A 54,368-nucleotide genomic window follows, 5' to 3' on the forward strand; every position below is an offset into this window, starting at 1 on the left:
GCCCGAGACGCCGATGTTCTCCGCAACCGTGTATCCACCGATCACGGCCGCGAGTGTCAACAAGACTTCGACCTGATAGCGGTCAATGCTTCGCATCAGAAAAAAGGTGGCGCCGCCAATTGCACCACCAAGGAGCAAACCACCAAACGCTTCACGAGAAAAGTCGGCGACAAGCAACCAGGCAGAAGGCAGTTCAGGAGCGGAAGCTAGCTGCGCAAAGATGGTGAAGAGCACGATGCCAACCCCATCGTTGAACAGCGACTCCCCGGCGATAGCCGTCTCGACGTTCCCGGGTACCTTGGCCCGTCGCAAGGCGCCCAAGACCGCGACGGCGTCGGTGGGCGCGACAAGCGCTCCAAAGACAAAACAGTAGGAGAACGATAGCTGGACGTTGGCGAACTGGAGCGCCCAGTATGTCGCGAGCCCAATGAGAAACGCGGAGGCCGCCGTTGCCACCACGGCCAGGAAGCCAATCTGCCATGCATATTGCCGCAGCCTGCGTCCATCGACATGAAGCGCGCCAGCGAACAGCAGGAAGGACAGCATGCCCTGCAGCAGTAGCTGACTGAAGTCGAGCACCGACAGCCACCGGGATACGGGACCGCGTAAATCCGCAATCTGCAGACCGTCACACGCTATGAACACAAGCGAGCACGAGAGAGCGATCGCGGCGACGCCGATGGTCATCGGCAGGCGCGTGACCCGTTCATTGAGATAGGCGAATCCCGCCGCCGCGACGACTAGCAGAGCGATTGTGTCGATCATGACGTACTTTACTCGAGTTGTTCCAGGCGGACAGGCAGGTTTGTAAGTCGTACCGTTCTCGTTCCGGGAAGCCATTACGCCAAGGGAGCCCGCCCCGATCGCATTCTTGCTCGGGTCCGTGTTCTCAATTCAGACCTACGAGCCTGTACCCTACAGCCAACTCGGTAATGAAATGACGAGGATTTGCGGGCTCCGCTTCCAGCTTTTGCCGCAGATTGCCCATGTAAATCCGCAAATAGTGAGCGCGCCCGGAACTATTCGGTCCCCACACTTCGAGCAGCAGGTGGCGGTGCGTCAACACGCGGCCATGCCCTCTGATCAAGGCTACCAGCAAGTGATATTCGGTTGGCGTCAGTCGTACCAGATTGCCTTGGCGCCTCACTTCCCGACTCGCCAGATCCACCGCCACTTCGCCGAAGTTCACCATCCCGGCGTGTTCACTGCCGGCGATTACGGTACTGCGTCGCAATTGCGCCCGGACTCGAGCCAGCAGCTCCGGCACGCCAAAGGGTTTCATCAGGTAGTCGTCGGCTCCCGCGTCCAATGTTGCCACCTTATCCTCTTCGCGGTCACGGGCCGACAGCACGATCACGGGGGCATGTGTCCACGCACGGAGTTCCGAGATAAGTTCGCAGCCATCGCGGTCGGGCAGGCCGAGATCGACAATGAATAGCTCGGGCTGTCGGCCGGCGGCCTCAACCAGCGCACGTGCCACGGTCTCGGCTTCGAACACGCTGTAGCCCTCCGCGGAAAGTGAGGTGCAGACAAAGCGCCGGATCTGGGTATCGTCTTCAACGACCAGGATGCGGGCGGCGGTTTTCATGATGCGTGTGCGGTTGATGTCGCGAACTGTCGAACGCGTTTCAGATCATGCTTCGTCGAGGGTCAGGGACGCGCTGAATGGCAGCGTGAAGACGAAGCGGGCTCCGCCCTCGCTGCGGTTTTCGGCGTGCATGCGGCCACCGTGAGCTTCGACGATCGCGCGGCAAATGGTCAGGCCGAGGCCGACGCCGGGCTGGGCAGATTCGCTCTCGCCGCGCTCGAACTTGGCAAACAGCATTTCCTCGCGCCCGGTTGGCAGCCCGGGGCCATTGTCGTCCACGGTCACGCGAAGCACGCCGTCACCGACGGTGGAAGACACCACTATCTCACTACCCGGGGGGGTGTACTTGGCCGCATTCTCCAACAAATTCACCAAGACGCGTTCAATCAACACCGGATCGAATTCGCACAGCGGCAGATCGGCAGGCAGTCTGGCGCTTACCTTGTGCCCGGCCAGCAACGATTCGAGTTGGCGCCGAGCCGAACCCAGTACTTCCTCCAGCGACTGCCAGTCGCGCTTGAGCTTGACTGCGCCAGCTTGCAAGCGCGCCATATCCAGCAGTTTTCCGACCAGCTCAGCGATTCCGTGAGCCTTCTGGCCTACGGCCAGGGCTAGCTCCTTTCGGGTCTCCAATGGCAAATTGTCCTCGCCCAATGTATCGGCCAGGCCGACGAGTGCCGTCAGCGGTGTGCGCAAGTCGTGGGAAACGGCAGCCAGCAAACTGTTGCGCAACCGCTCACCTTCCATCTGGAGCAGTGCATCCTGTGCTACCTCGACAAAATGCACTCGCTCGAGTGCCAGCGCAATTTGCGCGGCACAGGTGTCGAGCAGGCGCATGTCTTCCGGTGTATCGAACAGCGCCACGTCAGCCGGCTGGATGGTCAGGACGCCCCGGGTGCGGATCGGCGCCTTCAGCGGCAGGTATCGGGCAGTTGCTGACGGCAGCGTATTGGTGCCCTGGCCGGCCGGTTGCTGGTGGTCGTAGACCCATTGCGCCACGCTATTGTCGATCAGCGCCACCGTGGCAGGATCGGACGCCTCGTGAGGCTCGCGTATACGCTCCTGGCTGTCGGGCAGCAGCAACGCCGATCTGGCATGAAAGATGGTGCCAATGCGGTCGACTGCGATGCCGACGATCTGCTCGGTGGTCAGGGCCGCCGAGAGCTGCTGCGCCAGCCCGGCCAACTCGGCGGCTCGTCGTTCGCGCACGCGGGCAATCTTGGCTTCGAAGCGCAATTGCGCGGCCAGCTGACCGATCACCAAAGCCACCAGGAGCATCAGGGCAAAGGTGAAGAAGTATTGGGTGTCATTGACTGTGAAGGTGAACTTGGGTGGGACGAAAAAGAAATCAAAGCCCACCACCGACAACAAGGCAGCCAGGGCACCGGGGCCACGCCCGTAGCGGATGGAGACCCCAACCACCGCGAGCAGGAACACCATCACCACATTGGCCAGCTCAAACACTGAAAGCAGGCCCGCCGTCACTACCGTAGTGGCCACCACGATGACCGTGGCCGCACCGTAGCCGCGCCAATCCAGTTGACCTAGCGGCACGCGCCGCTCCTCGACCGGCTGCGCCGTTTCATCGACGCCGACCAGGTAGAGGTCGAGCTCGGCCGCCCGTTCCGCCAGCCGGTCAGCTAGCCCGGGCAGTAGCTTGCGGCGCCAGCCTGCCATGAGCCGATGGCCGATCACCAGCTTGCCAGCATTGCGCCCCTTGGCGTAGGCCGCCAGCGTGGCGGCAGCATCGCTGCCTGCCAGCGTGGCGGTCTCGGCGCCCATCTCCTCGGCCAGCTTGAGCGCGCTCAGCACGCGCGCACGGCCGGCGGCCGGTAGTCGTTGCAGCGCCGGCGTTTCGACATAGACGGCAATCCAGTCGGCTTGCAGCTTGGCAGCCAACCTGGCGGTAACGCGGACCAGTTTTTCGCCGCTCTGGCCAGGGCCAATACAGGCAACCAAGCGCTCCTTCGCCTGCCAGACGCTGGCGATGGCCCGGTCAGCCCGGTAGGCCCGCATCTGCGCATCGACGCGATCAGCGGTGCGCCGCAGCGCCAGTTCCCGCAGCGCGATCAGGTTGCCCTTGCGGAAGAAATTCCGGGTAGCCCGCTCGGCTTCGTCGGCCAGATAGACCTTGCCGGCAGCAAGCCGGATCAGGAGTTCGTCGGGAGGAAAATCAACCAGCGTCACCTCGTCGGCGGCGTCGAACACGCGGTCGGGTACGGTCTCGCGCACGCGAATGCCGGTAATCGAGCCGACGACATCGTTGAGGCTTTCGAGGTGCTGCACATTGAGCGTGGTGTAGACGTTGATACCAGCGGCCAGGAGTTCTTCGACGTCCTGCCAGCGCTTCTGGTGACGGCTACCCTCAACGTTGGAGTGCGCCAGTTCGTCCACCACGATCAGCGCTGGCTTCAGCGCCAGCGCGGCGTCGAGATCGAACTCGGCCAGCATCCGGTCCCGGTAGGCAATCTTGCGCAACGGCAGCACGGGCATGCTATCGAGCAGTACGGCGGTCTCGGCCCGGCCATGCGTTTCCACCGCACCGATGATCGGATTCACGCCATCGGCCTGCTTCTGCCGGCACGCCTGCAGCATGGCGTACGTTTTGCCGACACCAGCGCAGGCGCCGAAGAATATCTTCAGCTTGCCGCGCGCGGCGGCCTGCTCCTCTTCCCTGATGGCTTCGAGCAGACGGTCGGGATCGGGGCGATCGGCGTCCATGGTCCAGCTCCTCGTTCCGGAAACGGCTCCCCTTCAGGCGCAGGGGCCGAATTCCACGGACCTAGTGGATATGCGGATCAAGCCTTGTCGAGTGCCAGGTTCAATTTGAGCACGTTCACGGTGCTATCACCGAAGATGCCCCAACTGGGGCTCTCCACGTACTGGTCCACCAACTGCCTGACTTTGGCAGGCGCCAAGCCGCGGGCCTTGGCGACACGTTCGACCTGATAGTAGGCTGCTGCCGGTGAGATATGCGGATCGAGGCCGGAAGCGGACGCCGTCACCAGATCTATGGGCACCGTGCCAGTCTGGTCCGGGTGCGCGGTACGGACTGCCTCGACGCGTGCCTTGACTGCATCAACCAAAGCCGGGTTGGTCGGGCCGAGGTTTGAACCGCCCGAGGCCGTAGCATTGTTCGGCATCGGTGCGGTGGCCGAAGGCCGGCTCCAGAAGTAGCGCATGCCACTGAATGATTGGCCGATCAGTTCACTACCGACTATCTCGCTGCCGTGTTTGATCAGGCTGCCCGCCGCCTGATGGGAGAACAGCAGCTTCGCCACGCCGGTGACCGCAGCCGGATAGAGCAGGCCCGTCACGGCACTCAGCAGCAGGAACAGTGTCACAGCCGGCCGGATCAGGGATTTCATGAGCAAAACTCCTTGCCGAGTCCTCTGCCACTCGGCTGGGTCAGGTCTCCCGGCGCCTACGCGACACCGATGAGTCCAAGCACAACATCAATCAGCTTGATGCCGATGAACGGCACGATCAGGCCACCGACGCCGTATATCAACAGATTCCGACGCAATAGCGCATCGGCGCCGAGCGCCCGGTATTTCACCCCCTTCAGGGCCAGTGGAATCAAGGCAATGATGACAACCGCATTGAAGATCACCGCCGACAGGATGGCCGACGCCGGGCTGTAGAGATGCATCACGTCCAGCACCTTCAATGATGGATAGGTGACCGCGAAGGCGGCCGGGATGATGGCGAAGTACTTGGCCACATCGTTGGCCACCGAGAAGGTGGTCAGCGCGCCGCGCGTCATCAGCATCTGCTTGCCCGTCTCGACGACCTCGATGAGCTTGGTGGGGTTGCTGTCGAGATCGACCATATTGCCGGCCTCCTTGGCTGCCTGCGTACCGCTGTTCATCGCCACCGCCACGTCAGCCTGGGCCAAGGCCGGGGCATCATTGGTGCCGTCGCCGGTCATCGCCACCAGCCTGCCATCGGCCTGGTGGTCGCGGATCAGCTTGAGCTTGTCTTCCGGCCTGGCCTCGGCGAGGAAGTCGTCGACGCCAGCTTCAGCGGCAATGGCGGCCGCAGTCAGACGATTGTCGCCGGTGATCATGATCGTCTTGATGCCCATGACACGCAGTTCGGCAAAGCGCTCCTTGATCCCCCCCTTGACGATATCTTTCAGTTCGACCACGCCCATGACGCGCGGGCCATCGGCCACTACCAGCGGCGTGCTGCCGCGGCGGCCGATCTGGTCGACCTGATCGGCGACGCCCTCCGGGTAGTGACCGCCCACGGCAAGCACATGGGCTCGCACCGCGTCGGCAGAACCCTTGCGGATATGACGCTCGCCGATGTTGACGCCGGACATGCGGGTCTGCGCGGTAAAGGGAAGGAAATGGGCATCATGCAATTCGCGACCGCGCAAGCCGAACGCCTCCTTGGCGAGCACGATGATGGAGCGCCCCTCCGGTGTTTCGTCCGACAGCGAGGCCAACTGGGCGACATCGGCCAGTTCCCGGTCCGACACTCCCGGTGCCGGCAAGAAGGCGCTGGCCTGCCGGTTGCCGAGCGTGATGGTACCGGTCTTGTCCAGCAACAGGACGTCGACATCGCCAGCGGCCTCCACCGCGCGCCCTGATGTGGCAATCACGTTGGCCTGCAGCATGCGACTCATGCCGGCCACGCCGATGGCGGAGAGCAAGCCGCCGATGGTAGTGGGAATCAGGCACACCAGCAACGCCACCAGCACGGTGATGCTGACCGGGCTGCCGGTGCCGGCAGCGTTGACGCCATATAGCGAGAACGGCAGCAGGGTCACGGTTGCCATCAGGAAGACCAGCGTCAGCGCCACCAGGAGAATCGTCAGAGCAATCTCGTTTGGCGTCTTCTTGCGCTTGGCGCCTTCCACCATGGCGATCATCCGGTCGAGGAAGGCCTCCCCCGGATTGGCAGTCACGCGAGCGATGAGCCAGTCGCTCAGCACGCGCGTGCCTCCAGTAATGGCGGAAAAGTCGCCGCCGGATTCGCGGATCACCGGAGCCGATTCGCCAGTAATGGCGGATTCGTCCACCGAGGCGACGCCCTCCAGCACTTCGGCATCCGCCGGCACTATCTCGCCGGCCTCAATCAGCACAATGTCGCCGCGGCGCAGGCTGAGGGAGTCCGTCACCGAGACCTGTGCATCGCGCCGGGCATGGTCAAGCTTCTTGCTCATTACGTTCCTGCGGCTGCCGCGCAATGCCGCTGCCTGGGCTTTGCCACGACCTTCGGCCAGCGCTTCGGCAAAGTTGGCAAACAACACGGTGAACCACAACCAGGCGGAGACGGCAAAGATAAAGCCGGCGGGTGCCTCGCCGCGGCCGTAGACGGCCTGGATGCCGAGCAAGGTGGTCAGCACACTGCCCACCCAAACGACGAACATCACCGGGTTCCGGAGTTGCGCGCGCGGCGACAGCTTGCGGAAGGACTCCGCGACGGCTGGCTTGACCAGGACCGGGTCGAATAGCGGTAGCGAGCGCACCGTGCGGTCGCCGGTAGTGTGGCCTGCCTGCGAAGGCGGTTCAGGCCTCGTCGTATCGTTCATGGCCGCTGTCCTAATGCGCAAACAGTTGCAGGTGTTCAACCACTGGACCCAGAGCCAGGGCCGGGATGTAGGTGAGCGCGCCGACCATGATCACCGTGCCGACCAGCAGCACCACAAAGAGCACGCCATGCGTGGGCATGGTGCCGCTCGAGACAGCCAGGCGCGGTTTTCTGGCCAGATTGCCGGCAATGGCGAGCACAGCCACGATCGGCACGAAACGGCCAAACCACATCGCCGGCGCCAGGAGGAGGTTGTAGTAAGGGGTATTGGCGCTTAGACCGGCAAAGGCTGAGCCGTTGTTGTTGGCGGCCGAGGAAAAGGCGTACAGGACCTCCGAGAAACCATGGGCGCCCGGATTGAGGATGCCTGCCAGCCCATCCTTGGCCAGCACGGAGACGGCCGTACCAGCCAGGACCAGAAAAGGCGTAATCAGGATCGCAGCCGAGACCATCTTCATCTCATAGGATTCGATCTTTTTGCCAAGGTATTCCGGCGTACGGCCGATCATCAGGCCGGCCAGAAACACCGCCAGGAGGGCGAATACCAGCATGCCATACAGGCCGGAGCCGATTCCTCCAAATACGACCTCGCCAAGCTGGATCTGCAGCATCGGCACAAGACCGCCCAGGGGCAGCAGGCTGTCGTGCATCGTGTTCACCGCGCCGCAGCTCGCCGCCGTGGTAATGGTCGCGAACAGGCTGGAGGCAGTGATGCCGAAGCGCGTTTCCTTGCCCTCCATGTTACCGGCAGTGCCGTCGACGCCAAGTTGCGTCAGCAACGGGTTGGCATGCATCTCCGACCACTGCACCACGGCAAACATGGCGACGAAGATCACCGTCATGGCGGCGACCACCGCCACGCCCTGACGCATATCGCCGACCATGGCCCCGAACATGAAGCACAGCGCGGCCGGGATCAGGAAGATCGACAGCATCTGGACGAAGTTGGACACCCCCGTCGGATTCTCATAGGGATGGGCAGAGTTGGCGTTGAAGAAGCCTCCACCATTGGTACCAAGCATCTTGATCGCCTCCTGTGAGGCAACCGGACCCATGGCAATGGTTTGCTTGTCCGTCTTCAGGTCCTCCATCACCGGCTTGCCGGCGCTGTCGACCATGGGCTTGCCGCTGGCGTCGTTCTTTTGCTGCTGGTAGGCGATCGGCTCGATCAGCTTCACGTCCTGATAGGCGTCGAAGTTCTGGATCGCACCTTGCCCGGCCAGAAACAGGGCGATCAGGAACGCCATGGGCAGCAGCACATAGCCGGTGGCGCGGCCGAGATCAAGCCAGGCATTGCCGATACCGGCGGCCGAGCGACGGGCGAAGCCACGCACCAGCGCCACCACCACCGCGATCGCGGTGGCGGCCGAAAAGAAGTTCTGCACCGTCAACGCCAGCATCTGCGTCAGGTAGCTCATGGTGCTTTCGCCGCTGTAGCCCTGCCAGTTAGTGTTGGTGACGAAGGAGACGGCGGTATTGAATGCGGAGCCCGGTTCGACATTGGCCATGCCGGCCGGGTTGAGCGGCAGCCAGCCTTGCACGCGCTGCAGCGCATAGACGGCGATCACCCCAAGGAAGTTGAAGAGCACGATCGCAGCGGCATAGCGCCACCATGGCATGTCCTCATCGGCGCTGGTGCCGATCAGCTTGCAGATGCCGCGCTCGCAGGCGCCGAGCCAGCCATGGCGGGCGCTCAGGCGGCCGTCCATGACGGCGGTCAGGTAGCGGCCCAGCGGCCAAGCCAGTGCGAACAGCGCAACGAGGTAGAGTCCGAGCTGGACGAAAGGAGAGGAGTTCATGCCACATCCTCCGCGTTAAACAGTGCGTAAAGGAGGTAGACGAACAGGCCGATGGTCACGCCGCCCGCCAGCCAGTAAAGCAGGTCAGCGCTCATGGGATCGACGCTCCAGACGGCGAAAGCCCGCGATCAGCGCCCACAGAGCAGCACCGAATGCCGGGATCAGTAGCACCACGATCGCTTCCACGAAGTACTCCGTATTGCGAAGGGAGACTGCCTCAATATAGGAAGGCCGCCGCAAAGACCTTGTCGAAACCGCGGCCGTTAACGTAAAAAACGTGTATAGATTTTGGTCGGAAAGTGATTCAAGTGGTTCACCATCCGTCTGGTTGCCGACCGCCTGGGCGCCGCATCCTGGCGATGGTCGACATCTCCATGCTTGTCGCTTGCGACTCCACTGGACACTGCGCTATTTGCGCGAACCGGGCGGCGCCCGCACAAATTGGATCGTGACAGACGCTACCGACACCTGATTCCGATCCCCGGCGCCTTTTTACACTTTGAATACACCGACAGGCGTCTCTTTATGCCGTCTTTGCACGCGACCTTCTATATCTATTACAGAGGCTCTACGCCGGGGGATGCACCTCCGAGCCTGAATGGGCCCGACGACTTCGTGTAGAGGCTAGATACTCCAAATGCTCACAATTCTGGTTCCCGTGGATGGCTCCGAGTGCGCCCTATGTGCCGTTCGCCATGCCGCTTTCCTATTCCGCGAACACAGCGTCGCCAAAGTGGTCCTGCTCAATGTCCAGGAGCCACTGGAAATGGGGCGGGCCGCCGCCTTCCATTCCCTGTCGGAATTGCGCAGGCTCGAACGGCAGGAGGGCGAGGAGGCGCTGCAGCGGGCATGCGAGATACTGGACGACTCGGGCGTGCACTATGATGCCCAAATTGGCGTCGGATCCCGGGCTACGACCATTGTCCGGGCTGCTACTGCAAATCAGTGTGATGGCATCATCATAGGCACCGCTGCAAGGTCGTACCTGGGCGGCTTGCTTGGCGGCGGTCTTGCGGGCAAGGTCGTGCGCCGCGCCCGTGTGCCAGTGACACTGGTCAAGACAAACGGTGGTCCAACGGCGCCACCGCCGGAATCGGGTAGGCCACGCCTCCACCACGCGCATCCCTCACTCGCCATTTACTCGTCCGCGTTTTGAACCCGGTCGAGGCATGGATGAAGCCGCCCATTCCCATTTTCCTGACGTGCAAGAAATGTGGTCATATCCACGCGGAGACACTGCAGAATGCGGTCTCCGGTACGATGTCGCAGCCACTGGTTTGCCCGCGCTGCCAATGCGAACTCGATATCGACTGGGACTGGATAACGCGTGAAGCAGAAATCACCGGCCTGATCCGCGGCGAGCGCTGACAGCACAAACGCTTATGTAGTCTCGATGAGGGCGGCAGCTGGCCTTCTTCGAAGGCGGAACACCCCGATGAGCGCAGATGCGCGCTTCCGGCCGGCGCCCTAAGCCCCCACAGCCGGGGATTTCGCTCTCGCTTGCAGCCCGTTGACTTACAGCAGACACCTCGTCGACCACCCACAGAATTCGTATTCTGGAAAACAGGTCTGTCAGCCTTAGGCACGCACGCTCGACGCCGCCGATGGAAAGTCTTTACGGCGCTCCGCCCATTTCAGGATCGCATCCAGTGCCGGGCAAAGCGCTTGGCCCCAATCGGTCAGGCGGTAGTCCACCTTCGGCGGCACCTGGTGATAGACCGTGCGCGTCACAATGCCGGCCTGTTCGAGGCGGCGTAACTGCTGGGCAAGCATCTTTTGCGTGATGCCGGGGATCAGCCTCTCGAGGTCCGAAAAACGCCGAACCTGGCCACCGAAAAGGTGAAATAGGATCACCAGCTTCCAACGACCTTCCAGCAGCTTGAATGCGGCTTCGACGTCGACCGCAGCAGTCGCAGGAGTGTAGGCTTTTCGGTTGGGCACGGCTTACTTACTTTTTAGTGCGTTCTTGCGATGTGGTAACTATAGCGCCATCCTTGGGCGTGCAAACGTGACATTCAGGAAGAGTCCGATGAACATGACCGTGCCGCCGCCACTGGATACCTATCTGAACGCAGAAACCACCAGCGACACCGCCTCTCTTGCGAACTGCTTCGCTGCCGACGCCGTCGTGCGCGACGAGGGCCGCACTATCGAGGGGCTCGAAGCCATCCAGGCCTGGAAGAAAGACGCCAAAGCGAGGTACCAGTACAACGTCGAGCCGTTGGAGCTGTCCCAGAATGGCGCCGCCGTCACGATGCGCGCCAGGCTCACGGGCGCCTTCCCCGGTAGCCCGGTCGAGCTGACGTACACCTTTGTCCTGGCTGGCGGCAAGATCGCGTCTCTGGAGATTCACTGATGAGCGCCGCACCCGAACTTCAGGGCCTTCGGGCGCTTGTCACAGGCGGGACCAAAGGAATCGGTAAAGCCGTTGTCGCACACCTTTGCGAGGCAGGCGCGAACGTCATCGCGACGGCACGTTCGCGTCCCGATGACCTTTCCGAAGAAAGGTTCATCGGTGCGGACATCACGACGGCCGAGGGCTGTAAAACCATTGTCGACGCCGTGCTCGAACGGCTCGGCGGCGTCGATATAATCGTGCACGTGGCGGGTGGCTCATCTGCGCCGGCGGGTGGCTTCAGGGTGCTCGACGACGACGAATGGAGCAAGGCATTGAGCCTGAACCTGTTCCCGGCAGTGCGCATCGATCGCGCGCTGTTGCCCTTGATGGTCGAGCAGCGCTCGGGCGTCATCATCCACGTCACGTCGATCCAGCGGCAGTTGCCGTTGCCGGAGGCCACGATTGCCTATGCCGCCGCCAAAGCTGCCCTGTCGAACTACAGCAAAGCCTTGTCCAGGGAAGTCAGTCCGAAAGGCGTTCGCGTCGTGCGTGTCTCCCCCGGCTGGGTCGAGACAGACGCCGCCGCGGGTCTCGTTGCCGAGATCGCCCGGCAGCGCGGCATCGACACGGAAGGCGCCCGCAAGATCATCATGGATTCGCTCGGGGGCATTCCTCTCGGCCGGCCATGCTCTCCCCGAGAAGTGGCAGAACTCATTGGTTTCCTCGTCTCCGCGCGGGCCAGCGCCATCACCGGCACCGAGTACGTCATCGACGGCGGAACTGTTCCGACCGCGTAATCTGAGCCGCTTGCTCTGCCCCTCCCCGGTGTCGCATATTTCTGCCGGCAGGCGGACAGCCACAGCCAGGCCTCCTCGGCGCTGCCGTATTGCATGTCCTGTTAGTCGTCGGGATCGAGTGGCAAGGACAACTGCCGCATCAATTGCCGTACTGTGCTTTTGGATCGACGAACGGCCGTAACGATCTTTGAAGCAGCCATTCGCGCAAACTCCGCCAGCGTATGGCCGTAGCCCCTACCGCGCGAGCGGTTTAGTCCCCCGACCCATCTGAGTCATTCGACTGCACGGCTCCGGAAGGCCGAAATGGCCGATGATGAGACGATCACGCTATCGACTCGGATGGCCGCTGGTCGCTACATAGTGGCCGTTCAGTGAGCCGAGGCGGTATGCCCGCTCATCGGCCGGATCAGACTCCCCTATCCGGGCGCGGTTTAAAGGCCAATTCCCGGGCCATGGTTTCATAAAGCTCCCGCGCTTTAGGGGTGTTTGCCGGCGGCAACACCACTTGAAGGTCCAGCAGCAGATCGCCCGGTGGATTCGCGGGGATGCCCTTGCCGCGCACGCGTAGCTCATTGCCGCTCTGCGCGCCGGGGGGAATGCGCACCTTCAGTTCGCCCCCAGGTAAATGGATGGGCACCACCGCCCCCAGCGCCGCCTCCCATGGCGCCACCGGCAGGGTGAGGTGTAGATTGCGTCCCTTCACTTTCAATTGATCGTGCGGTTTGAAATGCACTTCCAGAAAAAGATCCCCCGCCGGCGCGCCGCCGAGCCCCGGCGCACCCTGCCCGCCCAAACGAATGAGCTGACCTTCGCGTACGCCTTTGGGAATTTTCACGCTGAGGGTCCGGCTCCTGAGCTGTACCCCGCCACGGGCGTCCATGCTTGGTACCTGCAGCGAAAGCTGACGGGTGGCGCCGGTAAAGGTGTCGTCCAGGTCCAGCAGCACCTTGGCGTGGTGATCCACACCGCGTGACTGAACGTTGCCACCGCGTGTATGGAAACTGCGGTGTCCGCCCCCCATGTGGCCAAACAGCTCGGCGAAGAAGTCGCTGAAATCGGCCTCTTTCCGGGGCGAGTAGCCGCGACTGGAGAACTCGAAGCCGGTGTTCCAGTCCGGCGGCGGACGGAACTCCTGGCCGGGCTGATGGCCTCGTCCCAATTGGTCGTACGCGGCGCGCTTTTCCAGGTCGGAGAGTACGGCATAGGCCTCGTTGAGCTCCCTCATGCGCAGTTCGGCATCCGACTGCTTGGAAACGTCGGGATGGAACTTGCGCGCGAGCTTGCGGAACGCCTTCTTGATGTCCTCCGCGGTGGCATCGCGCGTCACTCCCAGCGTTCTGTAGTAGTCCTGGAATTCCATGCGTGTTCCCCTTTTCAGCTCTCTAGCGCTGCCCTTCCGCTCGGAAGAATGATGGCGAATATCAGTCAAATCAAGAACTTGAAATCCTCAGGGGAAGCCTTACCATTCCAACCGGGGACGTCAGAATATGGCGCCCGCGCCCGAGCGAATGGAGGCAAACATGATGTATCGATCCCTGTTTCCCCGTGACGTATTCTCAGCGCTGGAACGCCTGCAGCGTGAGATGCAGCAGCCATTCGAGCTGTCTCACAGCATTCGCGGTCAGGTCAGTTTTCCGGCCATCAATGTCGGCGGCACACCCCACTCGGTGGAAATCTACGCTTTTGCCCCCGGCCTCGATCCGGCCAGCATCGACGTGCAACTGGTGAAGGGCGTACTGACCATTGTCGGCGAGCGCAAGCCCGATCTCTCTGACAAGGACGAGCAAACCTCCCTGCATATCAATGAACGCTTCGCGGGCCGCTTCCGCCGTGTGGTGAGCCTACCAGACGACGTAAATCCCAACGCGGTGGAAGCCAAATACCGCGACGGCGTGCTGCACATTAGCATCCAGCGTCTCGAAGCCGCGCAGCGGCGCCTCATCAGCATCCAGTGAGTGAGGAGGATCTGGCCATGAGCGAAACTACTGCTGTCACCAAACAAGCCGACCCCGCTGACGCGGCCCTGATGCCGCCAGTGAATGTGTATGAGGACGCCGCAGGCATCACCCTGTACGCCGATCTGCCGGGTGTGCCCAAGGACAAGCTGGTCGTGCAGGTGGAAGGCGATATTCTGACCATCAAGGGCGAAGTCGTCCTGGCTCAGCCGGACGACATGGAAGCCAGTTACACGGAGGTTTCCCTGCCGCGTTACCGGCGCGTGTTCACGCTATCCAAGGAACTAGATGCCGAGAAGGTCGTCGCCGAGTTCAACCACGGCGTGCTCAAGCTGCGCATCCCGAAAGCCGAACACGCGCAACCGAGCCGCATCGAGGTCAAGGTGGCGTGATGTAAGCCGAGCGGCCCGTGGGCATCGCCCATGGCCGCCCACACGTAGGCGGGCTGACATGCAACGGAAGTCCTTGAAAGAGGGTTCGGTTCGCTGTGGGACAACGTGGTCGCAGGTTGGCACCATCCTTCGGGCACGCTCCAACCACTGAGTTCGGCTGCCTTCCAGGCTAATATCCCTATCTGCCAAATGGCCGGCTTTTCTACCCCCCGTGCCTCACGGCCTGGGGTCTCTCATTCCAGCTTATCGAATGCGCCGGCTCCCAGATCTTTGGTGAAGTGCTCCACCCAATCTGCCTCGTAACCGATAGGGTATTCCCGCGTAACTCGAGTTGATCGTCTCGTTACGGCGACAAAGCCCTGCAGACCAAAGTTCTCGTCGCCCTTTGGGTCCGTCGTATCGTTTTCGGCAACCTCGAAATCATCTTCTGCCAGACCGTTATGCCGCAGAGCAGCAAGAAATGCCCGTTGTTCGTCCGGCTCAATCAGTTTCATTGTTGGCTCCTTGTGCGTCCAACGCGGACGTGGTGGCTTCGCGGACAAGCCTCAGGTTGATCGGCACCGCTCCATCTTCCAGAGGGGGCGCGCTCGGGCGCGTTCTCGTGGCCTTAGATGGGTACGCAGTGCCTGGAAGTATCATGGTTGCGGACTATGGGGTTAAAAGTGACCACGCCTTCATCGTAGACCTATTTGTTGGCAAGGCGCGCCGCGGCGCCAAGAAGGCTATCCTCGCGGTGGCCGCCTCCATGCTCACCGCTGCCTACCACATGCTCAGCGACGGCGTTGAATACACCGACCTTGGTCCTAATTACTTCGACCGCCATCATGCCGAGAAGACCATCCGCCGCCTGCTCAAACGCCTCGCCGATCTCGGGTGTCAAGTGGTTCCCATGGCTCATGCTGTTTAGCGCTTCCTCGTAGTACAGACCCTCGTCGGAGGTACATCATGATCCCATCAGAACGAAGAGCTTACCTTCCGTGGACTGCCATTGAGCGCCGGACAAGACTCGGAAGTCCGGCACTACATGAAGAAGAAGACTCAGTTGGGTGAGTCATGGGATACATCGGAACTGGCGACGATGCTCGAAGACATGCTGCTGCCACCCAGCACGGAGGACGACAACCAGGGCGACTCCGCCGTGGATACGCTGGCCGCCGCGGAGCGCGCCGCCGCGTTCGTCGATCAGTCCATGGAGCCGATCGAGGCCTATGAGGAATGGAAGGCCGCCATGGAAACCGAGAGCATGAAGGGAAACAAACGTTGATGCGCAACCGACCACGGAGCCGGTAGCAACGGCCAACGAGCGCCGGCTACCAGGTGGAGATGGCCTTTGCAGTGAACACCGGCATTTCAATCCCGGCCGCTGTGTCGGTCACAGCATGGATTTCGACAAAGGGCCGCTCCGATTCCACCGCGCCGAATATCGCCGCGAACGGTATGTCCGCGGCATCCCGGCCGGTGCCGATACGAAGCAGCCCCGTCGGGATCGATACGCCAGAGGGATCGAGCAGGTACCACCGGTGGGACAAGTACACTTCTACCACCGCATGAAAATCCGGCGCGCCCATTGCCGGATCCGCCCCATAGTCCAGGCTGCTGGACATGCGCGCCGGAATGCTCAGGGCGCGGCAGATCCCAATCATCAGGTGGGCAAAGTCGCGGCAGACACCGGTGCGTTCCACGATGGTATCGACCGCCGACGTGCGCTCGTTGGTGGAGCGCGAGAGATAACGCACGTGATTGCGTACCCACTCCCGAATTGCGTAGACGCGGCCATAGCCGCGCTGCATGCCCCCGAATTCACGCATCGCAAATTCCATCAGGCGGTCAGATTCACAATATCGGCTAGGCGCCAGGTAGTGCCAGACATCGAACGGCAGTTCGGCGACAGGCACTTCTGACAACTGATCGCTGTCGTCCAGGCGATGATCGATATCGACGACTGCCTCATAGCGGATGGCAAGGCGGCCCTTGGGTGCGCGCATTCTAAGCAGGCGGTTGCACAGCACCGGATCCGTGTAGTTGGTGGTCTGAATTGACGGGGGGAACGTCAGTCGTTCGGCAACGACGAACTGCCGCGAAGTCCTGGCAGCTTCAATGTTCAGCATGAAGTCCGCCGTGGGATCCATGACCTCGTAGGAAAGGCTCACCGAGTATTGGAGACGGTTCATTTCAAGCCTTGCGTTGACGACGATCTGAAGAAAAGCAAAGAGATCCGGACAGCGAAGATTGCTGTGGAATGCCATTTCAGTGTAGTGCGAGCGGTGGACGACCGGTTTGCGTTTGCGGGCGCCGCGGGTGCGTGGCGTAACACCTGCCGGGCCATTTTGTAAGGGCGTTAGCCTGGGATGCAACGGACACCTATGCTTATAGTTGCTGCGTCCCTGAAGCGGCGTGCTTCTGGTTCGCCCACCACTCGTTTCCGGGCCTTCCCCCTCGACAACGTCTTAGGACTGGTGACTCCTGAAGTCACTCACGGGGATTCCCGGAAATTTCATGCAAGATGCCACGCGGCGACCTCCGGTCGTCCACTACCCCCGTAACCAAGGAAATCGGTCGTTCGCCAGGATCGATGTAATCGATGTCCGGCGATTGGAACCCTTTGCGGCCGTAATGCCGATCGCCAGGTTGGTTGCCGCTTTCTTTGCTGCCCTTCCGCGTTTCAGGCTGGCCGAGCCGCGATCTCATCATGACGATGATGCCGTGAAGATCCTCGGCAATGCGGGACGGATGGAAATGATTACCCGTTCGCAATGGAAGACCGGAGCCCACAGCGGTGGTGCCCCGTCACAACTGCCGCCACACGGCCAGCCTTCCAAACAATGAAGGAAATATCGTGCCGAACAATCCTGCGAAGACCACCTACCGGGCCATTCCCGCCATGCGCCTGCTGCGCGACCGCCAGGTCGGCCAGTTGCCGAAGGGAAGCATCCAGAGAATTGGATTCATACGTTTGGTGGCAACCCAATGGCATCAAGCAGCCACACTACTGATTGACTGGGATCGCGCTGTCAACGAAGGCTGGCCCAACCTGCGGTCGCCATCCTGCCCCGCGGTCAAGGGGCACTGGAGCTTGGGCCGGAATCATTACGCAAACATCCGCCGGTTCGCCGGAAGTCGAAATTGAGATTGAGTGAGGTAACACACCATGCGTACGCTACTGTATTTCAGGCTGAATGACGTCGCCACGGCGGGGCTGGCGCGAGCGCGATTAGGCGAGTTGGCCGGTACATCGGCACTCGTCGCGGGACCGTGGTTTGCCCAGCGCGACAATCAACCAGTTGACGGATTGCCGAGGATTGACATCGGCCAGACCACGTATCGCGAAGGAGCGGCGATCACCGGACTTTTTGTCGGAGCGATCATCGCCGCGCTGGTAATTTTCAGATACGGAGTCTCCGCCAGTACGGGCGCCACTACCATTGCGTATGTTGGCGCTATCGCGCTTGGCGCGATGATCGGCTGGTGGATCGGCGGATTGGTCGGCGTCAAGGTCGGCCGCCTCGGGCTGGGGCGGCAGAAAGCGCAAATGGCACCGGGCCAGTTGCTGATGATTGCCAGTTTTGACTCGAAATCCAAGGAATCCATGAAGCGGATGATGAACGAACTGGGTTGCGTCAGTATTGACGAGCACAGCGACCTGATGCCGAACCTCAGGTGGGTATGATTGCCGGAAGGGATCTGGCTATGCGGTCCCGGAAAGATGTAGTACGCGGCTAAAAAAGAGGGTCAGTCCGAACTGCCCCCAAGAAATTGGACAGTTAAATCGCTCGCCGCCTAAGGGCTGGGTCCTGTCTTGCACGGGACTCAGCCCTTTTAGCTTCGGCTTGATGCGCTCGTGATTGTAGTGGATCTACCTGGCCGGCCTGAAGCTGGTCCAGACCGGTAAATTTGTTCAGCGTGAGGAGCTCGGAGCGTGCCGAAGAACCTCTCCCTGGCGGCATTGTCTAGGCAGTTTCCCTTACCAGACATGCCTTGGGTCAGAACATGTTGTTCCAATAGGCGGTCCGGTGAGCGCCCATGAGCGCCCATGAGCGATCATCCAAAGCGGAGGCGGCGAGTGCCCCTTCATCGGCCGGTCCAGTCCTTCGATACGGTCCCGGCGGATGACTCAAACTGGCCGGGAAAAGCCGTCCGCCGCCGTGCCGGCCAACGGCGGCTCATCGGCCATGCCGGCCATCCGCTTCCCACTGCAGATCGTACGGGAATGCCGGGTGGGTGCCATTATCCCGAGCGCAGTTCCGCGCGCACCGAGTGAGCACGCCTGTGGGCGCCGGGCGGCAGGCCAGTATGGCGGCGTACCAGTTTGCGAAAGGCCGATATGTCCTGGTAGYCGCATTGCTCGGCAATGGCAGTCAGGCTCAGCGTGGTCACTTCCAGCAAATGGCAGGCGCGTTCGGCGCGCAGGCGATGCAGGAACTGCAGCGGCGACATACCGACCGATTTCATGAAGTGCCGCAGCAAGGTGCGTTCGCTGGTGGACGCCACGGAGGCCAACCGGCCCAGATCGTAGGGTTCGGCCAGGTGCTGCTGCAGGTGGCGGCGTGCGCGCAAGACCACGCTTTCGCGCGGAGTGTCACCGACCTTGATCCATATGTTGAGCGCCTCGCCGCGCGCGGGCTGGTCCAGCAGCGTGTTGCCCAGCGTGCGTGCCAGCGCCTTGCCGGCGGTTCGCGCCACCGCTTGCTGCAACAAGGCATGCACGTGATCCAGCGCGCGCGAACTGAACACATTGCCGCTTTTGACCACGGCCTGATCGGCCTGCAGCCGCCGCGCCGGTTCCACCTGGCGCATCCAGGTACCGAACACCCAGGGCACAGCGAGCCGGCGTTGTGCGGGCAGGCCCAAGGCCACCAACAGTGCCACCGCGGTAAATGGCGCCACCAGCAGCGCGCCTTTTGCTGCCGCGCTGGCGAGGGCGGCACGCTCGCGGTCCAGCAGCGACAGCCCATGCTCCAGCCCGGCAATGTGGTCAAAGATCGGCGGCGCAATGACCACCATCGCATTCTTGTCCGCGCGAGCCAGTTCGGCCAGCGGCACGCAATCGCACTGCAGCACGCCGGCCAGCGCCTGCCAGCGGCGCGGCTCAGATGCTGCCACGTGCCACTGGAACGGCGCGCGGCCACGCCGGCCTACCTGCATGGAGGCCAGTGTATTGGCGATGCGCAGGGTGTCGGCGGCCGTGGAGAGCACCGACACGGCGGCGGACGGATAGCACAGCAGGTAAGCGACGGGCATTCTGGGGCAGCTTGAGATATGGCGGAATTGCCTCCAATTCTGGCGGATCTTGCTCTACCTGTCACGTCGGCAATATCCGACCATGCGTGTGGCATCACGCGGCGCCCTCAGCGGATCCCGCGGGCCCGGCGAACAAAGAAGAGGAGACGAACAATGAAGCAACGCATCGCGCGCGCAACCGCTCTGCCGCGGCATGGCCTTGGCAATCCATCCAATCATCCAACGGGAGACAAACCATGAAGCTCAAATCCATCCTCGCTGTCTTGAGCGCTGCATGCTGCGCCAGTATCGCGCAGGCGCAAACCTCTCGTCCGCCGCTCAGCGCTGCGGATTCGGACCCAGTAAAGATGGGCTGGATGACCGGTTCGCCGCCGCCGGCGGACAAGCTGATCCGGCAGGCGGACATGACGCTCTACACGTTCCCGCAGACTCGCTGGTCGTTTGCCAACTTCCGCCAACTTGTGCCCAGCACCAATGTCGGCCGCGGTGACGGCACACCGTCGGCATTGCCGCGCGCCGAGCGCGGCGACATCGACGGCATCACGTTCACGCCACTGGGACGCACGGGCACGATGACCTGGGCGCAGTCGCTTGAGGCCAACTACACCGATGCGATCGTCGTGCTGCACAAGGGCCAGATCGTCTATGAACGCTACTTTGGTGTCATGAACCCGCGCCAGACACACACGGCCATGTCGGTAACCAAATCGTTCTTCGGCACCCTGGGTGCGACGTTGGTGGCCGAAGGCAAGCTCGACGAGAACGCGCTGGTCTCCAACTACATCCCGGAGCTCAAGGACACGGCCTACGGCGGCGCGACGGTGCGCCAGGTGCTGGACATGACGGTCGGCGTCAAGTATTCAGAGAATTACGCAGATCCGAATGCCGAAATCTGGCAACACGTGCAGGCGGGAGGCGTGTTTCCACGCCCGCCTGGCTACAACGGCCCAACCTCGTTCTATGGGTTCCTGGAAACCCTGAAGAAGGAGGGCGAGCATGGTGATGCCTTTGCCTACAAGACCGTGAATACGGACGTGATAGGCTGGCTGATCCGGCGCGTCAGCGGCAAGTCAGCGGGCGAAGTACTGTCCGAGCGCATCTGGCAGAAGCTGGGGGTCGAGCAAGACGCCTATATGCTAGTCGACAGTATTGGAACAGAGTTCGCCGGAGGCGGTTTCAACCCGACCCTGCGCGACATGGCCCGCTTCGGCGAAATGATGCGCCTGGGTGGGCGGTTCAATGGCCAGCAGATCGTGCCCAAGTCCGTAGTCGACGACGTCCGAAACGGCGGCGACAAGGCCAAGTTTGCGAAAGCCGGTTATGTGACAATGCCCGGCGGGAGCTATCGCGACATGTGGTGGGTCAGCCATAATGCCGATGGCGCCTTCTCTGCGCGCGGGGTTCATGGCCAGGTGATCTACATCGACCCCAAAGCCGAGATGGTGATCGCTCGGTTCGCCTCCCATCCGGTGGCCGGAAACGAGCGGTCCAATACGGTCAGCTATCCAGCCTTCCAGGCATTGGCCGACCACCTCATGGCCACTCGATAACAACGCCACCGGGAATGATGATGACAAGGCCGTGCTGCGCTGGGACGGCAGCCGGCTTCTGGCACTATCCACACCGGTTTCCGACCGCAACGACCGCTTGCGCGAAGGCCGCCGTTGATCCAACTCCGCCCGCGGGCCACGTCAGACCTTCCCGCCATGCGGAAATCCTAGGAGTTCCGCTAATACCCAGGCGACCGTACAACGGCAGGGTGTCCTCGCCAAGATCAAACGAGGTCGATCTTGGCGAGGACGGCCCGGCCGCCGTTGGCCGACGAGCCGCCGTTGGCCGGTTGAATCCACAACCCAATTCGGTCACTTAGATTTCTACAAACCGGCCATTCGTTCGTCGTGGGGTGCAATAAGGCTACTGTCCCAGCGAGAACGAACCGAAGCGGAAAATGGCAACTCCTACGCCAATCGCAGATCCCGCAACATATCAAGTACGTGTTGCGTGGAACGCTCAACGTACCCCGCACGATGTGCAATGCCGAGCCGACGCCACAACGCCGGGCGCAGCGGACGCATGACAATGCGCTTGTCGGGTAATGGCGCAGTCGCCTCATGGGGCAACAGCGCGGCGCCGTAACCTGCCGCTACCAGACTCTTGATCGCGTCGTTGTAGTTGAGCTGAATGCGAGGCGCAGGATGATACCCCCCGGTCGCGAACCACTCCGCAGTCAGACGTGAAAGACGCGTGGTCGCGTCATTGAGAATGAGAGGTTGGGCAGCGAGCCATTCAGGCGTGACGCGGGCTGGGCACCGCCAATGCGCCGGCACAAAGGCCATCACGGGGTCGCGCCTCCAAGGCTTGATCACGAGTCCAGCCACCGGGGGTTGAGGCAGTGCGACCAGCCCAACGTCCAGCGTCCCATCCGCCAGTCGGGCCAACGTTTCATGTGAAGTCAGCACTGCAACTTGAATGTCGATAGCGGGATGGTGCTGGCGCAGCACCTCAAGCGCTTGCGGCAACAGGTGCGCGATCGCGCCAGTCGACGCACCGAGCCGCACGCGCCCTTCGAGGCCCTGCACCTGGCGTTGAATATCGTCTAACGCCTGCTCCGCATCGGCCAGCAGTCGACGCGCGCGCTCCACCAGCACCTCTCCTATCGCCGACGGCCTGACATGTCCGCGCTTGCGCGACAGGAGTGGCGCCCCAATGCGGTCTTCAAGTTCAGCGATATGGAGGCTAACCGTTGGTGGCGCCAGGTGCAATGCACGCGCCGCATCGGCAAATGAGCCACGGTCTGCAATGGCGACCAGAGTGCGCAAGCGGTCCAGGCTGATCTCTCGCATGTCGGCGTCCAGATTCAGAAAAACTGAATGTTCACGTTATGAAATACAACTTTCCCTATTGTAGCGGTCGACGGAACATAGGGCCTCGTTCTTCGTTCTACTTCTTACAACCCAAAGTCAGCGGAGTATTTCACGTATGAGCTCTCCCGTTGTTTTCATCGACGGCGACCAAGGCACCACCGGGTTGCTAATCCACGAACGGCTGCGTAACCGGACCGACATCAGACTGATTACGCTTGCTGCTGCGGAGCGCAAAGATTTGCGGCGTCGCGCAGAAGCCATCAACGCCTGCGACATCGCCATCCTCTGTTTGCCGGATGCCGCCGCGCGCGAGGCAGTGGCCACAATTGTCAATCCTGCGGTTCGAGTCATCGACGCAAGCTCCGCCCACCGTACACAGCCGGACTGGACTTACGGATTTCCGGAGATGACGCCGGGGCAGGCTGAGAGAATTGCAAACGCACGTCGGGTCACCAACCCCGGTTGCTATCCGACCGGTGCGATTGGCCTGCTGCGTCCGTTGGTGCAGGCTGGGCTCATACCGGGCAATTACCCCATCAGCATTCATGCGGTATCCGGCTACTCCGGACGCGGACGCGCCGGCGTGGAGGAATATGAGGGGCCGGGAGCCGCTAACGCGCCTTCATACCAGGTCTATGGCCTGGAACTCGCGCACAAGCACACGCCGGAGATCCAGCAGCACGCCGGGCTCACGCAGCCTCCCATTTTCGTCCCTGCATACGGAGCGTTCCGCCAGGGCATCGTGTTGACGGTGCCCCTGGAGTTGCGGCTGCTCGCGCCCGACGTGGATGGCGCGACGTTACACGCATGCCTCGCACGCCACTATGCCGAGGCGGCCCACCACGTACGTGTCTTGCCGCTGCACGAATCGTGCGCCTTAAAGCACCTGGATCCGCAAGTGCTGAACGGTACAAACGACATGCGCTTAGCCGTATTTTCTAACATGGAGCACGGGCACGTCCTGCTATCCGCGGTTTTCGATAATCTTGGCAAAGGCGCATCCGGCGCTGCGGTTCAGAACCTGAACCTGATGCTCACGCAGCAATAGTGGCCGATGGCTTGAGCTAACGTTCGGCCGCACCCACAAATACGCCTGCGACGTCGGCGTGCTTGCCAGCCAGCTACCGGATGACCGGTACTACATGCAGCCTTACGCTCGCTATCGCGTCATTGCCTTTGTCCACGTGGATCACCCTTTCGCGGGCCGCGAATCCATCGCGCTCAGCGAACTGTCAGGACAAAGGCTATTGATGCGTGAACCTGGTTCCACAACCCGCAAAGCGCTTGAGGAGGCTTTGGTGAAACATCGGGTGTCGGTACAAGTTGCCATGGAGATCGGGAGTCGCGAAGCATTGCGGGAGGCCGTCATAAGAGGACTCGGCATCGGCACCGTCTCACGTTCCGAGTATGTGCCCGATCCGCGCCTGCGTCCGGTCCGGATCGAGGGAGATGTCGTGTCGACCGGGATTCATATCGGCTGCCTGCGCGAACGCCTTGACAGTCGCCTGATTTCATCGTTCTACGCCGGCCGGCGTATCGCGGCGCGCCGGACCGCTACAAGGACAGCAGCCCCGCCGCGCACGCGGCTATCCAGCCGGACTCCAGGCCGTTCCGGGGACTTAAGGCTTCTCGCCGCAGGCCAGCCGCTCTTCGATCTCGTCCATTACCGCCGGCAGGTCCGCGACGGATTCAATGATGTAGTGCGCGCCCGCGTCTTTCAGGCGTTGCGTTGCACGTGCCACGCGAGCGTGCACTTCGGCTGGCTTGGCATCCGCGAGTTCCGTGCGCGAGTACCCGACTTCGTTGCCAGACAGCGTCAGCCCGACACACCACATGCCGGCATTGCGTCCTTCCTCGATACCGGGCACCGTGTCATCCACCTTGATGCAGCTGCGTACATCGCGCACGCCGAGCGCAAGCACATTGGCGAGCGCCATGAACGGGCCCGGCCGGCCACCTGCGCTCAGTTCGTCTCCAGCCACGACATGGTCGGGGGCAATGCCCTCGCCCGCGGCAATCGGCAGCAGCACATCCATGACCTGGCGCGGGTAGCCCGAGCAGGACCCTACCTTGATGCCGCGCTCGCGCAGCAGGCCAAGCGTCTCCACCGAACCCGGGATAGGCCGCGAATACTGGCCCACCTTGGCGATCTGCATCGGCATGAAGCGCTCGTAGATGGCATCGATATCGTCATCGGTCGACGGGCGACCGAAGCGGCCCTGCCATTGCGCCTGGATGGTCTCGTCGGCCAGCAGCGTGCGGATGTGGTCGCGCTTGGACAAGCCCATCGGGCCACGCGCCTGCGCCAGCGTGATGCCCAGGCCGAAGGTGGCGAACGCATCGACGAAGATCTGCGTTGGCGCCAGCGAGCCGAAATCGACCAGCGTGCCGGCCCAGTCGAAGATTACCGCTTCGATCGTGCCGGCGTTGGGATGGGTGGCGCGCGCGGTGTGCACTGCGCGAGTGCTGAGGTTCTGGTTCATCACAGTTTTCTGATTCCAAAAATGTCGGTTCGATCGACTTGGGGGGATTCGTTCAGCGCGGCGCGCCGATAAAGTTCCGGCCGCGCGGGCCTTCCAGCGCGGCGCTGACGAGCTGGTCCCATTGCCCGGCACCGATGCCGTACGCGGCGGGATTGGTGCTTACGCCCAGCCGCTCCAGGAACGCGGAAAGCGTTTCCACAGCCGCATCCACATCGCCGGCGTCGAACACCGAGAGCAACAGCGCGTCGAGCTGGACATCCCGGCCAAACGCCATGCGCATCACACACGGCAAGCTGAACGAACAGGCAATGCCATGTGCCACGCCGCGCTCCAGCGTGAGGCCGTACGAAAGCGAATGCGCGAGCGCAGTCTTGGTATTGGAGAAGGCAACGCCGGCCTGCACGGCCGCCACCGCCAGCCGTGCCCGCAGGTCAACCCGATGGAGCTGCCCGAGCAGGGTGGGCAGTGTCGTCAGGATCTCGCGTGCGGCGGAAACCGCGAGGCTGGCCGAAACCGGGTTGCGGTTGACGTTCCACAGCGACTCGAGCGCATGCGAGAGGGCATCGAGGCCACTGGCGAGCGTGGCACCGCGCGGCAGGCTGGTCATCAGCGTGGCATCGATGAGCGCCGCCTCGGGCCACGTCCATGGCAAGTGCAGTGAGTATTTGCGGCCTCCCTGCTGGTCCCAGATGGTGGCCCACGGCGTTACCTCGCTTCCAGTGCCCGCGGTGGTCGGCAACGCGATCAGCGAGCGGACCCGTGCCGGTCGCGCCATGGCCGTGTTGTCCGCGAGGCAGGCGAGCAATTCGTCGAACGTACCCGAGGGCGTACCCGTCAACATGGCCTTGGCGCAGTCGATGACGCTCCCCCCGCCAAGCGCGATCACGCAGTCGGCATCCAGGTCATCGCGCCAGAGGCGCTGGTACATCGGCGCAAGCCACGAGACGTCGGGGTTCGGGTACACCTCGGTCTCGATCGCCATCAGCCTCTCGCCGAGCATGGCTTGGAGCCGGTCGCAAAGACCGAGCGCACGGGCTTCGGGAAACGCGATCAGGATCGCGCGGCGGTCCCCGAGGCGCTCGGGCAGGCGGGCGAGCGCGCCCTCGCCCGCGTCGATCGCGACGGGATTATGGAAGTGCCACATGGAAAGTCTCGGAAGAAGGTCGGGAAGGTCGGGAAAAATCGGGAAGGTCGTGAATGCAGTGAAGGTCGCGCGGATCGGATCAGTCGCGTCCGCCGTTGCGGATGGCCTCACGCAGCCGGTTGGAGATCAGGTCGGCAAGGATCACCATGACCGTGATGACGACGATGCAGGTGGCAGTCTCCTGGTACTTGAAGAGCTTGAGGCTGCTCACCAGTTCGAAGCCAAGTCCGCCGGCGCCCACCATGCCCAGTACGGTGGCCGAACGCAGATTCACCTCGAAGCGGTACAGCACGACGGCGATCCAGGCGGTCAGCACCTGCGGCAGCACGCCGAACACGATCACCTGCAGCGGCCGGGCACCTGTGGCGCGCAGCGCCTCGAGCGGGCCCTGGTCAATCTCCTCGATGCTCTCCGCAAAGAACTTGCCGAGCATACCAATGCCGTGCACAGCCAGCGCCAGCACGCCGGGAAACGGGCCAAGACCCACGGCGGCCACGAACACCAGCGCGAGTATCAGTTCGTTGATGCTCCGCGTCACGTTGAGCACCTGGCGCGTGCCCCGGTAGATCCAGCTATTCGCGTTGAGGTTGCGCGCGGCCAGGAACGACACGGGAATCGCGCCGATCACGCCGAGCAGCGTGCCCCAGATCGCGATCTGCACCGTTTCGATGGCCGGCGCCAGCAGCGACGGCAGGATGCTCCAGTCTGGCGGTATGGTGCGCCCGAGGAAATCCGCAATCTGCGGCAGCCCGGCCGCCAGGTCGGACACGCTCAGCTGCGCGCTCCATTGCAGGCCAGCGAACACCACCACCAGCACAGCGACCAGCGCTGCCCAGCCCCGCACGCCTTCGGGCAATGGCGCGGTCAAGAGATACTTGCGGTCTTCCATGATCATGCTCCCGCGCGCGCGGCGTAGAACGATTCGGCGAGCGCATCGACTGCCTGCGCGGCCTCGCCGGGTACCGGGGCTTGCGGTTGCGCCCCCGGGTAGATGCGGGCTAGCTCGGCATCGTCGAGTGCCGACGGCGCGCCGTCGAATACCACGCGGCCATGGGCCAGGCCAACGATGCGATCGCCGAACTCGCGTGCGTAGTCGACCTGGTGAAGATTGCAGACCACCGTGATGCCCAGCTCCCGGGTGGCGGCATGCAGATACTGCATCACCAGCCGCGCGGTCTTCGGGTCGAGGCTGGCGACAGGCTCGTCGGCCAGGATGACGCGAGGCCGCTGCGCCAGTGCGCGCGCAATGCCCACGCGCTGGCGTTGCCCGCCGGAGAGCGCGTCGGTCCGCGCATTCGCCTTGTGCGAGAGCTCGACACGCGCCAGGCATTCGCGGGCCAGCGCCACGTCGGCGCGGGTAAAGAATTGGAGGATCGACGCCAGCACGGGCACCGACCCCAGGCGCCCCGTCAGCACATTGCGCAGCACCGACAGGCGAGGCACCACATCGTGGTGCTGGAAGATCATGGCGACCTGCCGCCGCAGCGCCCGCGTGTCGCGCTCGACCGTGGCGTCGACGCCAGCCACCCGCAGTTCGCCGGCATCGGCACGCGCCAGCCGGTTCATGCAGCGCAGCAGCGTGGACTTGCCCGCGCCGGACTGGCCGAGGATCACCAGGAACTCACCGGGGGCCACGTCCAGGTCGACGCCGCACAGGACCGGATTGTCCCCGAAGCGCTTGGTAACGCCGCGGAGCCTGATCATTTCATGCTCCGCAGATCGAGCTTGAGCACCTTGGCGGTATTGCGCACCACGTCATACGCGGCGTCGCTGGTCGGCTGGAAGCCGTTCAGCATGCCCTGGTCGCCCCATTGCACGTCCTTGATGCTCGCCAGTGCCTTTGCCACCTTGTCCTTGACGGCCGGGTCCAGATCCTTGCGCCACACCATCGGCGACTCGGGAATGTCGCCGGAGCTCCAGACCACGCTCAGGTCATTGGCGCGGACCTGGCCGCTGGCGACAGCCGATGCGTAGATCCGGTCGGCCACCGCGGCGGCGTCGACCTTCTTGTTGACCACCGCCAGCAGACTGGCATCGTGCGAGCCGGAGAAGACCACGCGCGAGAACAGCTTGGCGGAGTCGTACCCGGCCTGCTCAAGTCCGGCCTTGGGAAACAGATGGCCAGAGGTGGAGCTCGGGTCGACGAAGGCGAAGGTGTGCCCCTTGAGGTCAGGCAAGTCATGGATGCCACTGTCCTTGCGCACCACGATCACGCTCTTGTACGCGCTCTTGCCCGACTTCTTCGTCACCGCGACGGAGAACGCCTCGACGTTTGCCACGGATGCGGCCAGCACATACGAGAACGGGCCGAGGTAGGCCACATCAAGCTTCCTGGCGCGCAGCGCTTCGATGATGCCGTTGTAATCGGTGGCGACGAAGGGCTTCACCTTCATGCCAGTCTGCTGCTGCAGCCGCTCGATGACTTGCTTGCTCGACTCGATCATCGCTTGCGAATCCTCGGCCGGGATCAGACCGATGGTCAGCGTGTCTTGCGCGGCAAGCGCCGCATGAGAGGCTGCCAGCAACATGGCGGCGGAAACGGCAGCAAAGGGAAGACGGCGGGAGAAGAATTTCATGACAGGCATCCGTTAGGCGAGAAGGAATGCCACGCAGGTTACCGATGTCACATGTCGGTCATGTTATCAAACTAGTATCACATTTATCAGTGATCCATAGGTTAAAGCTATACATGTCGGCAACCCGACTCCGCGCCTTCCTGGCCGTGGCACGCCATGGCAGCTTCAGTGCCGGCGCCCGTGCGCTGGGGCTCGCGCAGCCCACCGTCACCACGCAGATTCAGGCATTGGAAAAACAGCACGACGTCGAGTTGTTCCACCGGCGCGGACGTGGCGCAGAGCTCACGCAACTCGGCCTGGCGTTAATGCCAATCGCCCAGCAACTGGGGGCGCTCGAACTCGACGCCTTTAACCTCCTGCACGACGCCGGCAAGCTCGATACGGGGGAGCTGAAAATCGGCGCGGTTGGGCCGTTCCATGTCATCGAAATGGTTGAGGCCTACCGCCGGCGCTATCCGCGGATCAACTTGTCGATCCGGGTCGGCAACTCTGCCCAGGTGCTCGCGGACCTGGACAACTACATCACCGACATCGCGGTACTGGCCGGTGCACACGACGAGCCAGGCTTTCACTCGGTGCTCTATGCGAGCCACCCGGTGATCCTCTTTGCGCCGATCTCTCACCCGCTGGCCAAGCATGGCAGCGTGCCATTGGCGGCGTTGCACGACGCGCCGCTGCTGCAGCGCGAGCGTGGATCCACCACACGATCCGCGCTCGATGCGGCGTTTGAAAAAGCTGGTGTAAAGGCACGGGTCGTCATGGAAATCGGCAGCCGCGAGGCGCTGCGCGAGGCGGTGGCACGTGGCTTGGGCGTGGGAACTGTCTCTGAGGCAGAGTTCATTCCTGATCCGCGTTTCCGGGCGATTCGTATCGAAGGGGACCCGGTTCGTACCGATACCTATCTCTATTGCCTTGCCGAACGGCGCGAAAGCCGGTTGCTGTCGTCTTTTTTCAACGAAGCACTCAATGCCCGGGGTGTTGATTTGCATCCAAACCTGACCCAGGCAAGGCCGTAATTTGCATCGAAGCAAGGATGCGCCAGCGGTCAGGCCGAGCCCGGTGGGCTTCGGCCAGCGCCAGACGCCAGACGCCAGGCGCCAGCGCTCCGTTTCGCTTAAGCCCTACGTTCTTCAGCCTCGTCGCGCTGGTTCGCAATGCACCGCAAGCCAGACCGTCGGCTGGTCCGCATCGGTCCACGCCACCCGATGCCGGCAATGCGCCGGCAGGTGCAGCCAGTCGCCGGGCGCAAGCGTGCGCACCTCGGTTTCGCCCTCGATATGCAGACCGGCGCTTCCGCTCATCAGCAACACCCATTCGTCCTGCGCGCTGTCGTACCAGAAACCGGGCGGGCTGGCCTGACCGTTGGAAACGATGCGTTCGATCTTGAGGCCAGGCCGTTCCAGCAATGCGTCGAAACGTTCCGCCGCGCGGTCGGCCGGCACCTGCGCCAGCAGGTTGCCCTGCGGCACAGGCGACGGTGTGGTCGTGGAATCCATCATCGTCTCCCGGTGCCCCCCTCTGCCCTCAATCGCCCGGACCCGGCGCAAGCACATCGCGCGCACCGTTGCGGCCCATCGGCGACACCAGCCCCGCCACTTCCATCTGCTCGATCAGGCGCGCGGCGCGGTTATAGCCAATGCGCAATTGGCGCTGCACTGCCGAAATCGAGGCCCGGCGGCTGGTCAGCACGAAAGAGGCCGCTTCGTCGTACAACGGGTCTGCTTCCACATCGCCGCCGCCTTCGCCGAACAGGTCCGCGGCAGCGGCCTCGCCGGGGTCTCCCGCGAGGATGGCTTCCTCGTAGTCGGGCTCGCCGAACTGCTTCCAGTGCTCCACCACGCGGTGCACTTCGTCGTCAGCCACAAAGGCGCCGTGCACCCGCTGCGGGTAGCCGGTACCCGGCGGCAGGAACAGCATATCGCCCTGCCCCAGCAGGCTTTCGGCACCCATCTGGTCGAGAATGGTGCGCGAGTCAATCTTGGACGAGACCTGGAAAGCCACCCGGGTCGGGATATTGGCCTTGATCAGGCCGGTAATCACATCCACCGACGGGCGCTGCGTGGCCAGGATCAGGTGGATGCCGGCCGCGCGCGCTTTCTGCGCCAGCCGTGCGATCAGTTCTTCGATCTTCTTGCCGGCCACCATCATCAGGTCGGCCAGTTCGTCGATCACCACCACGATCAGCGGCAGCGTGCGCAGCGGCTCGGGCGCATCGGGCGTCAGCGAGAACGGGTTGGGCACGTGCTCGCCCACGGCCTGGGCAGCGCGGATCTTCTGGTTGAACCCGGCCAGGTTGCGCACGCCCAGCGCCGACATCAGCCGGTAGCGCTTTTCCATTTCGCCCACGCACCAGTTGAGCGCGTGCGCGGCCTGCTTCATATCGGTCACCACCGGCGCGAGCAGGTGGGGGATGCCTTCGTAGACCGACAGCTCCAGCATCTTGGGGTCGATCATGATCAGGCGCACATCGTCCGGCGTGGCCTTGTACAGCAGCGACAGGATCATGGCGTTGACCGCCACGGACTTGCCCGAGCCGGTGGTGCCCGCCACCAGCAGGTGCGGCGCGCGCGCCAGGTCGGTCACCACCGGATTGCCGGTGATGTCCTTGCCCATCGCCAGCACCAGGTTCGAGTTGTGCGCGAGGAACGACGACGCTGCCACGATTTCCGACAGCCGGATCATCTGGCGCTTCGCATTCGGTAACTCCAGTCCCATGCAGGTCTTGCCGGGAATGGTCTCGACCACGCGGATCGAGGTCACGCCCAGCGCACGCGCCAGGTCCTTCATCAGGCCCACCACCTGCGCGCCGCGCACGCCCATGGCGGGATCCACCTCGAAGCGCGTGATCACCGGGCCGGCCGACGCACCCACCACCGACACCGGCACCTTGAACTCCGCCAGGCGCTGCGCGATCAGTTCGCCGGTTTCCCGCAGGCGCTCCTCGGTGACCTGCTCGACATCGGCCGTGGCGCTCTCCAGCAGGGCGAGGTCGGGCAGGCGGTAGTCCGATATCCGTGCGGGTGCCGGCGTCACGGCAATGGCCATCGACGCCGGTATTGCCGTTGCCGCGGGCGGGGCCGCCGCGGGACCCTGCACCGGATCGAACGCCACCACCTTGCCGACCACGGCCGGCAGCACGATGCGCGGCTTGGGCGCTGGCGCGCCGGGGACCGCTTCGGGCAACGGGAGCGGCGCCGGAGCGGAGGCGCCGGCGGGCACTTCGCCGGCGTCTTGCGGCGCAGGAGCGCGATCGTTGTCCTCGCTGCGAGACTCGATCAGCAGGTTGGCATCGAGAACGCCATCGGCGACGACTTCCAGGGCGGAACCGGCTTCAGGCTCGCCCTCCGCTTCCGCTGCCACTTCGGTGGCGAGCGGCATTGCAGCTTCGGCTTCAAGCGGATCTTCGACTTCGGCTTTTGGCTCGCCTTCGATTTCGCTCTCGATGCCAGCCTGGGCCTCGGCCTCAGGCTTGGCACATGCCAATGGCTCCCCGGCCTCTGCCACCGAGCCGCTCACCAGATGACTCACCGCATCGGCTGCAGCCTCGGCAGGGATCCCGGCCAAGGTTTCGCTTGCGGCATCCGGCAATGGCGCGGCTTGCGCCTGCGCATCGGCCACCGCCGCTTGTGGCGGCAAAACCGGCACGGCAGGCGGTGCCGGTCGAAAGGCACCAGCCAGGGCTTTCAGCTCCGCCATCAAGGCTTCGGCTTCCAGGCGGATCTCGTCCAGCGTCGCCGCTGGCGCGTCGCCTTCGCTGGCGGCGTCCGCGTGCAATGGGGTGTGTCCCGGCGTCTCTCCCGGCATCTTTCCCGTCGTCTCTCCCGGCATGGTGGCGGCAAGGCCGGCGACCGGCACCGCGACGTCTTCGGCGGTCAGCACGGCCACCGTCTGCGGCTCCGCGGCTAGCACCGCGCTGGCTTCTTCGATTTCGAGCACTTCGGTATCCAGCTTGTCCGCCAATTCGGGTTGCGCGGCCGGTGCTTGCGCTGGCCGGGCCGAGGCGTGCGCGGGCAGCGCTTGCGATCCCCGCGGCGCGTCAACCTGCGCGCCTTCCTGGCGCGCGACGGGCGGCGGCACCACGGCAGCACTGGTCACGGTCTTTGCGGCAACGGGCTGGACGGTCCGCGCGTTGGCTTCGGGCAGCGTCGTAATGGCGGAACGCACGCCGGTCTGCGGCTGGCGCAAAGGGCTGCTGGCCACGGTCGCGCGCGCAGCTGCAGGCGCAGCCAGACTGGCCGTGGCGCTGGCCGCCGCGGATGTCGTCCGTGCAGCAGCCTGGGGCTGCGTGGCTGCCCGCGCTGGTGCGGGCCTGAATGGGGCAGGCCTTGGCATGGCGGGCGCAGGCACTGGCGCAGCCGCTTCCGGCTTGACGGCACCCGGCGGGCCTGCCTGCTGCAGCCAGATCTCGCCCGGCTGCGGCGGCGAGCTGCGGGTGCGCGCCGGCGGCTGCCAGACGGGCTGGCGCCGCGCCGAAACGGCTTCGATACCTTTGTGGCGGGGTACGTAATCGGTCGCGCCCGGCGTTGCGGCATGCGTCGCGCCCAAATGGGTGGTCTCCCAGTTGTCCGGCTCGCGCGTGGTACGGGCGGGCGGGCGCAGCGGCGCGAGGTCCGCCTCGTCCGGCTCCGCCACGCTGGGCTTGCGCACGAACAGGCCGCGCCAGGTTTCGCCGAACACCATCGGTGCGGCCAGCGCCAGCACGCCAAGCATCAGCAGCAGGCTGGCGCTCCAGCCGAACATGCCGGAAACCAGGCTGCCCAGCGCACGGCCGGCGCTGCCGCCCGAAGTGCTGCCCGCCATGCCCGCCTCGCCCGCGGCACCCGTCAGTGCCTCGAGCGAAGCGCTCGCGCACAGCACGATCAGCGTGCCAAACCAGACCCGCAGCGTGCCGCGTCCGCTAAAGATACGGCGCTCGCCGGCGAGCAGACGCACCGCCTGTCGCCACACCAGCGGCACAAGCCACAAAGTCGAAAATCCGAACCAGCCAAAACCCATTATCGAAACGCCATCGTCAAATACCTCGGGCACCGATTGTAGCGGGTCTGGGAGCAGCAATTCCGTGCTAGATGTTTGCCAAGATGTAATATCCCGCGATTTTTGCAGGGAAGCGCCCTGCCCTGCCATGCCGACCGCCGCTACCGATGCTGAGGCCGCTCAATGCAAAGGCGCGCCCGGCACGCAACAGGTGCGCTACTATGGGGCGACGCCTGCCGCAATTTCCATCGACCCGATCCCGAGCCAACCATGCAGACACGCTACGCCGGACTGTCCGCCCTGGTGGTCGATGACCATCCTTTCCAATTGCTGGCAGCGGAACAGTTGCTGATCCAGTTAGGCGTCAGCGACGTGCATCGCACCGCAGACGGCCGCGCTGCGCTGGACATGCTCGCCACGCGCAAGTTCGACCTCGTGCTCTGCGATATCGAAATGCCGGGGCTCAACGGGCCTGGCATGATGGACGAACTGACCCGGCGCAAGGACAACGCCTTTGCCGGCGCCCAGCCGCTGTGGGTCTGGGTGTCGGCGCTGCAGGACGACATCATCGAGTCCCATGTGAATCTGGCCGATTCGGTCGGGCTGGTCCATGTGCGGGCGCTTCGCAAGCCGATCTCGGCAGCGGTGCTGGAGGAAATCCTGCAGGATGCACTGGAGCGCGACCTTACCGCGGAAGTGCCCGAGGCGGCGCCAAGCCAGCCGGACGACCGCGACTTGCTCGCCGCGATGCGAAACTCCGGTGCCTTCTTCATCATGCTGCAGCCCCAGTTCAGGATCGGCAGCGGCGCCCTGGCCGGCGCCGAGGCGCTTTGCCGCTGGCGCCATCCGGTGCTGGGCCTGATCCGCCCCGAACTGTTCATCCCCAGGCTGGAGGCGCTGGGCGAGGCCGATGCGATTTTCCAGCTGGCAGGCCAGCAGTGCCTGGCGGTGCAGCGGCAGCTGCTGGCGCGCGGCGTGCGCATCCCGCTCAGCATCAACGCCTCCGCCCAGACGCTGTGCCACCCCGGTGTGCTGGACACCTTCGATGCCATGGTGGAAGCCAGCGGCATGCCACGCCAGCTATTGATCATCGAGCTGACCGAAGGCTATCCGGTGCCCGACACCCGTGCCCTGTCGATTGCGTTGAACCGCCTGCGCCTGCTTGGCTACGGCGTGGCGATCGACGATTTCGGGATCGGCATCGCCACCCTGAAACTGCTGGCCGACCTGCCGTTCACCCAGATCAAGCTGGACCGCTCCTTCGTGGTCGCGGTGCCGGGCAACAGCCAGCGCGCGGCGATCTGCCGCAACGTCATCAACCTCGCGCGCGATCTCATGCTGGAGTGCGTGGCCGAGGGCATCGAAACTCCCGCGCAGCGCGATGCGCTGCAGGCCCTGGACTGCGATCTCGGCCAGGGCTACCTGTGGTCGCCCGCGCTGCCGCCCGATATGTTCGTGGCCGAGACGCTGGGCCGCTGGGCCGCTGGCAGCCCCGCGGGCATCCCGGCGGCATGAGGAGCAGCGGGCAGCGAGGCTAGTTCCATCTGCCGCCGATGCCGCCCACACTCAGGCGCCCCGCGCCCAGCAGCGCAACCGCGAGCGCGGCGGCCAGGAACATCGCCTGCAGTTCCAGCGCCCAGCCGCCTGTATTGGCCAGCATGCCGAGCTGTTTCGTATGCACCAGCCCCACCGCGGTCAGCATGTTGACGGCCACGACCAGCGCGGCGAGCCGCGCCCAGAGACCCAGGATCAGCAGGGCCGGCGCCACCACTTCGCCGATGTAGACAAGGTATGCCAGGGCCGGCGGCAAGCCAGCTTGCGTCACCGCTTGCAAGACGGAACCGGGCCCGCTGATCAGCTTGGATATCCCGTGCAGCAGGATCAGCGCGCCGAGCACGATGCGCAGCAGCGCCTTGCCGAGTTCCTGGGATCCTTGTGAACCGCTCATGGTTGTCACTCCTTGTCAGGTTGGAACAGCCAGGGCACCGCGGAAGCGGCTTTACCTCCACGCGCCGGCTTGCCCCTGTACCTTAGCGCGCACGGCGGTGAAGGTAAAGGCGCAAGACGCAAGTGCCGGGAACCAGTGCGGCGGGCGCGGCAGGCAGACTGCATGGAAGGCGTCCCTCAGGCCATGCCGATCGGACGATGCATGCCGGGTTGCCGGGGCGGCTGCATCCCCGCCTTGTAAGCTGTCTCAGGCAGGATCTCGGCGAGGAAATCGAGAAAGCGCCGCAGCGCCGGCGGCATCCCCTTGCGCGAGGGAAATACCGCATGCAGGGTGCCGACCGGCATGATCCACTGGGGCAGCAGCACTTCCAGCTCGCCGCTTTCGATAGCGTCGCGGCAGAACATGCGCGGCAGCATCGCCACGCCCACGCCCGCGATGGCGGCCTCGCGCAGCAAGGCGAATTCGTCACAGATCAGGCGCGGGTCGTAGGCAATATGGATGGACTGTCCGGTATTGCAGGTCAGCGACCAGACGTGCTTGCCATCGTGCGGCTTCTGGTTGACGCCGGGCATGCCGTCCAGGGCTTCGGGGGTGCGCGGGCGCCCAATGCTGTCGAGCAACGCCGGACTGGCCACCAGCATGAGCGGGCTTTCGCCGTAGGTGCGCACCACCAGCGAGGAATCGTCCATGACGTCGCGCACCCGCAGCGCCAGGTCGAATCCTTCGCCGATGACGTCGACGCGGCGGTTGGTGGCCTCCACTTCGATCCGAACCCCGGGATTTGCCTGCAGGAAATGCCCGATGGCCGGCGCCAGCAGACTTTGGGCAATCGCCACCGGGCAGCTGATGCGCAGGTTGCCACCCGGCTGGTCGCGTGCCTGCTCAATCACCTCGCGCGCCGCCTCCACCTCCGCCAGCATCGCGCGGCAGCGCTCGTAGTACGCCTCGCCGATCTGCGTCACGCGCACTTGCCGGGTGGTCCGGCGCAGCAACTGCACGCCCAGGTCGCGCTCCAGCTGCGCAATGCGCCGGCTCAGGCGGGACTTTGGCACACCACTCGCACGGCTGGCGGCGGAAAAACTGCCATGCTGGACCACTTGGGCAAACAGCGAGAGATCGTTCAGGTCTTGCATCGGATTTCCTTGGCGGGGAGCGCGCCAGAGTAGCAGCCGCCATGCCGGACTGCCAGCCTGCCGTTCCGTTTCTGGAACAATAAGTTCTATTTTGCCCCACTACCGGCATCAATGGCAGACCGCTATCTTTCACGCATCCAACCGAACCCCCTGGAGATGAACATGAAGATCTTGCAAATTGACTCGAGCGTACTTGGCGGCCATTCCGCTTCCCGTGCCCTGACCGCCAAGGTCGTGGCCGACCTGCGCGCCATCAACCCCCAAGCCACCCTGACCGTGCGCGACCTGGACCAGGACGCGCCGGCCCACCTGTCGAACGCGCTGCTGCCCGTGCTGGGCGGCCCGAAGGACGGCCTGAACGCCGTACAGGAAAGCGAACTGCAGCGCACCGAAGCCTTCCTGAAGGAATTCCTGGAAGCCGACGTGCTGGTCTTGGGCGTGCCGCAATACAACTTCAGCATCCCCAGCCAGCTCAAGTCCTGGATCGACCGCATCGCCCAGGCTGGCCGCACCTTCAAGTATACCGAGACCGGCCCGGTCGGCCTGGCCGGTGGCAAGCGCATGATCGTGGTGTCGTCGCGCGGCGGCGTGCGCCAGGACGCCAATGCCCTGGACCTGCATGAGCAGACCGTCGACGCGGTGTTCCGCTTCCTGGGCATCACCGATATCACCTACGTCCGCGCGCATGGCCTCGCCATGGGCCCGGAAGCCCGCGAAGCCTCCCTGGCCTCGGCCAACAGCGCCGTGACAGCCCTGGCCGCGTAACCGGCCGACCGCGGCCCGGCGGCAGCAAGCCGCCGCGCCACGAGGCAAAGCGCCCGCCCGCAGTCATGCCGGCGGGCGCTTTGCGTTGGTGCTGGCGCTGCTGCGCCAGCAACATCGCGCGCAACTCTCGTGGTCAGACGCTGCGCGACGAAGCGCATATACACCGGCTGTGGTACGACCGGCGCCCGCAATCCTTGTTCGAGGCGGCACTCCGCGCGGACGTGGTGGCGATCGGCCAGAGCCGTGTCCCGCCTCTTCGGCCGGACCGCCTGGCGAATCCCTTGACCGGGGTCTTGTCGGCACATGCCTGCTATACCCGGTGCATGATCGGGTCTATGATGGTTCCGAACGCTTGAGCGGTTTCGTTTTACGTCCATCCAGGGGGAAGCCCGCGCGGCCTTGTTGCGCCTATTGCGCGCGTACTGTGCGTATTGCACATGATGCGCGGGCCTGGATCGGAACCTGTCCCGCAAGATCAATAAGGGAGCCCGCATGTCCTCTGCCCTGCTGCCTGCCAGCGCCGTGCATCCTCCGCACGAGCCAGCCCTGCTTGCCCGGTATCGCCACGTCCGCTCGGCCACCGAGGCCATGGTCGCCGACCTGACCGACGCCGACGCCACGGTGCAGTCGATGGACGACGCCAGCCCGGCCAAATGGCACCTGGCGCATACCACCTGGTTCTTCGAGGAATTCGTGCTGACGGCCCGCATCCCGGACTACGAGCCGGTCGATCCGCAGTACCGCTACCTGTTCAATTCCTATTACGAATCGGTCGGCGCCCGCCACCCGCGCCCGCGCCGGGGATTGCTCTCGCGGCCTTCGCTGGACGAGATCCTGGCTTACCGGGAGGCGGTCGACGAAACCATGCTCGGGCTGCTGACAAGCGCCCAGACGGATGCCGAGGCTGCCCTGATCGAGCTTGGCCTGAACCACGAACAGCAGCACCAGGAACTGCTGCTGACCGACATCCTCCACTTGTTCGCGCAGAATCCGCTGAAGCCGGCTTTTGCGCCGGAGTTGCTGGTGCCCGTCATCGCCGACCCTCGCCCGGCCGCGGAATGGATCCCCTTTGCCGGCGGCGTCGTCGCCATCGGCCACGATAGCGACGGCTTTGCCTTCGATTGCGAAAGCCCGCGCCACAATGTGCTGCTGCAGCCCTACCAGCTCTGCTCCCACCCCATCAGCAACCACCAGTGGTTCGAATTCATCGAAGACGGCGGTTACAGTACCGCCGGCCTTTGGCTGTCGGATGGATGGCGCTGGGTGTGCGAACAGGGCATCGAGGCACCGCTGTACTGGGAGGAACGCGAGGGCACCTGGTGGCAGATGAGCTTACGCGGTATGCAGCCAGTCGATCCGGACAGCCCGGTCACCCATGTCAGCTTCTATGAGGCCGATGCCTTCGCCCGCTGGGCCGAGCGCCGCCTGCCGACCGAGGCGGAATGGGAGCACGCGGCGCGCAACCTGCCGGCCACCGGGAATTTTATCGAAGGACGGATTCTGCGGCCGCTGCCTGACCGGCAGAACACCTCGGGTGCGCTGCGGCAGATGTTTGGCGATGTGTGGGAATGGACCGCCAGCCCCTTCCAGCCCTATCCCGGCTTCCGGCCGACCGCCGGCTCGGTGGGGGAATACAACGGCAAGTTCATGTGCAGCCAGATGGTGCTGCGCGGCGGCTCCTGCGTGACGCCGGAATCGCATATCCGTTCCAGCTACCGCAACTTCTTCTACCCGCACCAGCGCTGGCAGTTCACCGGCGTGCGCCTGGCGGACGACGTATAGGCGCCGGGGCAGGAACCGCCCGGACCAGCCGGCGCGGTTCCCGTGGCTCAGTTCCAGCCCTTCTGCGGGGGCTGCGCGCTCAGCGGCGTCTGCGGATACAGCTTCTGCCAGCGCGATTTCAGGCCCTCGGCGATTTCCTTCTGGTGGTAGCGCTCGGCGAAATCGATCACCGTCATGGCCTGCTGGTTCTTCAGCCGCATGTCGGCACCTTCATCCAGCAGCAGCTTGACAGTCTCGATATGGCCGCCGCGTGCCGCCATCATCAGCGGCGTGGTGCCGTTGGGGCTTTCCGCGTCAATATAAGCCGCGTGGTCGACCAGGAATTTAACAATCTCGTTATTGCCGTTGGTCGCCGCGTAGTGCAATGGCGTCCAGCCCGTCTTGTTAATCTCAACCTCCATCTGGTCGACCATCAGCTTGACCATGCTGATCTCGTTCTGCAGGCTGGCCATCATCAGCGGCGTCTCGCCAGCCGCATTGGTCTTGTCGAAATCGATATCCTTGGCCCGGATCAGCGCCTCGGCCACTTTCAGCGACTTCTCCCGCAACGCCACCACCAGCATGGGATTGCCTTTGGCGTCCACCAGGTTGGGATCGACGCCGCGCGCCAGCATCTTCTGGGCGGCCTTGACGTCGTCGAACTCCACTGCCTTGCGCATGTCGTCCACGGGCGCCGCCCAGGCGATGGTGCCGGAAAGCAGGGCAGCGACAGCGGCGAGGCGCCGGACAGTTTTCATATTAAGCATGAGCTTTCCTATCTATATGCTTGAAAAGACGGAAGAAATTGTCGGTCGTTTGCTCCGCCAACGCTTCGACCGGCATGCCGCGCAGATTGGCGATGAACTCGCCAACATGGCGCACCCAGGCCGGCTGGTTGGTCTTGCCGCGGTAAGGCACGGGGGCCAGGTAGGGCGAATCGGTCTCGATCAGCATGCGGTCCAGCGGTATCTTGCGCGCGGTTTCCTGCAACTCCAGCGCGTTCTTGAACGTCACGATGCCGGAAAACGAGATATGGAAGCCTTCATCCAGGGATTGCCGGGCAATGTCCCAGCTTTCGGTAAAGCAATGCATCACCCCGCCGGCGGCACGCGCGTCTTCCTCGCGCATCAGGCGCAGGGTGTCGTCGGCGGAAGAACGGGTATGGATGATGAGCGGCTTGCCGGTCTGCCGCGCGGCGCGGATATGGGTGCGGAAACGCTCGCGCTGCCACTCCATGTCGGCAATGCTGCGGCCGTTCAGGCGGTAGTAGTCGAGCCCGGTCTCGCCGGTGCCGACCACGCGCGGATGCGCCAACAGCGCCAGCAGGCGCTCCAGCGTGGGCTCCTCGCCCTCCTCGTGGTCGGGATGGACGCCGACCGAGGCATACAGATGCGGATGCTGCTCGGCGAGCGCCAGCACGCGCGGAAAATCTTCCAGCGTGACCGAGATGCACAGCGCATGCGTTACCTGGTTGGCACGCATGTTCTCCAGCAGTTCGGGCAAGCGCTCGGCCAGTTCGGGAAAGTCTAGATGGCAGTGGGAATCGACAAACATTGGGGCGGTTTCCGGATGGTGGCGCCGCCGCGAGCGGCGCCACCCGCTATTGTATCCGGTCGCGCCCACGCGCCCGTGGCGGATCACCAGACGGCGCCCTGGGCGCCCCGCCCCTCAGGATTGTTCTTCAGGCCTGGTCAGATGCCGGCCGAGGATGATCAGGTCGCGCTCGACCCCGTCGAGCACCGYCACGCGCGGCAGGTTGCCCCAGCGCTCGAAACCCAGCGAAGTGAACAGGCCCAGGCTGGGCGCGTTGTGGCCGAAGATAAAACCCAACAGGGTCTTGACCCCAATCTGCGGCGCATGCGCAATGGCCTGCTGCAGCAGGAAGCGTCCCAGCCCCTGACCCCTGCGGCCGGCATCGAGGTAGATCGAGACTTCCGCGGTGGCGCCATAGGCCGGGCGGCCATAGAAGTCGGAAAAGCTGAGCCAGCCGGCCATCTTCCCGTCCCGGTCCTCCGCCACCCACAGGGGCCGGCGCTCGGGCCGGTGGTTGTCGAACCAGGCCTGGCGCGAATCCACCGCGACCGGCTCCGTATCCGCCGTAACCATGCGCGATGCCACGGTGCTGTTGTAGATGGCGACAATGGCAGCGAGGTCGCGCTGCTCCGCGACCCGAACGGAAAAATCGGAATCACTCATTTTAAAAATCTTTCAAAACAATAGCTTGGATGAGAAACCCAAGGTCAATTATAAAGTCTGCGTCGGCTTGCCCGATTCGATTGTCTTGCCCAGGATTTCTTCCACGGCACGGCGCAGGTTGCGGCCATTCTCGTCGTCGGGCAAGTGGATCCCGATCCCCGGTGTCTTGTTCGGCGTGCCGACGGGCGTGATCCATGCCACCTGGCCGGCAATCTGGTACTTCTGCGGCCTGTCCAGCAGCGACAGCACCAGGAACACTTGTTCGCCCAGCCGGAAAGGCCGGTTGCTCGGCACGAAGATCCCCCCGCGTTGCAGGAACGGCATATAGGCGGCATGCAATCCTGCCTGGTCCTTGATCGAAAGCGAAAGTACGTTCGGCCGGGAAGCGGCGCCCGGAACTGTCGGCGCCCCAATGCCGCCCGCCCCGCCTGCGCCTGTGGCGCCGGGAGCGTCGGCGCCCCGTGCCCCTGTCACTTCTGTATTCATGACTGACCCCTTGTTCACTTCATGGCCTTAAGGCCTTATTGGACTGATCGAACCCATCGGACTCGCTGGACTAGCCGGACTAGCCGGACTTGCCCGACTGCTCAGGCTGGTTGAAACAACTGCCTGTACTCAAGAAACACGGCTTCCATGACCAGGCGCGCCGCCAGCGGGTGGTTCTCGCTGCGGCGATGATTCAGCAGCCGCGTGGAGAAAGCCTGCAGCCGGTGCGCATCGGTGGCCTGTGCGCAACGCGCCAGCACCGCCTGTTCGCGCGGGAAGTAACGCGGACCCGGAGCCGCGGCCAGGCGCGCCGACAGCAAATCGTACGTCCAGCGCTGCAGGATGCCAAGCACTGATGGCACCGGCATTTTCTGAACGTGCTCGGCTGCCGCCAGCGCATCGAAGGCGGCGGCGGCACCAAGCTGGCTCACCAGCCAGCGCTGCAGCGGCTGCTCTTCCGCTTCGGCGGCATGCAGCGCGCTCAGCGGCGAGCCGCCCGCCAGCGCCAGTTGGGCCTCGGCATCGCCCACGCCCTGGCTGCCCAGCCACGCCATGGCCTCGGCGGCGGAAGGCCGCTGCACGGAAAACTGGYGGCAGCGCGACAGGATGGTGGGCAGCACCCGGTCCAGGCGATCGGTCACCAGCAGGAACACGGTGGACGGCGGCGGCTCTTCCAGCGTCTTGAGCAGGGCGTTGGCCCCTTCGCTTTGCAGCGCATCGAGCGGATAGACGACCACCAGCCGCAGGCCGGCGCGGTGCGTGCCGATGCCGACCGTATCGATCAGGGCCCGCACCTGCTCCATGCGGATCACCTTGCTGGGGGCCTTCTTCTTGCCGCTCTCGTCGGTCTCGACCTCGCCCAAGGCCTCCATGGCTTGCGGGCGAACCACGCTGAAGTCCGGATGGTTACCCTGGCTGAACCAGTGGCAGGCGGCGCATGTGCCGCAGGGCTGGCCGTCGGGCCGCGGGGTTTCGCACAGCAGTCCCTGGGCGAAATGCAGCGCCAGGTCGCGTTTGCCGATGCCTTGCTGGCCGTGGATCAGCAAGGCATGCGGGAGCCGCTCGCGCAGCGCGTTCAGCCGTTGCCAGTCTTCTTTCTGCCAGGGATAAAGCATGCGAATCAGTGAGTTAGGGTTAGATCTTCGTGTGACAACGCAGATTGCGGGCAAGACGCGCAGCGGCGGCTTCCATCGTTCCGGCCACGATCACAGACTGCAAATAGTGATGTTGATTCAAAGCGTTGCCATGATTTTCTCAAGCTCTACCTGAATCTCGGCGATGGTCCGGGTGGCGTCGATGACCCGGAACCGCTGCGGGGATTCCGCCGCGCGGCGTAGGTATTCCTGCCGGGTGCGGTCGAAGAAGGCACGAGACTCGGCCTCGAACTTGTCGGGCTCGCGGGCGCTGGCCAGGCGTGCGCTGGCGGTCTCCAGCGGCACGTCGAACAGCAGCGTGAGGTCCGGCTGCAGGCCGTCCTGCACCCAGGCCTCCAGCACTTCGAGCCGGGCGCGCGGCAAGCCGCGGCCACCACCCTGGTAAGCGAAGGTGGCATCGGTGAAGCGGTCGGAAACAACCCAGTCGCCCCGGGCCAGGGCCGGTTCGATGACTTCGGCAATATGCTCGCGGCGAGCCGCGAACATCAGCAAGGCCTCCGTTTCAAGATGCATCTTGCGATGCAGCAGCAACTGCCGCAGGTCCTCGCCAAGCGGCGTGCCGCCCGGCTCGCGGGTGGTGACAACGGCGGCATTGCCGGCCACACGGGCGCGCAGGCGCTGCGCCACCCACTCCACGTGGGTGCTCTTGCCAGCACCGTCGATACCTTCGAATGTAATGAATTTTCCGCGCATGGAGAGACTTATTTGCCGCGCTGGTACTTATCTACCGCGCGGTTGTGTTCGGGAAGCGAGTTGGAGAAATGGCTGCTGCCGTCGCCGCGCGCCACGAAGTACAGCGCATCGGACGGCGCCGGCGCGGTGGCCGCGGCCAGCGAGGCCAGCCCGGGCAAGGCGATCGGGGTGGGCGGCAGGCCGTTACGGGTGTAGGTATTGTAAGGGGTGTCGGTCTGCAGGTCGCGCTTGCGGATATTGCCGTCGAACGCTTCGCCCAGGCCGTAGATCACGGTGGGATCGGTCTGCAGCATCATGCCCTTCCTGAGGCGGTTGACGAACACGGCGGCAATCAGCGAGCGCTCGACCGACTGGCCGGTTTCCTTTTCCACGATGGACGCCATGATCAGCGCGTCATAGGGCGACTTGTAAGGCAGGTTGGGGGCACGCGCATTCCAGGCATCGGTCAGGCGGCGCTGCATCGCGCGGTAGGCATGGCGGTACAGTTCCAGGTCGCTGCTGCCGCGCGCAAACAGGTAGGTGTCGGGGAAGAACAAGCCCTCCGGGGCTGGCTCAGGCGCACCGATCGCCTTCATCAGCTCCGCATCGGACAAGCCGCGGCTATCGTGGTTGAGCGCCGGGTGCGCATCCACGGCTGCGCGCATCTTGCGGAATTCCCACCCTTCGATCACGGTGAGCACGTAGTGGTTGACCTCGCCACGGGCGATCTTGCCGACCACCGACAACGGCGTGGCGGTGCTGTCGAACTCGTAGCCGCCAGCCTTGAGGTCGCCGCCGTGGCCGGTAAGGCGCACCAGCAAGGCGAACAGGCGCGGATCCATGCGCACGCCACCGCGTTCGATCTGGCGGCCGACGCTGGCCACGCTGGAGTTGGGCTTGATCACCACTTCGATCGGCGAGACCGAAAGCTGGAGTGGATGAGTGGCCCACCAGGCAAAGGCACCGGCAGCGGCAATCGCGAAAACCACGGCGACCAGGGTCAGTCGCAGGAAAAGACGTTTCATGTAGGGCAAAGTATGGCGGCGCATCGTGCGTCCCGGCAACGCCGGCGGCGCGCTGCGTCAATCGCGCAGGGCGCCGGCTGAAATGGCGACAGCCTCATATAATACCGGGAGCCTTGCACCGCCACGAGCGCGCCCCATATGCCGGATATCCGGCGGATACCGCCAACCTGGCCTGGTGGCACCGGTTTTGCGCCAGTTGCCGCGCCTTTCGCGGCCGCTTTCGCTGTGATTTGCCGGCCGTTGCGGCCCGTTAGCCTTTTGTAGCGATTTGTTGCCTGCTGTAGGCCTTTGCACCTTTGATCCGGCGCTGCCCAGCGCCCCCCCTTGCTTGCGATACCTGCCATGAATTCCCCTTCCCCAGACCTCGCCACCCAGTTCGAAGCCGTACGCCAGCGCGGAGTCGTCTGCAGGCCCGCGCAACTGGGCCTGATCCGGGTTGCCGGCGACGATGCCGCCGGTTTCCTGCACACCCAACTGACCAACGCCGTCGACGATCTTGCCATTGGCACCGCCCGCGTGGCCGGCTACTGCTCGGCCAAGGGCCGCCTGCTCGCCAGCTTCCTGGTCTGGCGGGACGAAGAAGGCATTGTGCTGCAACTGTCGGCGGACCTGCAGCCCGCCATCCAGAAGCGCCTGTCGATGTTCCTGCTGCGCGCCAAGGCGCGCTTGTCCGACCTGACGTCCGAGCGCGCCGTGCTGGGCGTGGCGGGCGCCGGCGCCGCCGCGGCACTGCAGGCGGCGGGCCTGCCCGCCCCCGCCGAGCCCTGGTCGACTGCCGCCGCGGCTGCCGCCACCGTGATCCGGCTCGCCGACGGCGCCGGCCTGCCGCGCTGGCAGGTGGTGCTGCCGGCCGAACAGGCCGCCGATATGCAGGCCGCGCTGTCGGCGCACCTGCTGCCGGCGGACATGGCGGTGTGGGACTGGCTGGAGGTGCAGGCCGGCGTGCCGCGCATCGCGCTGGCCACCCAGGAGCAGTTCGTGCCGCAGATGATCAACCTGGAACTCGTCGGCGGCGTAAGCTTTCGCAAGGGCTGCTATCCGGGCCAGGAAATCGTGGCGCGCAGCCAGTACCGAGGCACGCTCAAGCGCCGCATGTGGCTGATCCACGGCGAAGGCGAAGCACCGGCCGCGGCCGCCGAGATCTTCCGCCCCGAGGATCCCGAGCAGCCCTGCGGCATGGTGGTCAATGCCGCCGCCGCGCCGCAAGGCGGCTGGGACGGCCTGGCCGAACTCAAGATCGATGCCGCCGGTGGCGCCCTGCACCTGGGTAGCGCAAGCGGCAGCCCGGTGCGCGTGGGCGAACTGCCCTACGCGGTACCCATTGGCGACGCCGCCTGAACCACCCGCCGCGCGCAGGAGACTGTCATGAGCGACCACCTCTACGTCTATTTCCGGGTGCCGGAAACGCTGGCTGATGCCGCGCTGCCGCATTGGCATCGCTGGATGGAGACCGTTGCCGAAGCCGGCGGAATTGGTGGTACGCTCCTACGCAGGCCCGAATCGCGCGACGGCATGCAGACCTGGATGGAGGCTTATGCCGACGTGCCGCCTGCCTTCGATCTGTTGCTCGATGGCCTGTGGCGGCAGAGCGGGCTGCAGGAATTTATCAGCGGCGAACGGCAGGTCGAGCGCTTTGTCGATCTGGACCAGCTCTGATGGCGGCACCTGGCGCACCGCGCCGCGGTGGTTACCCGAAGGATGAAACCGCAGTCATTGCAGCAATTGCAGTCATTGCCGTGACCGTAGTGAACGCAGTAAAGGAAGCGTTATGTGCCTGATTCTGGCCGCCTGGCAATCGCACCCGGACTATGCGCTGGTGGTGGCCGGCAACCGCGACGAGTTCTATGCCCGCCCCGCGGCGCCCGTGCATTGGTGGGAAGATGCCCCCAATGTACTGGCCGGCCGCGACCTGGCGGAAGTGATCGGCGAGCCGGGCACATGGATGGGCCTGGCCGGCGACGGCCGCTTTGCCGCCCTGACCAACTACCGCGCACCTACCGAAAAACGCACCGATGCCCGCTCGCGCGGCGAGCTGGTGGCCGGATTCCTGCGTGGCAATAGCGATCCCGAATCCTATCTGTCCGGACTGCAGCCGCGCGCCGGCGCCTACAACGGCTTCAACCTGCTGGCCTGCGACCTGCGCGAACTCTGGTGGTACAGCAACCGTGGCGCAGCACCCCATCCGCAGCGCCTCAAGCCCGGGCTCTATGGCCTGTCCAACGCCTTGCTCGATACCCCCTGGCCCAAGGTGCGCAGCCGTGTCGGCGCGCTTGCGCAAGCCGTGGCAGCCGACACCGGCCAGCCCGGCGCCAGCGCCGATCCCTATTTCGAGCTGCTGGCCAATGACCGCCAGGCGCTGGATTGCGAGCTGCCCAGCACCGGCGTGACACCGGAGTGGGAAAAGCTGCTGTCCTCGGCGTTCATCCGCTCGCCCAGCTACGGCACCCGCGCCAGCACGGTGCTGCGCGTACGCCACGATGGCCGCTTCGAACTCTGCGAGCGCAGCTTCGACTCCAACGGCCGTACCGGCGAGGTGTCGTACCGCGGCCACCTGCGGGTTGCCCGCGATGCCGGCTCGGTGCAGGCGCCGCGCTGAGGCGGCTCAATACTGATACTGATGGACCACCAGGCCTAGCGGGCGCAATGCCGCGTTCAGCGCGCGAATGGCGCCCGGGTCGTTGCGCACGGCCAGCAGCCAGGCGTCCTCGAAATGCCCGATCTCCAGCAACTGCATGCCGTGCGGCGCCAGTTCGCGGTTGACGTGCGCCAGGTAGAGGGCTGCCGGCTCCATGTCGAACTCGTTGTCATCGCCGCCTAGCGGAATCCCGTCCTCGTCATAGAGATCGTCGACATCGATGGCCGACACCCCTGCCGCGCGCAGCGTGGCGAGCGCCGCCACCGCTTGCACGCCCAGCGTGCTGAAATCCCGCCAGTCGACCTGCACCAGGCATTGGTCCGCCAGCCATGGGCGTAACCATGCCGCCAGCAAGTCTTCGCCGGCAGGGGGGTCTCCGGCCGGAGCAGAGGCAAGATCGAGGGCAGGCGTGGCATCTGCCAAGGCTTGCAGCAGACGGGAACGGATTTCAGGCATCAGCGCGGTGACGAGGCAAGGCGACTGTAAAAAAGTTGGAGATGGCGCGCTTAACCCAGCCGCTTGCGCATTTCCACGTGAGGAATGCCGGCTTCCTCGAACGCTTCGCCAACCTGCTCGAAGCCCACGCGCGCATAAAACGGTGCCGCGTAGCGCTGCGCATTAAGCACCAGTTCGGGATAGCCAAGCTCGGCGGCCTTGGCCATCAGCGCATCCAGGACCAGGGCGCCGACGCCGCTGCCGCGCGCCGCCTTGAGCACCGCCATGCGGCCGATATGGCCGTCCGGCAGCAGGCGGCCGGTGGCCAGCGCGCTGCCATCCCCGGCCAGCGCCAGCGCGTGCCAGCTGGGCTCATCCCATTCGTCCCATTCCAGTTCCACGGGCACGCCCTGCTCTTCGACGAAGACGGCGTAGCGGATGGCGCGCGCGGTGTCGCGGACTTCGGACCAGGGGGCGAGGCGGATGGTGATCGTCATGGTGTGTCTGATGCGGAAAACGAGAAAACAGCGCGGGCGCGGGCCGCCATGATACTCCGCTTGTCGCGCACCGCCGCTTGTCGTACAGAATTCGGTGGGCAACCTGGCTGGCTTTGTGGCACCGTACATGGTGGGCTGCCCGACCGACCTGACGCACAGCATGCAGTCGAGCATGTATGTCCTGTCGGCCATGCCGGTGCTCGGCGCCGGCCTGGTCTGGCTCACGCCTGCCAGGCGGGTCAACCGCCAAAAATCCTTTTCTTCTCCTGGAGCACCGCATGCCGCGCTTTGCCGCCAACCTGTCGATGATGTACACCGAGCACGCCTTCCTGGACCGCTTCGCCGCTGCGGCGGCGGACGGCTTCAAGGCAGTGGAGTACCTCTTCCCCTACGAGCATGCCGCCCCCGAGATCCGTGCGCGCCTCGACGCCAACGGCCTAACGCAGGCCCTGTTCAACGCGCCCCCGGGCGACTGGAACGCCGGAGAGCGCGGCATGGCCGCCCTGCCCGGCCGCGAGGCCGATTTCCGCGACGCCTTCGGCCACGCGCTGGAATACGCCGCCGTGATCGGCAACGACAAGGTCCACGTGATGGCGGGCCTGTTGCCTGCCGGCGCCGACCGTGCCCGCCATCGCGCCAGCTACCTCGAAAACCTGGCGCACGCCGCGCGCGCCGCTGCGGCACAAGGCATCACGGTGCTGATCGAGCCGATCAACACCCGCGACATGCCCGGCTATTTCCTCAACCGCCAGGATGACGGCCAGGCCATCTGCAAGGAAGTCGGCGCGGCCAACCTGAAGGTGCAGTTCGACTGCTACCACTGCCAGATCGTGGAAGGCGACCTCGCCGTCAAGCTCAAGCGCGACTTCGCCGGCATCGGGCATATCCAGATTGCCGGGGTGCCCGAGCGGCACGAGCCGGACCTGGGTGAGCTCAACTATCCCTACCTGTTCGAGGTGATCGACGGGCTCGGCTACGACGGCTGGATCGGCTGCGAGTATCGCCCTCGCGCGGGAACCTCCGCCGGGCTGGGCTGGCTCAAGCCTTACCTGAAGGGCTGAGCGCATCAGGCGTCAGGGATCAGGCGTCAGGCTTCGCCACTTCATAAGCCGTGATGGTTTCCCGCACCGGTCCGGGAATCGGCGCCGATTTCTGCGTCGCCGGATCGGCGCAGACATAGACGATTTCGCCCGTTATCAGGTGCTCGTCGCCGCGATACATCTCCACGCGGAACAGCATGCTGGAGCGGCCCAGGCGTGCGATGCGGCCGCGGATGTCGAGCACGTCGTCAAAGCGCGCCGACGCGTGATACTCCAGCGTGGACTTCACCACGAAGATGTCCACGCCATGCGCGTGCAGCACGTCCTCCGGATAGCGGATGCCCCCCGCCCGCCAGTACTCCGTCACGCAGATATCGCAATAGGTCAGGTAGTGCGCGTTGAAAACGATCGACTGCGGATCCACCTCCGCCCAGCGCACGCGCAACGGCATGCTGTGACGAAAATCTTCCTTTGCCATGGCGGTATTCCCCCTTGATTGCCGGCCGAAGACCGGCCCAATATGAAGCCGGCGCCGGCCCCGGACAGGGCGGCGCCGGCTCAATGCTGGCTATGCGCAGTTGTTGCGCGGTTATTACGCGCTTATTACGCGGTTATTGCGGCTTGGCCAGACCCAGCTTGTCGATGATGGCCTTTTCCTTCTTGACCGTTTCGGCAGCGAACCTGGCGTACTGCTCGCTGCTCATGTAGAACGGCTCCATGTCGAACTTGGCCAGCGCATCGCGGTAGTTCTGCATTTCCATGGCCTTCTTGAAACCGTCGTGCAGCCTCTTGACGATCTTGGGGTCGGTGCCCTTGGGCGCCACCACGCCGAACGGCGAGGTCTGCACGATGCCCAGGCCCAGCTCCTTGAGCGTCGGCACATTGGGGAAGCGCGCCGAGCGCTTCTCGCCCCAGGTCGACAGCAACCGCAGCTTGCCCGATTCCACATATGGTGCCCAGGCCGGGGTATCGGCCACTGACATCACGTGCCCGCCCAGCAGGGCCTGCATCGATTCGGAGTTGCCCTTGTAGGGGATATGCGAGAACTGCACGTTCTGCTTCATGGCCAGTTCTTCCATGGTCAGGTGCAGCGTGGTCATCGAGCCCGGCGAGCCGTAGGTCAGCTTGCCCGGGTTGGCCTTCGCATAGGCAATATATTCCTGCATGGTCTTGATCGGCGAATCCGCCGGGACCACCAGGCCGAACGAGTAGCCGGCCAGGTTGATCACGTAGGACAGGTCCTTGACCGGATCCCAGTTGATCTTGGTGGTGTACGGCAGGCGGTAGACCGGCATCGCTACCTGCGCCAGCGTGTAGCCGTCCGGCTGGGTCGATTGCATCAGCTGTGCGGGCAGCACGCCGCCCGCACCCGGCTTGTTCTCGATGATCACCGGCTGGCCGAAGATCCTGGAAGCGTTTTCTGCCAGCACGCGGAACGGCAGGTCGGTGGAGCCGCCGGCGGTATAGCCGATGATCAGGCGGATCGGCCGTTGTGGGAAATTGTCCGCCTGCGCCAGGGCCGGCGCGCTGGCCAGCCCGAGAATTGCCGCGGTGGCGGCGAGTCCGCCCACTTGGGCGAGGAAATGGCGGCGTTGCATGGATCTATGTCTCCTGTCGCTATTGGAATTGCTGGTACAAATGATGCACTACGGTGATGCACTACGGGTAAAGCCATCAAGTCCGGGGTTCTGCGACCGCTTCGATCTGGCTGCCGGCGTTCAGCCTCCGCCGAAGGACTGGCGCAAGGCGGCGAGCGCATCGCCATGGGCGCCGGCCACCGCGGGAACGAAGCGTCCCAGCTTGAAAAAATCGTGGATCATGCCCGGGTAGTCGGCCAGTTGCGCCGGCACGCCCGCAGCACGCAGCTTGGCGGCGTAGGCCACACCTTCGTCGTGCAGCGGATCGTAGCCGGCCACGGCGATCCAGGCGGGACAGCAGCCATGCACATTGGCGCCTTTGCCCCCACCGTCGAGCGGAGCAAAGCGCCAGTCGTCGCGGCTGGCTTCGCCGTCCAGGTATTGCGAGAAAAACCACTGGATCATCGGCCCGGTCAGCAGGTAGCCTTCGGCCAGTGCGCGGTGTGAGGGCGTGTCCTGGCGGGCGCAGGTGCCGGGGTAGATCAGCATCTGCAGCACTGGCGCCAGGCCGAGATCGCGCGCATGCACCGCGCACGCGGCGGCGAGCGTGCCGCCCGCGCTGTCGCCGCCCAGGGCAATGCGGCAGGCGTCGGCGCCCAGGCGCGCGGCCTCGTTGAACACCCACTGCATCACGTCGAATGCGTCGTTCGCCGCGTGGGGGAATTTCCACTCCGGGCCAAGCCGGTAATCCACCGACAACACCATGCAATCGGCCTGCCCGCACAGCAGCCGGCACAGCGGATCATGCGAATTGATGCTGCCCACGGTGAAGCCGCCGCCGTGGAAATACAGCAACAGCGGCAGCGGCTCGGCCCAGTTGGCTTCGCGCGGCGCATACAGGCGCACCGGGATGTCGTAGCCATCGCGCGCGGCCACTGCCAGGTTTTCCACGCTGTGCACCGGCAGCGGTGCGATATCCATGATGGGCGCGCTCTTCTCGTAGGCGATCTTGGCGTCGGCCGGGTCCAGTTCGTGGATGGATGGGCGCTTGACCCGCCCGATCAGCGCCAGCAGTGCCGCTATCTGCGGGTCGAGCGGTACCTGCGGCATGCCGGACGAGGCAGGCGCGGGCTGGTCGGACGCGGGGGTCGGATTAGGCGGAACAGCGAACATAGGAGGGTCAGTGCAGTGGCAACGAACCTTCGGCAAACCGAAGCGCCGGCAGCCGCGGCCTGCCGGATGTCCGAATTGTGAACGATCGTTCGATTTTAGTACGCTTTCATATGTTTCCGCAGCCAAACATAGGAAATTTACCTGGGGCTGGTCAGATCGGCAGGTTTTGCGCGATCATCGGCCATCGTCACAAAAAAAGAAAATCCTCACCGACGGAGACAGCATAGATGGCCTTCATTTATTACCTGACCCACATCCATCTGGATTTCGGCACCATCGGCCAGCTCAAGGCGGAGTGCGAGCGCATCGGCATCCGACGCCCGCTGATCGTCACGGACAAAGGCGTGGTCGCCGCCGGGGTGGCCCGGCATGCCATCGACGCGCTGGGCGGCCTGCCGCACGAGGTGTTCGACGAAACGCCCTCCAACCCGACCGAGGCGATGGTCAAGAAGGCCGCCGCGCAGTACCGGGACAGCGGTTGCGACGGGCTGGTGGCGGTGGGCGGCGGTTCCTCCATCGACCTGGCCAAGGGCATTGCCATCCTCGCCACGCATCCGGGCGAGCTGACCACCTACGCCACGATCGAAGGCGGCAGCGGCAAGATCACCGGGCGCGCCGCGCCGCTGATCGCCGTGCCGACCACCTCGGGCACAGGCAGCGAAGTCGCGCGCGGCGCCATCATCATCCTGCAAGACGGCCGCAAGCTCGGCTTCCACTCCTGGCATTTGCTGCCGAAGTCGGCCATCTGCGATCCGGGCCTGACGCTCGGCCTGCCGCCCGGCCTGACCGCCGCCACGGGTATGGACGCGATCGCGCATTGCGTGGAGACCTTCCTGGCGCCTGCCTTCAACCCGCCCGCCGACGGCATTGCCCTCGACGGCCTGGAGCGCGGCTGGAAGCACATCGAACGCGCCACGCGCGACGGCCAGGACCGCGACGCACGGCTGAACATGATGAGCGCCTCCATGCAGGGCGCCATGGCCTTCCAGAAAGGCCTGGGCTGCGTGCATTCGCTGTCGCACCCGCTCGGCGGCCTCAAGGTGGACGGCAAGACCGGCCTGCACCATGGCACCCTGAACGCGGTGGTGATGCCGGCAGTGCTGCGCTTCAACGCCGACGCGCCCAGCGTGGTGCGCGACAACCGCTACGCCCGCCTGCGCCATGCCATGGGCCTGCCCGAGGGCGCCGACCTGGCCCAGGCCGTGCACGACATGACGGCGCGCCTCGGACTGCCCACCGGCTTGCGGCAGATGGGCGTCACCGAAGACATGTTCGACCAGGTGATCGCCGGCGCGCTGGTGGACCATTGCCACAAGACCAATCCAAAAGAGGCCAGCGCCGCGGATTATCGGCGTATGCTGGCGGAATCCATGTAAGTGCCGCGGCGGGCCGGCAGCACAGGTGCGCGGAACAGCCGGGGCGATCCAGCTTTATCCAACCAGCACGGAGAGAAGGTCATGACAGGGGAACACCTGCAGGTCTTGCACGGAGACATCACCCGCATGGAAGTCGACGCCATCGTCAACGCCGCCAATAGCGGCTTGCTCGGTGGCGGCGGCGTCGATGGCGCCATCCACGGCGCCGGCGGCCCCGCCATCATGGCTGCCTGCCGCGACATCCGCGAATCCAAGGGCGGCTGCCCCACCGGCCAGGCGGTGATCACCACCGGCGGCCTGCTGCCAGCGCCTTACGTCATCCATGCGGTCGGCCCCGTCTGGCAAGGGGGCAGCCACGATGAAGACGCCCTGCTCGCCAGCGCCTACCAGGCAAGCATCGCGCTGGCCGCGCATCACAAGCTGCGCACCATCGCCTTTCCCAATATCAGTACCGGCATCTACGGCTTCCCGCGCGAGCGCGCCGTGGATATTGCCATCACCGCAGTTCGCAAGGCACTCGCCGCGGCGCCCAGTATCGCGCAGGTGAGTTTCGTCTGCTTCGATGACGAGAATTACCGGCTCTACCGGCAGCATCTGAGTTGAAGCCGCAAAAGCAAAACCCCCCAGTACTTTCGTACTGGGGGGGTTTCAAGGGAGAGCCTGGCGATTACCTACTTTCACACGGGTATCCGCACTATCATCGGCGTGGAGTCGTTTCACGGTCCTGTTCGGGATGGGAAGGGGTGGTTCCAACTCGCTATGGTCACCAGGCATAAACGGTGGCCGCGYTGAGCTYGGCTCAACGC

The 54,368-nt window shown here is 64.4% G+C and carries 56 protein-coding genes, 1 rRNA gene and 4 pseudogenes (1 of these 61 only partly in view); 25 read left to right on the forward strand and 36 right to left on the reverse strand.

Going from position 1 to position 54,368, the window contains the following annotated elements; translation table 11 throughout:
• From AC1DQ3_RS20495 to kdpF, 7 genes are all read right to left on the reverse strand, one after another.
• A protein-coding gene (locus AC1DQ3_RS20495; protein ID WP_477121985.1) for a cation:proton antiporter crosses the window boundary here: on the reverse strand, nt 1-765 show its 5' portion. The gene continues 480 nt to the left of window position 1, outside the view; the window shows 765 of its 1,245 coding nt (coding positions 1-765); it begins with the start codon at nt 763-765; its stop codon lies beyond the left edge, outside the window.
• Between the two features lie 124 nt (nt 766-889).
• Complete coding sequence (locus tag AC1DQ3_RS20500) at nt 890-1,591, reverse strand: response regulator (protein WP_477122037.1); 702 nt, start codon at nt 1,589-1,591, stop codon at nt 890-892.
• 42 nt (nt 1,592-1,633) lie between these two features.
• Nucleotides 1,634-4,309: a DUF4118 domain-containing protein gene (locus AC1DQ3_RS20505; protein WP_477121986.1), complete on the reverse strand. Its 2,676-nt coding sequence runs from the start codon at nt 4,307-4,309 to the stop codon at nt 1,634-1,636.
• A gap of 77 nt (nt 4,310-4,386) precedes the next feature.
• Entirely contained in the window at nt 4,387-4,956 is a 570-nt protein-coding gene (kdpC, locus tag AC1DQ3_RS20510; RefSeq protein ID WP_477121987.1) for a potassium-transporting ATPase subunit KdpC, read from the reverse strand.
• Between the two features lie 56 nt (nt 4,957-5,012).
• On the reverse strand, nt 5,013-7,130 hold the full coding sequence (gene kdpB / locus AC1DQ3_RS20515; RefSeq protein ID WP_477121988.1) for a potassium-transporting ATPase subunit KdpB: 2,118 nt from the start codon (nt 7,128-7,130) through the stop codon (nt 5,013-5,015).
• Nucleotides 7,131-7,140: 10 nt separating this feature from the next.
• The gene (kdpA, locus tag AC1DQ3_RS20520) at nt 7,141-8,928 is read right to left on the reverse strand and encodes a potassium-transporting ATPase subunit KdpA (RefSeq protein ID WP_477121989.1); all 1,788 of its coding nucleotides are present in this window, start codon (nt 8,926-8,928) and stop codon (nt 7,141-7,143) included.
• Nucleotides 8,925-9,023, reverse strand: coding sequence for a K(+)-transporting ATPase subunit F (gene kdpF / locus AC1DQ3_RS20525; RefSeq protein WP_477121990.1), 99 nt, complete (start codon nt 9,021-9,023; stop codon nt 8,925-8,927). The genes kdpA and kdpF overlap by 4 nt, the downstream gene beginning before the upstream one ends.
• 542 nt (nt 9,024-9,565) lie before the next feature.
• Here kdpF and AC1DQ3_RS20530 point away from each other — a divergent pair.
• Together AC1DQ3_RS20530 and AC1DQ3_RS20535 are read left to right on the forward strand one after the other, a co-directional pair.
• Complete coding sequence (locus tag AC1DQ3_RS20530) at nt 9,566-10,084, forward strand: universal stress protein (protein WP_477121991.1); 519 nt, start codon at nt 9,566-9,568, stop codon at nt 10,082-10,084.
• 17 nt (nt 10,085-10,101) lie between these two features.
• A complete protein-coding gene (locus AC1DQ3_RS20535) occupies nt 10,102-10,296 on the forward strand; it encodes a hypothetical protein (RefSeq protein ID WP_477121992.1) in 195 nt (64 codons plus the stop codon).
• A gap of 210 nt (nt 10,297-10,506) precedes the next feature.
• Here the strand turns inward: AC1DQ3_RS20535 and AC1DQ3_RS20540 are convergent, their stop codons facing one another.
• On the reverse strand, nt 10,507-10,869 hold the full coding sequence (locus AC1DQ3_RS20540) for a winged helix-turn-helix transcriptional regulator (protein WP_477121993.1): 363 nt from the start codon (nt 10,867-10,869) through the stop codon (nt 10,507-10,509).
• Between the two features lie 88 nt (nt 10,870-10,957).
• Between AC1DQ3_RS20540 and AC1DQ3_RS20545 the strand changes: the two genes are divergently transcribed.
• Nucleotides 10,958-11,284 (forward strand): nuclear transport factor 2 family protein, encoded by a 327-nt coding sequence (locus AC1DQ3_RS20545; protein ID WP_477121994.1) that lies wholly within the window; start codon nt 10,958-10,960, stop codon nt 11,282-11,284.
• A complete protein-coding gene (locus AC1DQ3_RS20550; RefSeq protein WP_477121995.1) occupies nt 11,284-12,063 on the forward strand; it encodes an SDR family oxidoreductase in 780 nt (259 codons plus the stop codon). Before AC1DQ3_RS20545 ends, AC1DQ3_RS20550 begins: the two co-directional genes overlap by 1 nt.
• 406 nt (nt 12,064-12,469) lie before the next feature.
• On the opposite strand, the gene AC1DQ3_RS20555 is transcribed toward AC1DQ3_RS20550, so the two are convergent.
• Nucleotides 12,470-13,423, reverse strand: a complete 954-nt coding sequence (locus AC1DQ3_RS20555) for a DnaJ C-terminal domain-containing protein (RefSeq protein WP_477121996.1) — start codon at nt 13,421-13,423, stop codon at nt 12,470-12,472.
• A gap of 160 nt (nt 13,424-13,583) precedes the next feature.
• Here AC1DQ3_RS20555 and AC1DQ3_RS20560 point away from each other — a divergent pair, with 160 nt between their 5' ends.
• Together AC1DQ3_RS20560 and AC1DQ3_RS20565 are read left to right on the forward strand one after the other, a co-directional pair.
• Complete coding sequence (locus tag AC1DQ3_RS20560; protein WP_477122038.1) at nt 13,584-14,018, forward strand: Hsp20/alpha crystallin family protein; 435 nt, start codon at nt 13,584-13,586, stop codon at nt 14,016-14,018.
• Between the two features lie 17 nt (nt 14,019-14,035).
• Entirely contained in the window at nt 14,036-14,410 is a 375-nt protein-coding gene (locus AC1DQ3_RS20565) for an Hsp20/alpha crystallin family protein (protein ID WP_477121997.1), read from the forward strand.
• 233 nt (nt 14,411-14,643) lie between these two features.
• Here AC1DQ3_RS20565 and AC1DQ3_RS20570 read toward each other — a convergent pair whose 3' ends face one another.
• Nucleotides 14,644-14,904: a transcriptional regulator gene (locus AC1DQ3_RS20570; protein ID WP_477121998.1), complete on the reverse strand. Its 261-nt coding sequence runs from the start codon at nt 14,902-14,904 to the stop codon at nt 14,644-14,646.
• Nucleotides 14,905-15,107: 203 nt separating this feature from the next.
• On the opposite strand from AC1DQ3_RS20570, the pseudogene AC1DQ3_RS20575 reads away from it, so the two are divergent.
• Nucleotides 15,108-15,317: pseudogene (locus AC1DQ3_RS20575) on the forward strand (IS110 family transposase); the annotation flags it as partial.
• A gap of 75 nt (nt 15,318-15,392) precedes the next feature.
• Entirely contained in the window at nt 15,393-15,674 is a 282-nt protein-coding gene (locus AC1DQ3_RS20580; protein ID WP_477122039.1) for a hypothetical protein, read from the forward strand.
• 46 nt (nt 15,675-15,720) lie between these two features.
• On the opposite strand, the gene AC1DQ3_RS20585 is transcribed toward AC1DQ3_RS20580, so the two are convergent.
• Nucleotides 15,721-16,581, reverse strand: coding sequence for a transglutaminase-like domain-containing protein (locus tag AC1DQ3_RS20585; RefSeq protein WP_477122040.1), 861 nt, complete (start codon nt 16,579-16,581; stop codon nt 15,721-15,723).
• Between the two features lie 325 nt (nt 16,582-16,906).
• Between AC1DQ3_RS20585 and AC1DQ3_RS20590 the strand changes: the two genes are divergently transcribed.
• The 3 genes from AC1DQ3_RS20590 to AC1DQ3_RS20600 are packed head-to-tail and all read left to right on the forward strand — an operon-like array spanning nt 16,907 to nt 18,077.
• Entirely contained in the window at nt 16,907-17,236 is a 330-nt protein-coding gene (locus tag AC1DQ3_RS20590) for a hypothetical protein (protein ID WP_477121999.1), read from the forward strand.
• Between the two features lie 10 nt (nt 17,237-17,246).
• A complete protein-coding gene (locus AC1DQ3_RS20595) occupies nt 17,247-17,537 on the forward strand; it encodes a hypothetical protein (RefSeq protein WP_477122000.1) in 291 nt (96 codons plus the stop codon).
• A 21-nt stretch (nt 17,538-17,558) separates the two neighbouring features.
• A complete protein-coding gene (locus AC1DQ3_RS20600; protein ID WP_477122001.1) occupies nt 17,559-18,077 on the forward strand; it encodes a hypothetical protein in 519 nt (172 codons plus the stop codon).
• 117 nt (nt 18,078-18,194) lie between these two features.
• Here AC1DQ3_RS20600 and AC1DQ3_RS20605 read toward each other — a convergent pair.
• Both AC1DQ3_RS20605 and AC1DQ3_RS20610 read right to left on the reverse strand, forming a co-directional pair.
• Nucleotides 18,195-18,415 (reverse strand): annotated as a pseudogene (locus tag AC1DQ3_RS20605) (IS3 family transposase); the annotation flags it as partial.
• 219 nt (nt 18,416-18,634) lie between these two features.
• Nucleotides 18,635-19,648, reverse strand: a complete 1,014-nt coding sequence (locus AC1DQ3_RS20610) for a helix-turn-helix domain-containing protein (protein ID WP_477122002.1) — start codon at nt 19,646-19,648, stop codon at nt 18,635-18,637.
• A gap of 236 nt (nt 19,649-19,884) precedes the next feature.
• Between AC1DQ3_RS20610 and AC1DQ3_RS20615 the strand changes: the two genes are divergently transcribed.
• On the forward strand, nt 19,885-21,198 hold the full coding sequence (locus AC1DQ3_RS20615; RefSeq protein ID WP_477122003.1) for a serine hydrolase domain-containing protein: 1,314 nt from the start codon (nt 19,885-19,887) through the stop codon (nt 21,196-21,198).
• 408 nt (nt 21,199-21,606) lie between these two features.
• Here the strand turns inward: AC1DQ3_RS20615 and AC1DQ3_RS20620 are convergent, their stop codons facing one another.
• Complete coding sequence (locus AC1DQ3_RS20620; RefSeq protein WP_477122004.1) at nt 21,607-22,491, reverse strand: LysR family transcriptional regulator; 885 nt, start codon at nt 22,489-22,491, stop codon at nt 21,607-21,609.
• A gap of 136 nt (nt 22,492-22,627) precedes the next feature.
• On the opposite strand from AC1DQ3_RS20620, the gene argC reads away from it, so the two are divergent.
• Both argC and AC1DQ3_RS20630 read left to right on the forward strand, forming a co-directional pair.
• Nucleotides 22,628-23,560 (forward strand): N-acetyl-gamma-glutamyl-phosphate reductase, encoded by a 933-nt coding sequence (argC, locus tag AC1DQ3_RS20625; protein WP_477122005.1) that lies wholly within the window; start codon nt 22,628-22,630, stop codon nt 23,558-23,560.
• Between the two features lie 52 nt (nt 23,561-23,612).
• Nucleotides 23,613-24,020, forward strand: a pseudogene (locus AC1DQ3_RS20630) (LysR substrate-binding domain-containing protein); the annotation flags it as partial.
• A gap of 111 nt (nt 24,021-24,131) precedes the next feature.
• On the opposite strand, the gene phnX reads toward AC1DQ3_RS20630, so the two are convergent.
• The 5 genes from phnX to phnD all read right to left on the reverse strand — a co-directional run bounded on the left by phnX (nt 24,132) and on the right by phnD (nt 28,715).
• Complete coding sequence (gene phnX, locus AC1DQ3_RS20635; RefSeq protein WP_477122006.1) at nt 24,132-24,995, reverse strand: phosphonoacetaldehyde hydrolase; 864 nt, start codon at nt 24,993-24,995, stop codon at nt 24,132-24,134.
• Nucleotides 24,996-25,047: 52 nt separating this feature from the next.
• Complete coding sequence (psrA, locus tag AC1DQ3_RS20640; RefSeq protein WP_477122007.1) at nt 25,048-26,139, reverse strand: iron-containing alcohol dehydrogenase PsrA; 1,092 nt, start codon at nt 26,137-26,139, stop codon at nt 25,048-25,050.
• Nucleotides 26,140-26,218: 79 nt separating this feature from the next.
• Nucleotides 26,219-27,028, reverse strand: a complete 810-nt coding sequence (gene phnE, locus AC1DQ3_RS20645; RefSeq protein WP_477122008.1) for a phosphonate ABC transporter, permease protein PhnE — start codon at nt 27,026-27,028, stop codon at nt 26,219-26,221.
• Nucleotides 27,029-27,030: 2 nt separating this feature from the next.
• Entirely contained in the window at nt 27,031-27,843 is an 813-nt protein-coding gene (phnC, locus tag AC1DQ3_RS20650) for a phosphonate ABC transporter ATP-binding protein (RefSeq protein ID WP_477122009.1), read from the reverse strand.
• Entirely contained in the window at nt 27,840-28,715 is an 876-nt protein-coding gene (gene phnD / locus AC1DQ3_RS20655) for a phosphonate ABC transporter substrate-binding protein (protein ID WP_477122010.1), read from the reverse strand. Before phnD ends, phnC begins: the two co-directional genes overlap by 4 nt.
• Before the next feature lie 113 nt (nt 28,716-28,828).
• Between phnD and AC1DQ3_RS20660 the strand changes: the two genes are divergently transcribed.
• Complete coding sequence (locus AC1DQ3_RS20660) at nt 28,829-29,731, forward strand: LysR substrate-binding domain-containing protein (RefSeq protein WP_477122011.1); 903 nt, start codon at nt 28,829-28,831, stop codon at nt 29,729-29,731.
• Nucleotides 29,732-29,845: 114 nt separating this feature from the next.
• On the opposite strand, the gene AC1DQ3_RS20665 is transcribed toward AC1DQ3_RS20660, so the two are convergent.
• Complete coding sequence (locus tag AC1DQ3_RS20665) at nt 29,846-30,211, reverse strand: cupin domain-containing protein (protein ID WP_477122041.1); 366 nt, start codon at nt 30,209-30,211, stop codon at nt 29,846-29,848.
• A 28-nt stretch (nt 30,212-30,239) separates the two neighbouring features.
• Nucleotides 30,240-33,710, reverse strand: coding sequence for a DNA translocase FtsK (locus AC1DQ3_RS20670; protein ID WP_477122012.1), 3,471 nt, complete (start codon nt 33,708-33,710; stop codon nt 30,240-30,242).
• Between the two features lie 249 nt (nt 33,711-33,959).
• Between AC1DQ3_RS20670 and AC1DQ3_RS20675 the strand changes: the two genes are divergently transcribed.
• Entirely contained in the window at nt 33,960-35,204 is a 1,245-nt protein-coding gene (locus AC1DQ3_RS20675; RefSeq protein ID WP_477122013.1) for an EAL domain-containing response regulator, read from the forward strand.
• Between the two features lie 19 nt (nt 35,205-35,223).
• Here the strand turns inward: AC1DQ3_RS20675 and AC1DQ3_RS20680 are convergent, their stop codons facing one another.
• Together AC1DQ3_RS20680 and AC1DQ3_RS20685 are read right to left on the reverse strand one after the other, a co-directional pair.
• Nucleotides 35,224-35,637 carry a DoxX family protein gene (locus tag AC1DQ3_RS20680; RefSeq protein WP_477122014.1) on the reverse strand — a complete coding sequence of 138 codons (414 nt, stop codon included), beginning with the start codon at nt 35,635-35,637 and terminating at the stop codon, nt 35,224-35,226.
• A 176-nt stretch (nt 35,638-35,813) separates the two neighbouring features.
• Nucleotides 35,814-36,770, reverse strand: a complete 957-nt coding sequence (locus AC1DQ3_RS20685; RefSeq protein WP_477122015.1) for a LysR substrate-binding domain-containing protein — start codon at nt 36,768-36,770, stop codon at nt 35,814-35,816.
• 162 nt (nt 36,771-36,932) lie between these two features.
• Here AC1DQ3_RS20685 and AC1DQ3_RS20690 point away from each other — a divergent pair, with 162 nt between their 5' ends.
• Nucleotides 36,933-37,535, forward strand: a complete 603-nt coding sequence (locus AC1DQ3_RS20690) for an FMN-dependent NADH-azoreductase (protein ID WP_477122016.1) — start codon at nt 36,933-36,935, stop codon at nt 37,533-37,535.
• A 492-nt stretch (nt 37,536-38,027) separates the two neighbouring features.
• Complete coding sequence (gene egtB / locus AC1DQ3_RS20695; protein WP_477122017.1) at nt 38,028-39,317, forward strand: ergothioneine biosynthesis protein EgtB; 1,290 nt, start codon at nt 38,028-38,030, stop codon at nt 39,315-39,317.
• A 47-nt stretch (nt 39,318-39,364) separates the two neighbouring features.
• Here egtB and AC1DQ3_RS20700 read toward each other — a convergent pair whose 3' ends face one another.
• The 7 genes from AC1DQ3_RS20700 to mltG form a co-directional block, all read right to left on the reverse strand.
• Nucleotides 39,365-40,054, reverse strand: a complete 690-nt coding sequence (locus AC1DQ3_RS20700; protein WP_477122042.1) for an ankyrin repeat domain-containing protein — start codon at nt 40,052-40,054, stop codon at nt 39,365-39,367.
• Nucleotide 40,055: 1 nt separating this feature from the next.
• Nucleotides 40,056-40,850, reverse strand: coding sequence for a TatD family hydrolase (locus tag AC1DQ3_RS20705; protein ID WP_477122018.1), 795 nt, complete (start codon nt 40,848-40,850; stop codon nt 40,056-40,058).
• Nucleotides 40,851-40,964: 114 nt separating this feature from the next.
• Nucleotides 40,965-41,492 carry an N-acetyltransferase family protein gene (locus AC1DQ3_RS20710; RefSeq protein ID WP_477122019.1) on the reverse strand — a complete coding sequence of 176 codons (528 nt, stop codon included), beginning with the start codon at nt 41,490-41,492 and terminating at the stop codon, nt 40,965-40,967.
• A 48-nt stretch (nt 41,493-41,540) separates the two neighbouring features.
• Entirely contained in the window at nt 41,541-41,978 is a 438-nt protein-coding gene (locus AC1DQ3_RS20715) for a PilZ domain-containing protein (protein ID WP_477122020.1), read from the reverse strand.
• Between the two features lie 101 nt (nt 41,979-42,079).
• Complete coding sequence (locus tag AC1DQ3_RS20720) at nt 42,080-43,093, reverse strand: DNA polymerase III subunit delta' (protein ID WP_477122021.1); 1,014 nt, start codon at nt 43,091-43,093, stop codon at nt 42,080-42,082.
• A gap of 117 nt (nt 43,094-43,210) precedes the next feature.
• On the reverse strand, nt 43,211-43,825 hold the full coding sequence (gene tmk, locus AC1DQ3_RS20725; RefSeq protein ID WP_477122022.1) for a dTMP kinase: 615 nt from the start codon (nt 43,823-43,825) through the stop codon (nt 43,211-43,213).
• An 8-nt stretch (nt 43,826-43,833) separates the two neighbouring features.
• On the reverse strand, nt 43,834-44,829 hold the full coding sequence (gene mltG / locus AC1DQ3_RS20730; RefSeq protein WP_477122023.1) for an endolytic transglycosylase MltG: 996 nt from the start codon (nt 44,827-44,829) through the stop codon (nt 43,834-43,836).
• Nucleotides 44,830-45,171: 342 nt separating this feature from the next.
• Here mltG and ygfZ point away from each other — a divergent pair, with 342 nt between their 5' ends.
• From ygfZ to AC1DQ3_RS20745, 3 genes are all read left to right on the forward strand, one after another.
• Nucleotides 45,172-46,167: a CAF17-like 4Fe-4S cluster assembly/insertion protein YgfZ gene (ygfZ, locus tag AC1DQ3_RS20735; protein WP_477122024.1), complete on the forward strand. Its 996-nt coding sequence runs from the start codon at nt 45,172-45,174 to the stop codon at nt 46,165-46,167.
• A gap of 27 nt (nt 46,168-46,194) precedes the next feature.
• Nucleotides 46,195-46,485, forward strand: a complete 291-nt coding sequence (locus tag AC1DQ3_RS20740; protein WP_477122025.1) for a DUF4936 family protein — start codon at nt 46,195-46,197, stop codon at nt 46,483-46,485.
• Between the two features lie 112 nt (nt 46,486-46,597).
• Nucleotides 46,598-47,425 carry an NRDE family protein gene (locus AC1DQ3_RS20745; RefSeq protein ID WP_477122026.1) on the forward strand — a complete coding sequence of 276 codons (828 nt, stop codon included), beginning with the start codon at nt 46,598-46,600 and terminating at the stop codon, nt 47,423-47,425.
• Nucleotides 47,426-47,431: 6 nt separating this feature from the next.
• Here AC1DQ3_RS20745 and AC1DQ3_RS20750 read toward each other — a convergent pair whose 3' ends face one another.
• Together AC1DQ3_RS20750 and AC1DQ3_RS20755 are read right to left on the reverse strand one after the other, a co-directional pair.
• Nucleotides 47,432-47,920, reverse strand: a complete 489-nt coding sequence (locus tag AC1DQ3_RS20750) for a hypothetical protein (protein ID WP_477122027.1) — start codon at nt 47,918-47,920, stop codon at nt 47,432-47,434.
• A 50-nt stretch (nt 47,921-47,970) separates the two neighbouring features.
• Nucleotides 47,971-48,396: a GNAT family N-acetyltransferase gene (locus AC1DQ3_RS20755; protein ID WP_477122028.1), complete on the reverse strand. Its 426-nt coding sequence runs from the start codon at nt 48,394-48,396 to the stop codon at nt 47,971-47,973.
• Nucleotides 48,397-48,478: 82 nt separating this feature from the next.
• On the opposite strand from AC1DQ3_RS20755, the pseudogene AC1DQ3_RS20760 reads away from it, so the two are divergent.
• Nucleotides 48,479-48,643: pseudogene (locus tag AC1DQ3_RS20760) on the forward strand (MFS transporter); the annotation flags it as partial.
• Between the two features lie 31 nt (nt 48,644-48,674).
• The gene (gene otnI / locus AC1DQ3_RS20765; RefSeq protein WP_477122029.1) at nt 48,675-49,457 is read left to right on the forward strand and encodes a 2-oxo-tetronate isomerase; all 783 of its coding nucleotides are present in this window, start codon (nt 48,675-48,677) and stop codon (nt 49,455-49,457) included.
• Between the two features lie 19 nt (nt 49,458-49,476).
• On the opposite strand, the gene AC1DQ3_RS20770 is transcribed toward otnI, so the two are convergent.
• From AC1DQ3_RS20770 to AC1DQ3_RS20780, 3 genes are all read right to left on the reverse strand, one after another.
• Nucleotides 49,477-49,914 carry a YbgC/FadM family acyl-CoA thioesterase gene (locus AC1DQ3_RS20770; protein WP_477122030.1) on the reverse strand — a complete coding sequence of 146 codons (438 nt, stop codon included), beginning with the start codon at nt 49,912-49,914 and terminating at the stop codon, nt 49,477-49,479.
• Nucleotides 49,915-50,047: 133 nt separating this feature from the next.
• On the reverse strand, nt 50,048-51,034 hold the full coding sequence (locus AC1DQ3_RS20775) for a tripartite tricarboxylate transporter substrate-binding protein (protein ID WP_477122031.1): 987 nt from the start codon (nt 51,032-51,034) through the stop codon (nt 50,048-50,050).
• Between the two features lie 120 nt (nt 51,035-51,154).
• Nucleotides 51,155-52,186 carry an alpha/beta hydrolase gene (locus AC1DQ3_RS20780; protein WP_477122032.1) on the reverse strand — a complete coding sequence of 344 codons (1,032 nt, stop codon included), beginning with the start codon at nt 52,184-52,186 and terminating at the stop codon, nt 51,155-51,157.
• A gap of 227 nt (nt 52,187-52,413) precedes the next feature.
• Between AC1DQ3_RS20780 and AC1DQ3_RS20785 the strand changes: the two genes are divergently transcribed.
• Together AC1DQ3_RS20785 and AC1DQ3_RS20790 are read left to right on the forward strand one after the other, a co-directional pair.
• On the forward strand, nt 52,414-53,562 hold the full coding sequence (locus tag AC1DQ3_RS20785; protein ID WP_477122033.1) for an iron-containing alcohol dehydrogenase: 1,149 nt from the start codon (nt 52,414-52,416) through the stop codon (nt 53,560-53,562).
• A gap of 81 nt (nt 53,563-53,643) precedes the next feature.
• A complete protein-coding gene (locus AC1DQ3_RS20790; protein WP_477122034.1) occupies nt 53,644-54,165 on the forward strand; it encodes an O-acetyl-ADP-ribose deacetylase in 522 nt (173 codons plus the stop codon).
• Nucleotides 54,166-54,220: 55 nt separating this feature from the next.
• Here AC1DQ3_RS20790 and rrf read toward each other — a convergent pair.
• Nucleotides 54,221-54,333: ribosomal RNA gene (rrf, locus tag AC1DQ3_RS20795) — 5S ribosomal RNA — on the reverse strand.
• Between the last annotated feature and the right edge of the window lie 35 nt (nt 54,334-54,368).

The sequence above is a fragment of the Cupriavidus sp. 01T418 genome, from assembly GCF_056398885.1.

What these genes read in the sequence shown, in the direction of transcription:
- kdpB (WP_477121988.1), bottom strand. Translation starts at nt 7,130, where the DNA reads ATGAACGATACGACGAGGCCTGAACCGCCTTCGCAGGCAGGCCACACT.
- AC1DQ3_RS20545 (WP_477121994.1), top strand. Translation starts at nt 10,958, where the DNA reads ATGAACATGACCGTGCCGCCGCCACTGGATACCTATCTGAACGCAGAA.
- ygfZ (WP_477122024.1), top strand. Translation starts at nt 45,172, where the DNA reads ATGAATTCCCCTTCCCCAGACCTCGCCACCCAGTTCGAAGCCGTACGC.
- kdpF (WP_477121990.1), bottom strand. Translation starts at nt 9,023, where the DNA reads ATGAGCGCTGACCTGCTTTACTGGCTGGCGGGCGGCGTGACCATCGGC.
- mltG (WP_477122023.1), bottom strand. Translation starts at nt 44,829, where the DNA reads ATGAAACGTCTTTTCCTGCGACTGACCCTGGTCGCCGTGGTTTTCGCG.
- egtB (WP_477122017.1), top strand. Translation starts at nt 38,028, where the DNA reads ATGTCCTCTGCCCTGCTGCCTGCCAGCGCCGTGCATCCTCCGCACGAG.
- AC1DQ3_RS20590 (WP_477121999.1), top strand. Translation starts at nt 16,907, where the DNA reads ATGCAAGATGCCACGCGGCGACCTCCGGTCGTCCACTACCCCCGTAAC.
- AC1DQ3_RS20550 (WP_477121995.1), top strand. Translation starts at nt 11,284, where the DNA reads ATGAGCGCCGCACCCGAACTTCAGGGCCTTCGGGCGCTTGTCACAGGC.
- AC1DQ3_RS20780 (WP_477122032.1), bottom strand. Translation starts at nt 52,186, where the DNA reads ATGTTCGCTGTTCCGCCTAATCCGACCCCCGCGTCCGACCAGCCCGCG.
- AC1DQ3_RS20745 (WP_477122026.1), top strand. Translation starts at nt 46,598, where the DNA reads ATGTGCCTGATTCTGGCCGCCTGGCAATCGCACCCGGACTATGCGCTG.
- AC1DQ3_RS20705 (WP_477122018.1), bottom strand. Translation starts at nt 40,850, where the DNA reads ATGTTTGTCGATTCCCACTGCCATCTAGACTTTCCCGAACTGGCCGAG.
- AC1DQ3_RS20665 (WP_477122041.1), bottom strand. Translation starts at nt 30,211, where the DNA reads ATGGATTCCACGACCACACCGTCGCCTGTGCCGCAGGGCAACCTGCTG.
- phnX (WP_477122006.1), bottom strand. Translation starts at nt 24,995, where the DNA reads ATGAACCAGAACCTCAGCACTCGCGCAGTGCACACCGCGCGCGCCACC.
- phnE (WP_477122008.1), bottom strand. Translation starts at nt 27,028, where the DNA reads ATGGAAGACCGCAAGTATCTCTTGACCGCGCCATTGCCCGAAGGCGTG.
- AC1DQ3_RS20560 (WP_477122038.1), top strand. Translation starts at nt 13,584, where the DNA reads ATGATGTATCGATCCCTGTTTCCCCGTGACGTATTCTCAGCGCTGGAA.
- AC1DQ3_RS20660 (WP_477122011.1), top strand. Translation starts at nt 28,829, where the DNA reads ATGTCGGCAACCCGACTCCGCGCCTTCCTGGCCGTGGCACGCCATGGC.
- AC1DQ3_RS20535 (WP_477121992.1), top strand. Translation starts at nt 10,102, where the DNA reads ATGAAGCCGCCCATTCCCATTTTCCTGACGTGCAAGAAATGTGGTCAT.
- phnD (WP_477122010.1), bottom strand. Translation starts at nt 28,715, where the DNA reads ATGAAATTCTTCTCCCGCCGTCTTCCCTTTGCTGCCGTTTCCGCCGCC.
- tmk (WP_477122022.1), bottom strand. Translation starts at nt 43,825, where the DNA reads ATGCGCGGAAAATTCATTACATTCGAAGGTATCGACGGTGCTGGCAAG.
- AC1DQ3_RS20675 (WP_477122013.1), top strand. Translation starts at nt 33,960, where the DNA reads ATGCAGACACGCTACGCCGGACTGTCCGCCCTGGTGGTCGATGACCAT.
- psrA (WP_477122007.1), bottom strand. Translation starts at nt 26,139, where the DNA reads ATGTGGCACTTCCATAATCCCGTCGCGATCGACGCGGGCGAGGGCGCG.
- AC1DQ3_RS20585 (WP_477122040.1), bottom strand. Translation starts at nt 16,581, where the DNA reads ATGAACCGTCTCCAATACTCGGTGAGCCTTTCCTACGAGGTCATGGAT.
- kdpA (WP_477121989.1), bottom strand. Translation starts at nt 8,928, where the DNA reads ATGAACTCCTCTCCTTTCGTCCAGCTCGGACTCTACCTCGTTGCGCTG.
- AC1DQ3_RS20505 (WP_477121986.1), bottom strand. Translation starts at nt 4,309, where the DNA reads ATGGACGCCGATCGCCCCGATCCCGACCGTCTGCTCGAAGCCATCAGG.
- AC1DQ3_RS20620 (WP_477122004.1), bottom strand. Translation starts at nt 22,491, where the DNA reads ATGCGAGAGATCAGCCTGGACCGCTTGCGCACTCTGGTCGCCATTGCA.
- AC1DQ3_RS20565 (WP_477121997.1), top strand. Translation starts at nt 14,036, where the DNA reads ATGAGCGAAACTACTGCTGTCACCAAACAAGCCGACCCCGCTGACGCG.
- AC1DQ3_RS20570 (WP_477121998.1), bottom strand. Translation starts at nt 14,904, where the DNA reads ATGAAACTGATTGAGCCGGACGAACAACGGGCATTTCTTGCTGCTCTG.
- AC1DQ3_RS20615 (WP_477122003.1), top strand. Translation starts at nt 19,885, where the DNA reads ATGAAGCTCAAATCCATCCTCGCTGTCTTGAGCGCTGCATGCTGCGCC.
- AC1DQ3_RS20715 (WP_477122020.1), bottom strand. Translation starts at nt 41,978, where the DNA reads ATGAATACAGAAGTGACAGGGGCACGGGGCGCCGACGCTCCCGGCGCC.
- AC1DQ3_RS20685 (WP_477122015.1), bottom strand. Translation starts at nt 36,770, where the DNA reads ATGCAAGACCTGAACGATCTCTCGCTGTTTGCCCAAGTGGTCCAGCAT.
- phnC (WP_477122009.1), bottom strand. Translation starts at nt 27,843, where the DNA reads ATGATCAGGCTCCGCGGCGTTACCAAGCGCTTCGGGGACAATCCGGTC.
- AC1DQ3_RS20790 (WP_477122034.1), top strand. Translation starts at nt 53,644, where the DNA reads ATGACAGGGGAACACCTGCAGGTCTTGCACGGAGACATCACCCGCATG.
- AC1DQ3_RS20785 (WP_477122033.1), top strand. Translation starts at nt 52,414, where the DNA reads ATGGCCTTCATTTATTACCTGACCCACATCCATCTGGATTTCGGCACC.
- kdpC (WP_477121987.1), bottom strand. Translation starts at nt 4,956, where the DNA reads ATGAAATCCCTGATCCGGCCGGCTGTGACACTGTTCCTGCTGCTGAGT.
- AC1DQ3_RS20670 (WP_477122012.1), bottom strand. Translation starts at nt 33,710, where the DNA reads ATGGGTTTTGGCTGGTTCGGATTTTCGACTTTGTGGCTTGTGCCGCTG.
- AC1DQ3_RS20600 (WP_477122001.1), top strand. Translation starts at nt 17,559, where the DNA reads ATGCGTACGCTACTGTATTTCAGGCTGAATGACGTCGCCACGGCGGGG.
- AC1DQ3_RS20555 (WP_477121996.1), bottom strand. Translation starts at nt 13,423, where the DNA reads ATGGAATTCCAGGACTACTACAGAACGCTGGGAGTGACGCGCGATGCC.
- AC1DQ3_RS20680 (WP_477122014.1), bottom strand. Translation starts at nt 35,637, where the DNA reads ATGAGCGGTTCACAAGGATCCCAGGAACTCGGCAAGGCGCTGCTGCGC.
- AC1DQ3_RS20770 (WP_477122030.1), bottom strand. Translation starts at nt 49,914, where the DNA reads ATGGCAAAGGAAGATTTTCGTCACAGCATGCCGTTGCGCGTGCGCTGG.
- AC1DQ3_RS20700 (WP_477122042.1), bottom strand. Translation starts at nt 40,054, where the DNA reads ATGAAAACTGTCCGGCGCCTCGCCGCTGTCGCTGCCCTGCTTTCCGGC.
- AC1DQ3_RS20690 (WP_477122016.1), top strand. Translation starts at nt 36,933, where the DNA reads ATGAAGATCTTGCAAATTGACTCGAGCGTACTTGGCGGCCATTCCGCT.
- AC1DQ3_RS20755 (WP_477122028.1), bottom strand. Translation starts at nt 48,396, where the DNA reads ATGACGATCACCATCCGCCTCGCCCCCTGGTCCGAAGTCCGCGACACC.
- argC (WP_477122005.1), top strand. Translation starts at nt 22,628, where the DNA reads ATGAGCTCTCCCGTTGTTTTCATCGACGGCGACCAAGGCACCACCGGG.
- otnI (WP_477122029.1), top strand. Translation starts at nt 48,675, where the DNA reads ATGCCGCGCTTTGCCGCCAACCTGTCGATGATGTACACCGAGCACGCC.
- AC1DQ3_RS20740 (WP_477122025.1), top strand. Translation starts at nt 46,195, where the DNA reads ATGAGCGACCACCTCTACGTCTATTTCCGGGTGCCGGAAACGCTGGCT.
- AC1DQ3_RS20750 (WP_477122027.1), bottom strand. Translation starts at nt 47,920, where the DNA reads ATGCCTGAAATCCGTTCCCGTCTGCTGCAAGCCTTGGCAGATGCCACG.
- AC1DQ3_RS20530 (WP_477121991.1), top strand. Translation starts at nt 9,566, where the DNA reads ATGCTCACAATTCTGGTTCCCGTGGATGGCTCCGAGTGCGCCCTATGT.
- AC1DQ3_RS20775 (WP_477122031.1), bottom strand. Translation starts at nt 51,034, where the DNA reads ATGCAACGCCGCCATTTCCTCGCCCAAGTGGGCGGACTCGCCGCCACC.